The sequence below is a fragment of the Halomonas sp. KHS3 genome (genome assembly GCF_000830495.1).
Taxonomy (GTDB): Bacteria; Pseudomonadota; Gammaproteobacteria; order Pseudomonadales; family Halomonadaceae; genus Vreelandella; species Vreelandella titanicae.
In genome coordinates this window covers 1-57274 of sequence record NZ_JWHY01000002.1, presented here as the reverse complement: position 1 = coordinate 57274, position 57274 = coordinate 1, and the positions used below count along the sequence as shown (strand labels likewise).

56 protein-coding genes (1 of these 56 cut by a window edge) are annotated in these 57274 nt (G+C 56.5%); 19 read left to right on the top strand and 37 right to left on the bottom strand.

Annotated features, from left to right (window positions below; all coding sequences use genetic code 11):
- On the top strand, positions 1 to 576 hold the end of the coding sequence (locus tag RO22_RS02600; protein ID WP_041158077.1) for an FAD-dependent oxidoreductase. Its footprint begins 1587 nt before the window's first position; 576 of the gene's 2163 nt are visible here — the last part of the coding sequence; its start codon lies off the left edge, out of view; it ends in the stop codon at positions 574 to 576.
- A 39-nt stretch (positions 577 to 615) separates the two neighbouring features.
- Here RO22_RS02600 and RO22_RS02595 read toward each other — a convergent pair whose 3' ends face one another.
- On the bottom strand, positions 616 to 1011 hold the full coding sequence (locus RO22_RS02595; RefSeq protein ID WP_276316028.1) for a transcriptional regulator: 396 nt from the start codon (positions 1009 to 1011) through the stop codon (positions 616 to 618).
- Positions 1012 to 1176: 165 nt separating this feature from the next.
- Between RO22_RS02595 and RO22_RS02590 the strand changes: the two genes are divergently transcribed.
- Together RO22_RS02590 and RO22_RS02585 are read left to right on the top strand one after the other, a co-directional pair.
- Complete coding sequence (locus RO22_RS02590; protein WP_009288503.1) at positions 1177 to 2571, top strand: GGDEF domain-containing protein; 1395 nt, start codon at positions 1177 to 1179, stop codon at positions 2569 to 2571.
- 32 nt (positions 2572 to 2603) lie between these two features.
- Positions 2604 to 3743: an FAD-dependent oxidoreductase gene (locus RO22_RS02585; protein ID WP_041157526.1), complete on the top strand. Its 1140-nt coding sequence runs from the start codon at positions 2604 to 2606 to the stop codon at positions 3741 to 3743.
- 9 nt (positions 3744 to 3752) lie between these two features.
- On the opposite strand, the gene RO22_RS02580 is transcribed toward RO22_RS02585, so the two are convergent.
- Positions 3753 to 4208, bottom strand: coding sequence for an META domain-containing protein (locus RO22_RS02580; RefSeq protein ID WP_035537745.1), 456 nt, complete (start codon positions 4206 to 4208; stop codon positions 3753 to 3755).
- A 23-nt stretch (positions 4209 to 4231) separates the two neighbouring features.
- A complete protein-coding gene (gene gloA / locus RO22_RS02575) occupies positions 4232 to 4672 on the bottom strand; it encodes a lactoylglutathione lyase (RefSeq protein ID WP_041157525.1) in 441 nt (146 codons plus the stop codon).
- Positions 4673 to 4800: 128 nt separating this feature from the next.
- Between gloA and RO22_RS02570 the strand changes: the two genes are divergently transcribed.
- Entirely contained in the window at positions 4801 to 5871 is a 1071-nt protein-coding gene (locus RO22_RS02570) for a metal-dependent hydrolase (RefSeq protein WP_041157524.1), read from the top strand.
- 22 nt (positions 5872 to 5893) lie between these two features.
- On the opposite strand, the gene RO22_RS02565 is transcribed toward RO22_RS02570, so the two are convergent.
- From RO22_RS02565 to rho, 7 genes are all read right to left on the bottom strand, one after another.
- The gene (locus tag RO22_RS02565) at positions 5894 to 6625 is read right to left on the bottom strand and encodes an MliC family protein (RefSeq protein ID WP_041157523.1); all 732 of its coding nucleotides are present in this window, start codon (positions 6623 to 6625) and stop codon (positions 5894 to 5896) included.
- Between the two features lie 45 nt (positions 6626 to 6670).
- Complete coding sequence (locus tag RO22_RS02560) at positions 6671 to 7183, bottom strand: DUF3087 family protein (protein ID WP_022520177.1); 513 nt, start codon at positions 7181 to 7183, stop codon at positions 6671 to 6673.
- An 81-nt stretch (positions 7184 to 7264) separates the two neighbouring features.
- Positions 7265 to 8362, bottom strand: a complete 1098-nt coding sequence (locus RO22_RS02555) for a 3-deoxy-7-phosphoheptulonate synthase (RefSeq protein ID WP_041157522.1) — start codon at positions 8360 to 8362, stop codon at positions 7265 to 7267.
- A 560-nt stretch (positions 8363 to 8922) separates the two neighbouring features.
- Entirely contained in the window at positions 8923 to 9051 is a 129-nt protein-coding gene (locus tag RO22_RS25145; protein ID WP_261377686.1) for a hypothetical protein, read from the bottom strand.
- Between the two features lie 59 nt (positions 9052 to 9110).
- Entirely contained in the window at positions 9111 to 9851 is a 741-nt protein-coding gene (locus RO22_RS02550) for an FAD-binding oxidoreductase (RefSeq protein ID WP_027957775.1), read from the bottom strand.
- A 41-nt stretch (positions 9852 to 9892) separates the two neighbouring features.
- Positions 9893 to 11383, bottom strand: coding sequence for a 4-hydroxy-3-polyprenylbenzoate decarboxylase (ubiD, locus tag RO22_RS02545; protein WP_009288495.1), 1491 nt, complete (start codon positions 11381 to 11383; stop codon positions 9893 to 9895).
- Between the two features lie 59 nt (positions 11384 to 11442).
- Entirely contained in the window at positions 11443 to 12702 is a 1260-nt protein-coding gene (gene rho, locus RO22_RS02540) for a transcription termination factor Rho (protein WP_007111700.1), read from the bottom strand.
- Positions 12703 to 13227: 525 nt separating this feature from the next.
- Between rho and ppx the strand changes: the two genes are divergently transcribed.
- Positions 13228 to 14781: an exopolyphosphatase gene (gene ppx, locus RO22_RS02535; RefSeq protein ID WP_041157521.1), complete on the top strand. Its 1554-nt coding sequence runs from the start codon at positions 13228 to 13230 to the stop codon at positions 14779 to 14781.
- Here the strand turns inward: ppx and tilS are convergent.
- The 19 genes from tilS to RO22_RS02440 form a co-directional block, all read right to left on the bottom strand.
- Complete coding sequence (tilS, locus tag RO22_RS02530) at positions 14756 to 16054, bottom strand: tRNA lysidine(34) synthetase TilS (RefSeq protein ID WP_041157520.1); 1299 nt, start codon at positions 16052 to 16054, stop codon at positions 14756 to 14758. The genes ppx and tilS overlap by 26 nt on opposite strands.
- Positions 16035 to 16991 carry an acetyl-CoA carboxylase carboxyl transferase subunit alpha gene (gene accA, locus RO22_RS02525; RefSeq protein ID WP_022520184.1) on the bottom strand — a complete coding sequence of 319 codons (957 nt, stop codon included), beginning with the start codon at positions 16989 to 16991 and terminating at the stop codon, positions 16035 to 16037. The genes tilS and accA overlap by 20 nt, the downstream gene beginning before the upstream one ends.
- A 232-nt stretch (positions 16992 to 17223) precedes the next feature.
- Positions 17224 to 20736 (bottom strand): DNA polymerase III subunit alpha, encoded by a 3513-nt coding sequence (gene dnaE, locus RO22_RS02520; RefSeq protein ID WP_041157519.1) that lies wholly within the window; start codon positions 20734 to 20736, stop codon positions 17224 to 17226.
- Positions 20737 to 20773: 37 nt separating this feature from the next.
- The gene (gene rnhB, locus RO22_RS02515; protein WP_041157518.1) at positions 20774 to 21406 is read right to left on the bottom strand and encodes a ribonuclease HII; all 633 of its coding nucleotides are present in this window, start codon (positions 21404 to 21406) and stop codon (positions 20774 to 20776) included.
- Positions 21396 to 22568: a lipid-A-disaccharide synthase gene (lpxB, locus tag RO22_RS02510; RefSeq protein ID WP_041157517.1), complete on the bottom strand. Its 1173-nt coding sequence runs from the start codon at positions 22566 to 22568 to the stop codon at positions 21396 to 21398. The genes rnhB and lpxB overlap by 11 nt, the downstream gene beginning before the upstream one ends.
- Before the next feature lie 17 nt (positions 22569 to 22585).
- Entirely contained in the window at positions 22586 to 23353 is a 768-nt protein-coding gene (gene lpxA / locus RO22_RS02505) for an acyl-ACP--UDP-N-acetylglucosamine O-acyltransferase (RefSeq protein ID WP_022520188.1), read from the bottom strand.
- Positions 23350 to 23793, bottom strand: coding sequence for a 3-hydroxyacyl-ACP dehydratase FabZ (gene fabZ, locus RO22_RS02500; protein ID WP_022520189.1), 444 nt, complete (start codon positions 23791 to 23793; stop codon positions 23350 to 23352). Before fabZ ends, lpxA begins: the two co-directional genes overlap by 4 nt.
- Positions 23794 to 23940: 147 nt before the next feature.
- A complete protein-coding gene (lpxD, locus tag RO22_RS02495) occupies positions 23941 to 24975 on the bottom strand; it encodes a UDP-3-O-(3-hydroxymyristoyl)glucosamine N-acyltransferase (RefSeq protein ID WP_009288490.1) in 1035 nt (344 codons plus the stop codon).
- 53 nt (positions 24976 to 25028) lie between these two features.
- Entirely contained in the window at positions 25029 to 25529 is a 501-nt protein-coding gene (locus RO22_RS02490; protein WP_027957768.1) for an OmpH family outer membrane protein, read from the bottom strand.
- 74 nt (positions 25530 to 25603) lie between these two features.
- Entirely contained in the window at positions 25604 to 27955 is a 2352-nt protein-coding gene (bamA, locus tag RO22_RS02485) for an outer membrane protein assembly factor BamA (protein ID WP_411572272.1), read from the bottom strand.
- Between the two features lie 100 nt (positions 27956 to 28055).
- Positions 28056 to 29414, bottom strand: a complete 1359-nt coding sequence (gene rseP / locus RO22_RS02480; protein WP_041157516.1) for an RIP metalloprotease RseP — start codon at positions 29412 to 29414, stop codon at positions 28056 to 28058.
- A gap of 55 nt (positions 29415 to 29469) precedes the next feature.
- Entirely contained in the window at positions 29470 to 30660 is a 1191-nt protein-coding gene (ispC, locus tag RO22_RS02475; protein ID WP_022520192.1) for a 1-deoxy-D-xylulose-5-phosphate reductoisomerase, read from the bottom strand.
- Positions 30657 to 31487, bottom strand: a complete 831-nt coding sequence (locus RO22_RS02470) for a phosphatidate cytidylyltransferase (RefSeq protein ID WP_009288631.1) — start codon at positions 31485 to 31487, stop codon at positions 30657 to 30659. The genes ispC and RO22_RS02470 overlap by 4 nt, the downstream gene beginning before the upstream one ends.
- Entirely contained in the window at positions 31480 to 32268 is a 789-nt protein-coding gene (gene uppS, locus RO22_RS02465) for a polyprenyl diphosphate synthase (RefSeq protein WP_022520193.1), read from the bottom strand. The genes RO22_RS02470 and uppS overlap by 8 nt, the downstream gene beginning before the upstream one ends.
- Positions 32269 to 32361: 93 nt before the next feature.
- Entirely contained in the window at positions 32362 to 32919 is a 558-nt protein-coding gene (gene frr / locus RO22_RS02460; protein WP_009288629.1) for a ribosome recycling factor, read from the bottom strand.
- 4 nt (positions 32920 to 32923) lie between these two features.
- Entirely contained in the window at positions 32924 to 33697 is a 774-nt protein-coding gene (gene pyrH / locus RO22_RS02455) for a UMP kinase (RefSeq protein WP_007111718.1), read from the bottom strand.
- Between the two features lie 159 nt (positions 33698 to 33856).
- Complete coding sequence (gene tsf / locus RO22_RS02450) at positions 33857 to 34726, bottom strand: translation elongation factor Ts (RefSeq protein WP_009288628.1); 870 nt, start codon at positions 34724 to 34726, stop codon at positions 33857 to 33859.
- A 228-nt stretch (positions 34727 to 34954) separates the two neighbouring features.
- Positions 34955 to 35704 carry a 30S ribosomal protein S2 gene (gene rpsB, locus RO22_RS02445; protein WP_009288627.1) on the bottom strand — a complete coding sequence of 250 codons (750 nt, stop codon included), beginning with the start codon at positions 35702 to 35704 and terminating at the stop codon, positions 34955 to 34957.
- Between the two features lie 63 nt (positions 35705 to 35767).
- Complete coding sequence (locus tag RO22_RS02440; protein WP_027957764.1) at positions 35768 to 36034, bottom strand: hypothetical protein; 267 nt, start codon at positions 36032 to 36034, stop codon at positions 35768 to 35770.
- Between the two features lie 2 nt (positions 36035 to 36036).
- Between RO22_RS02440 and map the strand changes: the two genes are divergently transcribed.
- From map to RO22_RS02405, 7 genes are all read left to right on the top strand, one after another.
- Positions 36037 to 36828, top strand: a complete 792-nt coding sequence (gene map, locus RO22_RS02435; protein ID WP_027957763.1) for a type I methionyl aminopeptidase — start codon at positions 36037 to 36039, stop codon at positions 36826 to 36828.
- Positions 36828 to 39503, top strand: coding sequence for a [protein-PII] uridylyltransferase (locus RO22_RS02430; protein WP_022520195.1), 2676 nt, complete (start codon positions 36828 to 36830; stop codon positions 39501 to 39503). Before map ends, RO22_RS02430 begins: the two co-directional genes overlap by 1 nt.
- Positions 39504 to 39827: 324 nt before the next feature.
- Positions 39828 to 41024 (top strand): succinyldiaminopimelate transaminase, encoded by a 1197-nt coding sequence (dapC, locus tag RO22_RS02425; RefSeq protein WP_041157515.1) that lies wholly within the window; start codon positions 39828 to 39830, stop codon positions 41022 to 41024.
- A 41-nt stretch (positions 41025 to 41065) separates the two neighbouring features.
- Positions 41066 to 41407 carry a Spx/MgsR family RNA polymerase-binding regulatory protein gene (locus RO22_RS02420; protein WP_022520197.1) on the top strand — a complete coding sequence of 114 codons (342 nt, stop codon included), beginning with the start codon at positions 41066 to 41068 and terminating at the stop codon, positions 41405 to 41407.
- A gap of 119 nt (positions 41408 to 41526) precedes the next feature.
- Complete coding sequence (gene dapD / locus RO22_RS02415) at positions 41527 to 42552, top strand: 2,3,4,5-tetrahydropyridine-2,6-dicarboxylate N-succinyltransferase (protein ID WP_027957761.1); 1026 nt, start codon at positions 41527 to 41529, stop codon at positions 42550 to 42552.
- Positions 42539 to 43711: a succinyl-diaminopimelate desuccinylase gene (gene dapE / locus RO22_RS02410; RefSeq protein ID WP_041157514.1), complete on the top strand. Its 1173-nt coding sequence runs from the start codon at positions 42539 to 42541 to the stop codon at positions 43709 to 43711. Before dapD ends, dapE begins: the two co-directional genes overlap by 14 nt.
- A complete protein-coding gene (locus RO22_RS02405; RefSeq protein WP_009288622.1) occupies positions 43708 to 44097 on the top strand; it encodes a hypothetical protein in 390 nt (129 codons plus the stop codon). The genes dapE and RO22_RS02405 overlap by 4 nt, the downstream gene beginning before the upstream one ends.
- Before the next feature lie 78 nt (positions 44098 to 44175).
- On the opposite strand, the gene RO22_RS25235 is transcribed toward RO22_RS02405, so the two are convergent.
- Positions 44176 to 44721, bottom strand: a complete 546-nt coding sequence (locus RO22_RS25235; RefSeq protein WP_022520199.1) for a cold-shock protein — start codon at positions 44719 to 44721, stop codon at positions 44176 to 44178.
- Between the two features lie 112 nt (positions 44722 to 44833).
- On the opposite strand from RO22_RS25235, the gene RO22_RS02395 reads away from it, so the two are divergent.
- Positions 44834 to 45082 (top strand): SlyX family protein, encoded by a 249-nt coding sequence (locus RO22_RS02395; protein ID WP_022520200.1) that lies wholly within the window; start codon positions 44834 to 44836, stop codon positions 45080 to 45082.
- 60 nt (positions 45083 to 45142) lie between these two features.
- On the opposite strand, the gene ald is transcribed toward RO22_RS02395, so the two are convergent.
- The 7 genes from ald to radC all read right to left on the bottom strand — a co-directional run bounded on the left by ald (position 45143) and on the right by radC (position 50657).
- Complete coding sequence (ald, locus tag RO22_RS02390; RefSeq protein ID WP_041157513.1) at positions 45143 to 46261, bottom strand: alanine dehydrogenase; 1119 nt, start codon at positions 46259 to 46261, stop codon at positions 45143 to 45145.
- Positions 46262 to 46435: 174 nt separating this feature from the next.
- A complete protein-coding gene (locus tag RO22_RS02385; protein ID WP_009288620.1) occupies positions 46436 to 46870 on the bottom strand; it encodes an acyl-CoA thioesterase in 435 nt (144 codons plus the stop codon).
- 64 nt (positions 46871 to 46934) lie between these two features.
- A complete protein-coding gene (locus RO22_RS02380) occupies positions 46935 to 48125 on the bottom strand; it encodes a class I SAM-dependent rRNA methyltransferase (RefSeq protein WP_039860875.1) in 1191 nt (396 codons plus the stop codon).
- 138 nt (positions 48126 to 48263) lie between these two features.
- On the bottom strand, positions 48264 to 49106 hold the full coding sequence (mutM, locus tag RO22_RS02375; RefSeq protein ID WP_022520203.1) for a bifunctional DNA-formamidopyrimidine glycosylase/DNA-(apurinic or apyrimidinic site) lyase: 843 nt from the start codon (positions 49104 to 49106) through the stop codon (positions 48264 to 48266).
- Positions 49107 to 49263: 157 nt separating this feature from the next.
- Positions 49264 to 49419, bottom strand: coding sequence for a 50S ribosomal protein L33 (gene rpmG / locus RO22_RS02370; protein WP_022520204.1), 156 nt, complete (start codon positions 49417 to 49419; stop codon positions 49264 to 49266).
- Between the two features lie 68 nt (positions 49420 to 49487).
- Positions 49488 to 49724 (bottom strand): 50S ribosomal protein L28, encoded by a 237-nt coding sequence (gene rpmB, locus RO22_RS02365; protein ID WP_022520205.1) that lies wholly within the window; start codon positions 49722 to 49724, stop codon positions 49488 to 49490.
- A 258-nt stretch (positions 49725 to 49982) separates the two neighbouring features.
- On the bottom strand, positions 49983 to 50657 hold the full coding sequence (gene radC, locus RO22_RS02360; RefSeq protein WP_009288617.1) for a RadC family protein: 675 nt from the start codon (positions 50655 to 50657) through the stop codon (positions 49983 to 49985).
- Between the two features lie 175 nt (positions 50658 to 50832).
- On the opposite strand from radC, the gene coaBC reads away from it, so the two are divergent.
- The 6 genes from coaBC (at position 50833) to RO22_RS24370 (ending at position 57241) form a co-directional block, all read left to right on the top strand.
- Positions 50833 to 52128 carry a bifunctional phosphopantothenoylcysteine decarboxylase/phosphopantothenate--cysteine ligase CoaBC gene (coaBC, locus tag RO22_RS02355; RefSeq protein WP_041157512.1) on the top strand — a complete coding sequence of 432 codons (1296 nt, stop codon included), beginning with the start codon at positions 50833 to 50835 and terminating at the stop codon, positions 52126 to 52128.
- Positions 52125 to 52583 carry a dUTP diphosphatase gene (gene dut / locus RO22_RS02350; protein WP_022520207.1) on the top strand — a complete coding sequence of 153 codons (459 nt, stop codon included), beginning with the start codon at positions 52125 to 52127 and terminating at the stop codon, positions 52581 to 52583. The genes coaBC and dut overlap by 4 nt, the downstream gene beginning before the upstream one ends.
- Positions 52584 to 52644: 61 nt before the next feature.
- Positions 52645 to 54042 (top strand): phosphomannomutase/phosphoglucomutase, encoded by a 1398-nt coding sequence (locus RO22_RS02345; RefSeq protein ID WP_041157511.1) that lies wholly within the window; start codon positions 52645 to 52647, stop codon positions 54040 to 54042.
- A 121-nt stretch (positions 54043 to 54163) separates the two neighbouring features.
- Complete coding sequence (gene argB / locus RO22_RS02340; RefSeq protein WP_007111740.1) at positions 54164 to 55063, top strand: acetylglutamate kinase; 900 nt, start codon at positions 54164 to 54166, stop codon at positions 55061 to 55063.
- A gap of 19 nt (positions 55064 to 55082) precedes the next feature.
- Positions 55083 to 55691: a nucleoid occlusion factor SlmA gene (gene slmA, locus RO22_RS02335; protein ID WP_022520209.1), complete on the top strand. Its 609-nt coding sequence runs from the start codon at positions 55083 to 55085 to the stop codon at positions 55689 to 55691.
- Positions 55692 to 55883: 192 nt separating this feature from the next.
- A protein-coding gene (locus RO22_RS24370) for an IS3 family transposase (protein WP_223827930.1) occupies positions 55884 to 57241 on the top strand; the annotation gives its coding sequence in 2 pieces (ribosomal slippage) (positions 55884 to 56363 and positions 56366 to 57241; 1356 coding nt in all).
- Positions 57242 to 57274 lie beyond the last annotated feature (33 nt).

Here is a 57274-nt window from a genome sequence, read left to right as displayed (position 1 = left end):
ACCCGCCTACCCAATATCTGGGCCTGCGGTGATTTGGCAGGGCCTTATCAGCTTACCCACGCTGCTGCTCACCAGGCGTGGCATGCGGCCGTCAATGCGCTGTTCGGCGAGCTGAAAAGCTTTGCGGTGGATTACCGCTATATGCCCGCCGTCACCTATGTACAGCCGGAAGTGGCAAGGGTGGGATTAAACGAAAAAGAGGCTAACGCACAGAGCATTGCCTTTGAAGTTACCCGCTACGCCATGGGCGAAAGCGACCGCGCCATCGCCGAAGGTGCCACTCAAGGCTTTATCAAAGTGCTTACCGTGCCAGGCAGAGACAAGATTCTCGGTGCAACCATCGTGGCGGAAAACGCCGGTGAATGGCTGGGTGAATTTACCCTCGCCATGAAGCACGGTCTGGGCCTCAACAAACTACTGGGTACCATCCACCCCTACCCCACGCTGGGCGAGGCGGCAAAGACCACTGCCGGGGTGTGGAAAAACGCCCACAAGCCCGAACGAGTGCTGGCACTATTGAAGCACTACTTCAATTGGCGACGCGGTGACAGTTCAGCTAAGAAAATTGACACCTAGCACATCGAATTGAAAGATAATTAGAAAAAATAAGTCGACCTAATCGTTACGCCCGTTAGCAGGCGGGTGCACTTTAGCGAATGTTTCAATAATTTCGCGCACTACTTTACGCTGGGCAGCGGGAAGCTCCCGGTAGAGTGCCAGCAATTGGCGCTCTTCACTGGTGGATGAAACGTCCCAACTTGCGGAAGGTTCACTGACCGTATAAGCGGTGCTGGCGCCGTAGCGCAAGTGGTGCGGGTCGACTAACAGCCAGCGAGCCAAAACCTGGAGCTTATCCTGACTGGGGATCGAATCACCACGCAGCCAGCGCCTAACGGCCTGAAACGTGATCGGCTTTCCCCAATAGCGCAGATTAAATTCCCGCTCAAGCACTGACGGCCGCGCTTCGTAACCCGCTGCTTCCAGTGCCGCTTTTAGACGCTCGGCGAACATGATTTTTTCATTCATGCCGCCAATGTGAAGCGATTGTTCAATAACAGTTGAATAACGGTTCACCTTTTGATTGAATCATTAATTCAATTTCGAGTTTTCGCTTAGCAGTATTAGGCGAGTTGCTATGCTAAGCGCTGAAATGCAGCGCTTGAGGAGTCATTCAGAATGAGTGGCACACTATCTCCATCGGTGCAAAATCTCGACGACCTGTGTCATAAGCTGGCGCTACTATGCCGCTCGGCAACCCCTCTCGAGCTTTTTGAACTGCTGACCAAAACGCTGCATGCGCTTACCCAGGGTCAACCAGTGGCACTTTATCGCCGCTTAAGCACAGGAAACCTTCGTTTGGCGTACTACTATCCGTTGGAAAGTACCCTCGCCTCTCACCACGCGCTGCTCGCTATTCATTGTTACGACGATCTAGCCGCCTCAGAGCTGCAACTGTATGAACTAAAGGGCGAGCATGAAGTGTGGGGGTATATTGGGCATCCACCTGCGGTTCACGCTGGGCCTGGCAAGTGGATCCAGCTACTCGTCGATCTTGCATCCCAACGCTTACGCTTGTTAAAAGCAGAGCGTATGGTCACTCGCCAATCAGGTTTAAAGTCTCGCCGCAGATTGCTGTCCAGAGATATTAAAAAACTGACTTCCATTGATGATATTTTGCAGCATCATGGCGCTAGCTGGTGCGATATTTTTCAGGCCGAAGGCATTGCGCTGGCTTATCAGGGCGATCTTCACTGCTTTGGCGAGTGTCCCTCGAAGCACCAGTTATTTCATCATTTACAGCAGTTGAATCAACACAATCCCCATGACGAAATCGCCGAGCTGAATGGCAGCTGCCAAGGAGGTTTAGCGGCCCCGCTAAGCGTCGCCAATGCTTCCTTGGGTTGGTTACTACTATTTCGCCAACAGCCGCTACTCCCCGCTCTGGTTGCTGATACGATGCTTCAAGACGTCTTGAGTTATTGGATGCCGCAGGAAGCCTCAATGATGATTGAGCTGGCCGACGATTTAGCCGTGGCCATAACGGCCCAGGAGGTCGTTCATCTCAACCGCCAGTTAACCAAAACCAATCAACGCCTTGAGGGCTTGGCCCACACCGACCCCTTAACAAAATGCTGGAACCGCTACTATACAGAGCTGGTGATTGAGGATTTGATCAATTCGTCAGTCAGTTTTGCCATGTTGATGTTTGATATTGATGATTTTAAAAATATTAACGATACCTATGGGCATGCAACCGGCGATGATATCTTGCGTAATATGGCTCAGTTAGTGCAGGAAACGTTGAGACATGAGGATCACTTTGGGCGTTGGGGAGGTGAAGAGTTCGTCATTATATCCAAGGGGCTTGACCAAGACGCCAGTCTAAAGCTGGCTAACCGGCTCTGCCGCAACGTGGAGCAACACATCTTCGACATCGCTGGCCAATTAACAATCAGTATCGGCCTGACCCTCGCCCAGCCCGGCGACCGGCCTCGCCAGCTATTTGAGCGGGCGGATCAAGGCATGTATCTGGCTAAATTGGCGGGTAAAAACCAAGTCTTTGTCTGTTAATCCCCAACAGCACCTTGCTTCTTCTATAGGCGATGTCCATGCAGCAATTATTACTCATGGGTGCGGGCCATGCCCACGCCTTTGTACTCGAAGCCTTTGCCAAACAGCCTGAACCAAGCATCGCGATTACCGTGGTGAGTGATAGTCCTTTAGCAGCTTACTCCGGCAGCGTACCCGCATGGCTAGCGGGGGAGTGTACGCTGCGCAAGACACAGATCGACATGGAAGCATTGTGCCAAAGAGCCAATGCTCGGCTAATTCTTTCCCCAGCAAACACGATCAACACCCAGAAGCATTACGTAGCGCTGGCAAATGGCAAGCGCGTTAACTTTGACGTGGCCTCCGTCAACATTGGTTCGACTCTAACGTCTCCTCACCAGCTTGGGGAGAACCTCCCCAAGCTACTCGCCATGCGCCCATTGAGTAGTCTGCACCAGCGCTGGCAGGCACTGCAAAATGATATTAGCCATTTACCCAGCGGCGGCGCCCAACGGGTGGTGGGCGTTGGCGGTGGCGCTGCGGGCTGTGAAACATTGATGAGCGTACTGGCTCAGTTGCGCAAACAGCGCCCGGATATTGATTGGCAGGGGCATTTGCTCAGCGCCTCTAACGCTCTATTGCCCGATGCCGGGCACGTGCCACGCTGGCTAATGCGACGCGCGCTGTCACAGGCAGGGATTACCGTTCACGTTGAACAACGCGGCGAAACGCTGATTGAAGGCGGAGTAACCACCCAGAACGGTAAACGCATCGATGCGGACATCGTCCTGTGGGCAACGGGGGCTGTCGGCCACCCATGGCTGGCAGGGACTGGGCTGCCGTTGGATCAACACGGTTTTATCCGCGTTGACCATTCACTGAAGGTTAGCGACCAGCCGAATATGTTTGCCGCTGGCGACTGTGCAGCGTTTACCCCAGCGCTGCCTAACGCAGGGGTTTATGCGGTGCGCATGGGGCCACACTTAGCGGATAACCTTCGCCGTGCCTGCTACGGCGAACCGTTGCTCCCCTGGCAGCCACCCAAACGGGTGTTGGCACTCATTGGCACTGGCGACGGCCGCGCGATTGCCAGCCGCGGTGGCTTTGGAGTTTCCGGCAAGTGGGTATGGCAATGGAAAAAGCGGATTGATGCGCGCTTTATCGCCCGCTTCAATCCGCCTTTTGAAGGCTAACTGGCTGAATCAGTTACCTTCGCGCCAGCCGCCTAGCACCCGGCTATCCGGGCCAAAGAAGACCAACCGATCATGGTCAATCAAATACCGATAGGCGGTCTCCAGCATATCCGTGACCCGCTTGGCATCGCCCATTTGCGGGCACGCCATGCGGGTGGTGGCTAACGGGCTAAACTCAATGCGCTGGTTTTCACCGAGTGTTACTTCGCCAGTAAAGCGGTTACAGCCGTCGTGGCCGCTAACTTTGCCCTCTTTTGAAATCTGGAAAAAAGGCGTTTCCGGCATGGAGAGCCGCTCATCGGTGCCCACCAACAGTAGGTTCCAACGCTGTTCAACAATGGCGCCCTCAAGCGAGGCATCGTTGGCGCCCCGTTGTGGTGTAGAACTTGGCCCCGGCGAACTGCTACAAGCACTTAACAGTAGCGCAGCGGAAGCCAACAGTGGTAATAAGCGCCAACCTTTCATGGTGATCGTTCCTTTTGTCATTGTTACCAGCTACCGGTGTTTTCCATAGAAGCCCATGGCTCTTGTGGTGCCAGGGCATCGCCTTTTTGCAGCAGCTCCACAGAGATTCCATCCGGTGATTTAACAAACGCCATATGGCCATCACGAGGTGGGCGGTTAATCGTCACGCCGTTGTCCTGAAGGTGTTGGCAGAGCGCATAAATGTCATCCACCCGATAGGCTAGGTGGCCGAAATTACGCCCACCGGTGTACTCTTCGGGATCCCAGTTATACGTCAGCTCAAGCTCCGGAGCCGTCAGCCGCTCTGAGCGTGGCTCATCTTCTGGTGCGGCCAGAAACACCAGCGTGAAGCGTCCTTTCTCGTTCTCTTTTCGGCGAACTTCTTTAAGACCCAGCAGATCGCAGTAAAAATGCAGCGAAGCATCCAGGTCACTGACACGCACCATGGTATGTAGATATTGCATATCGACTCCTGTTAAAAACGGCCTTGGTCATACTTTACAAAAACGTGACAACAGAAATAAATCGCTGCAACGCTGTATAATTAAATTATAACGTTTATCTTAGCTGGGTTTACCCGTCGGAGAAACCTGTGGATTCAGTCACTCAAGCCGCGCTTGGCGCAGCCATTGGCGGGGCCGTACTGGGCCGCCGCCTTGGCCGTAAGGCCATCCTTATCGGTGCCGTACTCGGCACCCTGCCCGATTTTGATGTAGCGCTGGATTATGGCGACGCCGTCGCCAATGTCACCGAGCATCGCGGTTTTAGCCATTCGCTTTTTGTACTAACAGGGTTAGCCACCCTGTTGGCGCTGCTATGCACACGATTTGCTCCTGCAAAAGATATTAGCCTACCCCGCTGGTGGTGCTTTTTTGCTCTTATTCTGATTACCCATCCTTTGCTTGATGCGCTAACCACTTACGGCACCCAGTTGCTTTGGCCTCTTGATCTTGCTCCCACCGCGTGGCCGATTATTTTTATTATCGATCCGCTCTATACACTGCCGCTGCTATTTACCTTGGGCGTTGCCTTGGTCTCTCAGCGGGTACGCAAAGCCTGCACATGGGGACTGGCCATCACGAGTGTTTACCTAATGATGGCAGCGGGTGCGAAATTAGTGGTAGAGCAACGTCTTGCCCCTGCCCTGGCAGAACAGGGTCTTGAAGAGGCTCCGCTACTGATACAGCCAACGCCGTTTAACATTGTGCTATGGCGCGCCACGGTGATCGACGGGGATCGCTACCATGAAAGCCTGATTAGTGTGTTTGACGGCGACCGTCAACCGCGTTTCGAACCATTAATTCGTAACGCTGGGCTAGAGACGTTCGCCCTGGCCAGCCAACAGGGAGAGCGTTTAATGTGGTTTGCGGGTTCTTTTTTACGCTATGAAACGCGGCTGCTAGAAGGAAAAGAGACGCTGATCGCCACCGATATTCGGCTCGGCTTCCCAGGCTTCCATCCGTTTAGCTTTACCCTGGCAACGTTAGAGGAAGAACACTGGGTACCGCTTGCGGTAAGCGAACAGTTGGAGAGTACCCGCGGTATTCAGATGCAAACGCTATCGCGCCTCGCCGCTCGTGCCGCAGGTAACACCTCGGCCCTGTGCGCCAGCGATTTCGAGGCGCATGAGTGGCGGGCCGAGCGTGTGGTTTATCGCTGCTGAGTTAGCGCTTCATCAAGGACGTCTAGGGAGCAATACCTTGGCCACAGCCGCTATATTGCTCCCCGCCATAAGTCAGCGTAACGCGAGCGGGAAAAGGCTTGCCGCTCATGTTATCGAAACAGGCCCCAGCATCGATACGCACGCGGAAAAAGGGCTCCACGTCAGCGTTTTCAATCACGACTCGACCAGCTTCATTGTCCATCACACTAACCATATAAGGTAGCTGGAGACGCTCTTCCCCGTAGTTCGTTTCCAACGTCAGTGTCGGCGTGTCATTTGCTAACGCAACCGTCCAGCCCGGTTCGTTACCCTGACCAAAGAACATCACGCCGGGCTTTTCAGCTCGGGTTAAGGCGTCACGTTGCTCGGCCAACGAGCACTGCAGCTGCCCTCGTGGCGTTTCCACTAGCGCCTCGTCACCCCGGTTCCAGAAGCTGATCTCACCATCTTGGTAGCGGGCGCCGCTGGCCACGACGGCTTGGGGCAACCGCCATGCGCCGTGCAGCGACCATAGGCGCAAATCGTTGGCGTTGGTGGCAGCCACTAAGTGCTGCTGAGCGGGTTCGCAGTGCCACGCATCAAAACGCTGGGCAGAGCCGGGAAAAAGCGCCGAGGGCAGAAAGGGTGCCCGGTTATCCAGCGTTGCTTGGTTAGCGGCTTTAGTTTCTGTGGAGGGCGTGGCTGCACACCCCCCGAGTACCACCATCATACCGACTGCGGCGATGGCCCCACCCCATGCTTTTAACGTATTCATATGTCATGCTCCCTATATAACTAATTCTATTGCTTGCTGAACTTCTTACCCACGTTTGAACGCCTGCAGATCATGCGTATCGATACTTTCCACCTGCGGGGGCAACCCCAGCTCTTCGCGTTTGATTTTAACCTGCATTTTTTCCGCTAGCCGTTCGGCGTCGTCGTCGGTGGTGCGCCCATTGAGCTCCGCCAACTGCGCCATACCCTGGTGATAGAAAGTGAGCAGATCCAGCGCCGTGCGGTTGCTCTCTTCCACCGCTTTGCGCAGTTGCGAAAGATAGCCACTGACTTGCGACAAATGATGTTTGAGTTGCCAGACATAGCGCACCTCCGTCATCCAAGGGCGCTCACGCAACACGGCAAATAGCGCGCTGGTGGCCAATAGCCCAAGTAGCACGCCTAGGGCATTGAGCCATAGGCTGCTGCCAAAGGTGGAGGTAAGGAGCATTGAGAACAGGAGGCCAAAAATAATCAGTTGCCCCGCCATGGCAAAGCTGATCATGCGGGCTTTGCGGCGGTAGGTCTCGGGGTCGTGATGTTCTAGGGTAAATACCATGGCCAGCCTCATTATCGCTGCAAATGTCCTATGATACGGGGCTGGCCAGGGCAAACAAGTAATAGCGTTTTACAAATGCAATTACGCCAAACGCTCTGCAGCCGTTTTAAGTAAGTGTTCGGTCGTTTCCCAGCCCACGCAGGCGTCGGTGACCGATACGCCGTAGCGCATGGCGCCAGGCTTGAGCGGCTGCTTGCCTTCGAACAGGTGACTTTCCAGCATCAGCGCGACCAGGTTGGCTTCGCCTGCCTGACGCTGCGCCAATACATCCAGCATCACTTCACTCTGGCGGCGATGGTCTTTACGCGCATTGGCATGGCTGCAATCCACCATTAGCCGTGGGTTGTGCCCGGCATTACGCAGCGCGGTGGTTGCCGCACGTACGTGTTGTGCCTGATAGTTAGGCTCGCCGTGCCCGCCACGCAACACTACGTGGGTGTGCGGGTTGCCTGCAGTTTGCTGGACGATCGGGTAGCCTTGCGGGTCTACCGCGAAACGCTGGTGCGGGTGGGCCGCCGCACTCATGGCATCGATAGCCACTTGTACATCGCCACTGGTGGCATTTTTGAACCCCACCGCCGCTGACAAATCACTGGCCAGCTCACGGTGCAACTGCGACTCGGTGGTGCGTGCGCCAATCGCTACCCAGCTTAGTAAATCGTCTACGTAGTGTGCCAGCATCGGTTGTAAAAGCTCGGTAGCCACCGGCAAGCCGCGAGCGGCTACGGCATGCATCAGTTCACGAGAAAGCGCCAAACCGCGCGGCATATCACCGCTGCCATCCAAGCCTGGGTCGTAGGCCAGCCCTTTCCAGCCCACAGTGGTGCGCGGCTTTTCAACGTAGACGCGCATGACCGGCAAAATACGTTCGCTGATCTCTTCGCTTAATGCAGCCAGGCGGTCGGCGTATTCCAGCGCTGCATCTGGGTCGTGAACGGAGCAAGGGCCAACGACAACGAGCAGGCGGTCATCGTGACCACTCAAAATTTGCTGTACGGCGTGTCGCTGGCGAGCAATTTGCTCACTTAGCGGGGCGCTTAACGAGATACGTTGTCTGAGTTCGGCGGGGGTAGGCAGCCGCTTTGCACTGGGCTCAGGCGCTGAAGGCGTTAGCCGGGAAGTAGCATGGGCAGTGGATACAACGGTTTTATTAATAACAGGGCTGACAGGCGCATTCATGATTAATTCTCCGCAATCGTGTGACATCGTATGGTTGTGTGACCACCCAAGTGAACACGGTCGGAGGTGGCAGCTAGCACCGACCGCGCGTCGCTAAATCGCCAGCTATAGCCATAACCCACAAAGCTGGTAGCGAAAGCGTTAGTCAGTGCGCGATAAATCATGATGCTGCTCCTTGATGAAATAATGGTGAATAACTATTGCCGAAAATCGCTCAGTCTATAAATCGCTGGGGCCCCAAAACGCCAGAAGCCCCGGCGGGGTTACCGACCGGGGCTTCTGTGCTTGCGGCAGGCAACCGAGTGGTGTGCCTGGTGGCGCGACGTTAGGCGTCGGCCAGGGGCACACCGTAGCTAAACCAATACCCATAAAACACAAAACCACCAACCAATTCTGGTTGTGGGTTCACGGTATGTGGTGTGGTTAGTCGTTGCATGCCCATATTCCGCTAGATTCTGTTAGTTACGCTGGCAATAACTAGCCCCTGTAAATCGTTTGACAGGGCTGCCGCCATGGCGTTGTAGTTTTATCCTGCCTGCAAGCGCTGCAAATGGCAACACTCAACCGCTAAAAGCTTGTACCCAACCAATGGTAGCGGGCAGCGCGCTCATGCTAACCAGCACCACCAAGCCTAGAAAGATGGACAGGAAACCAGAATCGTCTTTAAAGTTTTCGTCGTGTTGGGCCATGTTAGCCTCCTTTTTTGACAACGCTATATCAGGGGGAGCGTTACAACGCTGCGGTCATATTAAGTAGAACGGGGTGCGTAGGCAAACACATCCGAAAACACCCGCTCAAGCTTTATGCCTTTTGTGTCGAGCACATCCAGGCAGGCGTAGACCATGTTGGGCGAACCCGAGATATAAACATCATGGGTTTCTGGCGTGATATCTGCGGTTTTCAACACCTGATCAATACGACCCAGGTGATGGGCAATCCGCTCGCCCGCTGCTAACGGCTCTTCCAAGGGCGATTCGGTTACCGCATGAAAGCAGACATTGGCGTGGGTTTGCGCCCACTGGCTGGCCAGTTGCTCTAAATAGAGGTCGCGGTGTTCGCGGGCGGCCCACCACAGCGAAATTTCTCGTTCGGGCTGTTCATGCAGTACCGCTTCGACAATGGCTTTCATCTGGGAGAAACCGGTTCCTGCTGCAATCAGCAGCAGCGGTCTTTCGCTCTCACGATCAAGCACGCACTCACCGCCGGGCAAACGCAGCGTGAGCTGATTGGCTACCTGCAGCAGTTCCCGCAGCCGCGCTGAGTTATCCCGCTCCGGCCAGTGTTGAATATGCAGCTCGATAACACCATCGCTGCGATCGGCACTGGCGATCGAAAACGGCACCCAAGTGGTGTCATCCAGCTTAAGCTCTAAATATTGCCCCGGCGCATGCTGCATGGCTTCGGCGCGCCCAGTTAGCGTCACGCCAAACACATCGGGGCTTAAGTTCTCAACCTCGGTGACTTGGCAAGTCAACGTCCTTGCACTCATGAAAGCCTCTTTTTACAAATTTGGTCAGCGATACATCGCATTCAACGGCGAGAGGGCGGCAATTCAAGACCAATCCCCAGCGCTTCCCAGCGTTCATCCACGCGCGCTTTAACGGCATCGTCCATCACAATCGGGGTGCCCCATTCACGGTCAGTTTCTCCTGGCCACTTATTGGTGGCATCAAGCCCCATTTTCGAGCCAAGACCTGAGACCGGCGAAGCGAAATCGAGATAATCAATGGGGGTATTTTCGACCATTACAGTATCCCGCGCGGGATCCATCCGGGTGGTGATCGCCCAGATAACATCTTCCCAATTGCGTGCGTCCACGTCGTCATCCAGCACAATCACAAACTTGGTGTACATAAACTGACGCAGAAAGCTCCATACCCCCATCATCACGCGCTTGGCGTGGCCGGGGTACTGCTTCTTCATGGTGACCACTGCCATACGGTAAGAGCAGCCTTCCGGTGGCAGGTAGAAGTCGACGATTTCGGGAAACTGCTTACACAGAATGGGCACAAAGACTTCATTCAGCGCCACACCGAGAATCGCCGGCTCATCCGGCGGACGTCCCGTATAGGTCGAGTGATAGATCGCATCACGGCGCATGGTCATCCGCGTGATGGTAAACACCGGGAAGTGGTCGACCTCATTGTAGTAACCGGTGTGGTCACCAAAGGGGCCTTCCGCCGCCATATCATCGGGATAGATAAAGCCTTCGAGGATAATCTCGCTGGACGCGGGCACATCAAGATCCGCATGACCGCACTTCACCAGCTCGGTACGCGAACCGCGCAGTAGGCCCGCAAAGGCGTATTCTGAAAGCGAATCCGGCACGGGGGTGACGGCGCCCAAAATCGTCGCCGGGTCAGCGCCAAGCGCCACCGCAACCGGGAAAGGCTCGCCTGGGTGGGCTTTCTGGAACTCCAGAAAATCCAGCGCGCCGCCACGATGGGAGAGCCAGCGCATGATCAGGCGGTTCTTGCCAATCTTCTGCTGACGGTAAATCCCTAGGTTCTGGCGCTTCTTGTGCGGCCCTTTAGTAATCACCAGTGGCCAGGTGACCAGTGGCCCCGCATCGCCAGGCCAGCAGTGCTGAATCGGCAGCAGGCCGAGATCGACCTCGTCGTCTTCATAGACCACTTCCTGTACCGGCGCATGCTTGACGTTTTTCGGCCCCATGCTGAGTACTTGCTTGAAGATCGGCAGCTTGTCCCAGGCGTCTTTCAAGCCTTTCGGCGGATCAGGCTCTTTGAGAAACGCCAACAGCTTACCCACTTCTCTGAGCGCTTCTACCGATTCTTGGCCCATGCCTAGCGCAACCCGTTTAGGGGTGCCAAACAGGTTGCCCAACAGCGGCATGTCGTGGCCTTTGACGTTTTCAAACAACAACGCCGGGCCACCGGCACGCAGCGTGCGGTCGCAAATTTCGGTGATTTCCAGGTAAGGATCGACTTCGACATGAATACGCTTGAGTTCACCCTGGGCTTCAAGCGCCGCGATGAACTCACGCAAGTCTTTGTACTTCAAGGCACGCTCCCTGGCTGGCGAATGCGCCGCGTTAGCGGCGCTCTTTTTTACACCACAAGCTAGCGGCGCTTCATCGCTTCAAAGAACTCAAGATTGGTCTTGGTATCTTTCAGACGGTCAATCAGGAATTCAGTGGCGGCGGTGTCTTCCATCGGATTGAGCAGCTTGCGCAAAATCCACATGCGCTGCATTTCATCCTCAGAAGCCAGCAGGTCTTCACGACGGGTGCCGCTGCGACGGATATTGATCGCCGGGAATACACGACGCTCAGCCAGCTTGCGATCCAGGTGGGCTTCCATGTTACCGGTACCCTTGAACTCTTCGAAGATGACTTCGTCCATTTTGGAGCCAGTATCGACCAGCGCCGTGGCGATAATCGTCAGGCTGCCGCCCTCTTCGATATTACGCGCCGCACCAAAGAAGCGTTTTGGCTTCTCAAGGGCGTGGGCATCGACACCACCGGTGAGCACTTTGCCAGAGCTGGGCACCACGGTGTTGTAAGCACGCGCTAAACGGGTAATCGAGTCGAGCAGAATGACCACGTCTTTCTTGTGCTCAACTAAGCGCTTGGCTTTCTCGATAACCATTTCAGCGACTTGCACGTGACGCGCAGGCGGCTCATCGAAGGTTGACGCCACGACTTCGCCACGCACGGTGCGCGACATTTCGGTGACTTCCTCAGGGCGCTCATCGATCAGCAGTACGATCAGATGACACTCTGGGTTGTTGCGCGTGATGGAGGTCGCGATGTTTTGCAACATCAGCGTTTTACCCGCCTTGGGCGGCGATACCAGCAAACCACGTTGGCCTTTACCGATCGGCGCGGTTAGATCGATGATCCGCGCGGTAAGGTCTTCCGTGGAGCCGTTACCGATCTCCATACGCATGCGATCGTCTGGGAACAGCGGCGTTAAGTTCTCAAACAGGATCTTGTGCTTGGCATTTTCCGGACGGTCAAAGTTGATTTGACTGACCTTCAGCAGGGCGAAGTAGCGTTCACCCTCCTTCGGCGGACGGATTTTGCCGGAAATGGAGTCACCCTTGCGCAGATTGAAACGGCGGATCTGCGAAGGCGATATGTAGATATCGTCGGGACCGGCGAGATAGGAGCTGTCAGCGCTACGCAGGAAGCCGAAGCCATCCTGAAGAATTTCCAGCACACCGTCGCCATAGATATCCTCGCCACTTTTGGCGTGTTTCTTGAGGATGGCGAAAATGATGTCCTGCTTGCGCGAACGGGCCAAGTTATCAATACCCATTTCACGGGCGATATCGAGGAGCTCGGGAACGGTTTTTTGCTTGAGTTCAGTGAGATTCATCGGTGTGTTAGAAAGTTGCTCATGGAAGCTGGGCGCCAGGCGCCGGGAATAAGACAGGAGGCGTGAAAGTGACGCCGTGTGATGCGTTCAGACCCCGGTAAAGGCACGCGCTCGAAGATGAAAGGAACGGCGTTGGACTTAACTAACAACGCTGCTGCTTGTTGTTATTAAGACTCAACTCGAGGGTGCTAACACTTGTTTAATCTGGCTACCCCAGGAAAGTGGTTGAACCAGTGGGCTATCTGACGACTTGGAATTCTGGCTGACGCTAACGGGATAAACAGTGAGTAACGTCTGGGGCGACCAAGGTGCCGTACTTGCACGACGCATGCAAGATGATTTATCTAAACAGCGACTCATCTCAGCTGCGAAGTACTTGTGGACACGCTAACTAACCAGGTCAGATCAGGCCAGTAGCTCGATGGTAGTCAAGCGCCGCGACAAACGCAAGCCTTTAGGTGTCTAGCAATTGACAATAGATAAAGGTCGCCGCAACCTTGGCACAGCCAACACGAAGGAAAGCTCATGCCCAAGGACATTTCGCTCCCCATTGCCACCGCTCCCGCTGAGGTAGACAGCGGTGCGCCGCAGCGCTTCGCCGCTATAGACCTGGGTTCCAACAGCTTTCATCTACTGGTGGCCAATTACCAGCATGAACGCCTCCAGGTGGTGGCCCGATTGGGCGAAAAGGTGCAGCTCGCCGCGGGTTTAGACGATGATGGCCTGCTCAGCGAAGAGGCAATGCAGCGCGCACTAGACTGCCTGGGCCGCTTCGCGCCGTTTTTAAGCGATATCACCAACGCCAATTTGCGCATTGTCGGCACTAACGCGCTACGCGATGCCGATAATAGCCAAGCGTTTATCGAGCGCGCCGAAGCACAGTTAGGCCACGCCATCGAAATTATCGCCGGCCGCGAAGAGGCTCGGCTGATTTATTTAGGCGCCGCCCACGCGCTGGCCGAAAATGGCCGCCGATTAATCGTCGATATTGGCGGTGGCTCGACCGAATTCATTATTGGTGAAGCTTTTGAGCCCAAAGCGCTGGAGAGCCTGCGCATGGGCTGCGTGACATTTTCCCGACGCTTCTTCTCCGACGGCGAGTTGAACGAAAAACGTATGCGCCGCGCCGAGCTCGCCGCTCTTTCAGAGCTCGCCAACATTCAGCGCCCCTATCAACGCCTGGGCTGGGACGACCCAGTCGGCTCCAGCGGCACGATCAAGGCCGCCGCCAGCGTGTTGCATGCCTATGGCGATACGCCCCACGAGGGTGTTATCACTCGCGCCGGTTTAAAGAAGCTGCGCGAACGGCTGCTGAAGTGCAAGCAACTGGATAAAGTCGCGCTGGAGGGCCTCAAGGCTGACCGTGCCAAAGTTTTCCCGGCGGGGATTGCCATTCTTGGGGCGATTTTTGAAGCCTTTGATTTAACCCAAATGCGTTTTGCCGATGGGGCGCTGCGTGAAGGCGTGCTCTACGATATGGCCGGGCGCAATACCGCCGAAGACTCGCGCTCGAAAAGCCTGGAGTCGCTACAGCGCACTTACGATGTTGATACCCGCCAAGGGCTTAACGTCGCCGACACTGCCGAGCGGCTGTTTCAGCAGGTACGCCATGCGTGGTCGCTAAACCTTGACCAAGGGCGCTATTTGCAGTGGGCTAGCCACGTGCATGAAATCGGCCTGGCGATCTCTCACAGCCAGTTTCATCGCCACGGCGCCTACCTGCTGGAGCATTCGGATCTCGCGGGTTTTTCACGCCCTGAACAGCGCCAACTGGCGTTTTTAGTGCGCGCGCACCGGCGTAAATTTCCGCTCAAGGAGTGGCAGGCCCTGCCGGAAGCGCAACAGGAGACGACCCAGAAGCTCGCCCGACTGCTGCGTTTAGCCGTTTTGCTCAACCATTCCCGCCCGGAAACCGCGCCCTCGCTACCGGAAATAAGCGCTGACAGCGATAGCTTGACGATCACGCTGCCTGCCAGCGATGAACCCACCCTGCTGAGTACCGACCTGGAACAGGAGCAGGCGTTTATGGAAGCCGCCGGTTTTAAGCTGATCGTTAAGCAGGCGAAGTCAGACGTGTAAAGCAAACGCCCTCTGCCTGCCATAACAGCTGAGCAGGGGGACAAACCACCCCGATACACGCCTCACCCTGCATGATAACCACCAGCCGCTGGCGCTCCCAGGGCGGCATATCCGCCTCTTGTAGCAACCGCTTTAGGTCGCGCCGCCCTCGTTTAGGCAGTTGAATAACCTCCCCACCTTGTCGCCAGGTCGCTCTCAGCGGTTGAGACGGCTCTTGTAATGAGGCCACCTGCCACCCTAGCGGCCCGATAGGCGTTTCCAGTGGCGTTTGACCATCCCAGCTAACCTCCCACGACGATAACGCTTCAAAAGGCACCATCAGATAGAGCCGCTGGCGCCATAGGCGCGCCTGAGCACCCGGCCACTCAACGCACACCGCGGCACCCGCCTTGGCATTCAATTGATCCAGCAGGCTCTCTAAACGCTTCTGGGGCGGTGTTGGCAAGCCTTGCTGTTGGCAAAGAGTACGCACCAGCAGCCGCTGGCGGGGACGGGAGCGCTGACTAAGTGCGCTCGCATCTATCTGCCCTTCTCCGGTGACGAGCTCGTTTAGCTCGGCTGCTAAATACTCGCTAAGCACCGCATCTGCGTCACCGGCGTTGGTTGCGCTATTGGCTAAAGCAGCGACGGCTGTGGGCCAGCGCTCGCGCAATGCTGGCAATATTCGATGGCGCAGGCGGTTGCGATCAAAGCGAATATCTTGATTGGTGGGATCTTCGCACCAGCGCAACTCAAGCAGCCCAGCCGCAGCTTCAAGTTCAGCTCGGCGCACGGAGAGCCAGGGACGCACCAAGGTGGTACTTTGGGCCTCCCGGCGATAGGGCATACCGGCCAGGCCGCGTAGCCCGCTGCCGCGCAGAGCGGCGAGCAGAAAGGTTTCCGCCTGATCATCCTGGTGCTGGGCCAGCCAGAGCGTATCGCCAGTGGGAATGGTGGCCAAAAAAGCCTCATAGCGGGCGTTGCGAGCGGCGCCTTCGATGCCTTCACCTTGTGCATCTACCGTCACATTGACCACGGTCAGCGGCACGTTCAAACGCACACACATATCCCGGCAGTGCGCCTCGAACGTCTGCGCTGCTGCCTGTAGGCCGTGGTTAATGTGGATAGCCCGCAAATGGCGGTCTGCTTGTTCGCAGGCCCGTGCGGCTAACGCGAGCAGCAGGCAGGAGTCCAAACCACCTGAGAGTGCCACCCAAATAGAGCGCCCCGGCGGGGTTTCCGCCAGGGCGTCGTTGAGCAAGCGTTGCAGCGTATTAAGCGGCTGGGGCGCCATAGCTCATTAAACGCTTGTAGCGACGCTCCAGCAGCGCGTCAGTGTCCATTGACTGCAGACGCCCCAAGCTCGCGGTAAGCGCCTCTTTGACCCGCTCAGCAGTGGTTAGCGGGTGACGGTGGGAACCACCGAGCGGCTCTTTGATCAGCGAATCGACGAAACCCAGCTCTTTCAGTCGCTCGGCGGTAATGCCCATAGCCTGAGCGGCGTCAGAGGCTTTTTCAGCGCTTTTCCATAAGATCGATGCGCAGCCTTCCGGTGAGATCACCGAGTAGGTCGAATACTGCAGCATTTGCAGTTCGTCGCAGACGCCAATTGCCAGCGCGCCGCCGGAGCCGCCCTCGCCCACCACGGTGGAGATAATCGGTGTTTTCAGTCGTGACATAACGGCCAGATTATAGGCGATAGCCTCTGACTGACCGCGCTCTTCGGCGTCGATACCGGGATAGGCACCGGGGGTATCGATAAAGGTCAGGATCGGCATTTTAAAGCGCTCGGCCATCTCCATCAGACGGCACGCTTTGCGGTAGCCTTCTGGGCGCGGCATACCGAAGTTGCGGCGCACTTTCTCTTTTACATCGCGGCCTTTTTGATGGCCAATCACCATCACTGGTGCATCATTCAACCGCGCAATGCCACCTACCAGCGCGGCATCATCGGCGAAGTTGCGATCACCGTGCAGCTCGTCAAAGTCGGTGAAGATGTGTTCGAGGTAGTCCAACGTGTAGGGACGCTGAGGGTGCCGTGATAGCTGAGAAACCTGCCAGGGAGTCAAATCCTTGAAGATCGATTCCGTCAGCTTGCGGCTCTTCTCTTCCAGCCGAGCGATCTCGTCGGAAAGGTTGACTTGGCTATCGGAGCTGACTAGACGCAGCTCCTCAATTTTTGCCTGAAGTTCGGCAATCGGCTGTTCAAAATCGAGATAATTAGGATTCATCGGCTCTGCCTGTAAGCTGCCTGTCAAAAACAAGCCTGATCAAAATAAGTATTATCGCACCCTGACCCTGCCACGCAAGGTGGGCTCACTTATGCACAGAGTGCAATCTCACGAGGGCAGGTCTCCGCGAGGGCGCTGTGAACCCATCCTTGGGCGCTACTTTCGCCATCCCTGGCCGAAAGACCCTCGCTTCAACCTGCCCTCTTCCGATAGTTTAGTGACGTATCGTCAGCTATCGATAGCGTAGCTGTACGCCTGTCTGACCCTGGACATCCTGCAGCGCCAGCAGTAAGTCGTCGCTCGGTGCGACTTTCCACTCATCGGCAAGTTCCAGCCAAGCCACTGCCGCTGGGTGGCGGTACTGCAGGCGCACCGGCAACCCCTCTTGATCGCGATACGGTGTCAGGCTGTCGCGCAGTGTTTCAATTAAGCGGCCATTGATCTGCCCCGCGTCCAATGCCAGTTCCACGGCTTGGCCGTAGCGAATGCGCGCCGTCACCATTGGTGTAACGTCTTTACCGCGTAGGCGCAGGCCACCAGAGTATTCGTCGCTGGAGACTTCGCCCTCAACGATGAGTACCTGATCAGCCTCAATCTGACCGCGTAGTTGCTCGAATAGCTCCCCAAACAGCGAAGCTTCAATACGCCCGGTGCGGTCATCCAGGGTGATAAACGCCATGGTATCACCACGCTTGGACTTCATAGTGCGCACGCCGACCACTAGCCCAGCAACGCGCTGGGGGTCACGAGAAGGTTTTAAATCGCTGATCCGCGTGGAGACAAAACGTTTTAGCTCCCGCTCGTACTCGTCGATCGGGTGCCCCGTCAGGTAAAGCCCCAGGGTATCTTTCTCCCCTGAGAGCCGTTCGCGATCGGTCCACTCACGGGCGTTGATGTATTCGGCGTAAACGTTGCTGTCATCGTCACTTTCATCGGCCGCGGCGAACGCATCACCAAACATATCCAGCATGCCCAGATTCTGATTGGCGTGGTTTTGGGCAGCGGCTTTTAGCGCGTCCTCCATCGCTGCGAACAGCACCGCACGATTGGGGCCTAGGGTATCCAGCGCGCCGGAGCGAATCAGCGCCTCCAGGGTGCGCTTATTCATCCGCTTGGGATCAATGCGGCGGCAGAAATCGAAGATATCTTTGAAAGGGCCATCTGCCTCGCGGGCTTCGACAATGGCGCCAATGGGCCCTTCGCCCACGCCGCGAATTGCGCCTAGCCCATAGACCACACGCGCATCGGTATCGACGGTGAACTTGTAACCACCGACGTTGACGTTCGGCGGCGTTACGGTGAGTTTGAGATTCCGACACTCCTCAATCAGCGGCACCACTTTATCCAGGTTGTCCATTTCCGTGGACATAACGGCGGCCATAAAGGGCCCCGGATAGTGGGCTTTCAGCCACGCGGTTTGGTAAGAGACCAGCGCGTAGGCAGCCGAGTGAGACTTGTTAAAGCCGTAACCGGCGAATTTCTCTACCAGGTCAAAGATGTTACCGGCCAGGTCTTTATCGATACCGTTGGCGGCACACCCCTCCATAAAGCCGTCACGCTGCTTGGCCATCTCTTCGGGCTTTTTCTTACCCATGGCACGGCGCAGCATATCGGCCTGGCCGAGGCTGTAGCCTGCCATTACCTGAGCGATCTGCATGACCTGCTCTTGGTAGAGGATGATGCCGTAGGTGGGCGCCAAGACAGGTTTCAACAGCTCGTGCTGGTAATCCGGGTGTGGATAAGAGACTTCGGCCCGGCCGTGCTTACGGTTGATAAAGTCGTCGACCATGCCCGACTGCAGTGGGCCGGGGCGGAACAGTGCCACCAGGGCGATCATATCGTCCAGGGAGTCAGGCAGCAGGCGCTTGATCAGCTCCTTCATGCCGCGGGATTCGAGCTGGAAGACCGCCGTGGTTTCAGCGCGCTTGAGCATCTCGAAGGTTGGCACGTCGTCCAGCGGGATGCTGTCGATGTTGAGCGGATCCTGGCCGTTAACGCTGCGCACCTTGTCGACCATCTCTAGTGCCCAGTCGATAATCGTCAGCGTCCGCAGGCCCAGGAAGTCGAACTTGACCAGCCCCGCCTCTTCAATATCGTTTTTATCGAACTGTACCACCAAGCCGGAGCCATCTTCATCGCAGAGCAGCGGTGAGAAATCGGTCAGTTTGGTGGGGGCGATGACCACGCCACCGGCGTGCTTGCCGGTGCCCCGGGTGGTGCCCTCAAGCTTGAGCGCCATTTCCCAGATCTCTTCGGCCTCTTCATCGTTGCCGATAAACTCTTTGAGCGCGGGTTCCTGCTCAATCGCCTTGGCCAGGGTCATGCCTACTTCAAAGGGAATCAGCTTGGAGAGCTTATCCCCCAGCGAGTACGGACGGCCTTGGGCACGGGCGACGTCGCGCACCACGGCCTTCGCCGCCATGGTGCCAAAAGTAACAATCTGGGAGACCGCATTGCGCCCGTAGCGCTCGGCTACGTACTCGATCACCTTGTCGCGTTTTTCCATGCAGAAGTCGACGTCAAAGTCGGGCATGGAGACACGTTCGGGGTTAAGAAAGCGCTCGAACAGCAGGTCGTAGCCAATCGGGTCTAAGTCAGTGATCTTTTGCGCGTAGGCCACTAGCGAACCAGCACCGGAACCACGCCCCGGGCCTACCGGTACGCGGTTGTCCTTGGCCCACTGGATGAAGTCCATCACGATCAGGAAGTAGCCAGGGAACCCCATCTGGATAATAACGTTGAGCTCGAACTCCAGCCGGTCGCGGTAGCGCTGGTCGATCGCCTGGTACTCTTCGCTGTCGCGGGGGTAGCGTTCAGCGGGAAACAAAAAATCCAACCGCTCGGTTAAACCGTCATGGGATACTTTGCGGAAGAACTCATCCTGGGTCATCCCTTCGGGAATGCCGAACTCGGGCAGGAAAATCTCGCCCAGGCGCACATCCACGCTGCAGCGCTCGGCGATCATCACGCTGTTTTCCAGCGCTTCGGGGATATCGGCAAACAGCGCCGCCATCTCGTCGGGGCTTTTTAAGTACTGCTCTTCAGTGTAGCGGCGTTCGCGGCGTGGGTCGTCCAGCGCTTTACCTTCACCGATGGCGACGCGGGTCTCGTGGGCCCAATAATCTTCGCGCTCAAGAAAGCGCACGTCATTGGTCGCCACCACTGGCGTGCCTGTTTCAATGGCCAGCTTGACGCTGGCGTGAACGCAGGCCTCTTCCAGCGGGCGCCCGGTGCGAATCAACTCTAGATAAAAGCGCTCGGGAAAGGCCGCCTGCCACTCTTCGAGCAGCACCCGCGCATCCTGTTCGTGATCAGATAGCAGGTGGCGGCCAATCTCACCCTCCCGCGCGCCGGAAAGCGCAATCAAGCCTTCGCTCTGCTCCAGCACCCACTGTTTATCGAGAATGGCGCGCCCCTGCCGTTGACCATGCGTCCAACCTTTCGAGATCAACTCGGTCAGGTTGCGATAGCCAATATCGTTCATCGCCAGCAGCGTTAGCCGGTAAGGGTGGGACTCGTCATGGGGATTATGGAGCCATAAGTCGCTGCCAATAATCGGCTTCAACCCCGCCCCCTGGGCGGCTTTGTAGAACTTCACCAGGCCGAACAGGTTGGTTTCATCGGTCAAGGCCAGCGCTGGCATCGCCCGTTCAGCCGTGGTGCTAACCAGCGACTTTAGCTTCACTAAGCCATCGACCAGGGAATATTCACTGTGCAAACGTAAATGAACGAACGGAACCGTCATGAGACTCTCAGCAAAACGCTAGGTGAAGAAAAATACGTTAAAGCAGCGCCAACTGACGCTGCACAGGCGCGAAGCTACGACGATGTTCGGCCAGTGGCCCGTGAGCTGCAAGCGCCGTCAGGTGCTCTTTGGTCGGGTAGCCTTTATGGCGCGCAAAACCATACTCAGGATAGCACTCATCCAAGGCGACCATCTGCGCATCGCGAGCGACCTTGGCCAAAATCGACGCCGCGGCAATCGCACAGTGGCGTGAATCGCCCTTTACCACGGCCTGGCCAGGCAACAGATGGCCAGGTAATTTGTTGCCATCCACGAGTAGATATTCCGCCGCCGGTGCCAGCGCATCAATGGCTCGACGCATGGCCAAGTGGGTGGCGTGGTAAATATTCAGCGCATCCACTTCTGCTGCGCTGGCTTCTGCCACGGCAAAGGCCAGCGCCCGCTCGCGAATTTGTGTATCCAGTGCTTCACGCCTGCGCGCCGTCAACTTTTTAGAGTCGGTAAGACCGTCAATCGGCTGAGCGGGGTCGAGAATCACCGCCGCGGCCACCACGCTGCCGATCAGCGGCCCTCGGCCTACTTCATCGACCCCCGCCAGCCGCTTGCCGTTGTAGGCAATTTCCAGCGTTGGAAAATCCTTGTGCTCGATCAACCAGTGCTCAATGGCCATCAACACTCTCCAGCGGCTGACCCGCGGCCAACAGGTTAATCGCCTCGGCGGCGCGACGGCTGGCATTGCGCTGGAGCGTGGCGTGCATCTCGGCAAAGCGTGTTTCCAAGGCATGTCGACTTGCCTCGTCGGCCAACATAGCGCTGAGCTGCTCGGCAATCGCCTCTGGAGAGGCGGCGTCTTGAATCAGCTCGGGTACCAGCGTCTCCTGGGCAATCAAATTGGGTAGCGATACCCACTGGGTTTTCACCATTCGTTTAGCCAGCCAGTGGGTGGCTGGGGCCATTTTGTAGGCCACTAGCATGGTGCGGTGGCACAGCATGGCTTCCAGCGCGGCGGTACCCGAGGCCAGCAGTACCACATCGCTCGCCACCATGGCTTCGCGGGCCTGACCATCCAAAAGCGCAGTACGCTCCACCAACAGCGGGTAACTAGCCAGCAGTGCGCTGATTTCCCGGCGGCGATCAGCGGTGGCTGCAGGAATCACCACTTGCAGCGTGGGGTGGCGCTGGCAGAGCTGTTCGGCAGCGTTAAGAAAGGTGTCACCCAAAAAGCGAATTTCATTGGCCCGGGAGCCGGGCAGCAGCGCTAACACCTGACTATCCGGCGCCAGCTTCAGCGCCTGACGGGTGGCAATACGGTCATTTTCCAGCGGCATTTCGTCGGCCAGAGGGTGACCCACAAAGGCAACGGGAACACGGTGTTTGCGATAGAAGGCGGCTTCAAAAGGGAGCAGTGTCAGCATGCCGTCCACCGATTTAGAGATGCCTTTTACCCGCCCCTGACGCCACGCCCATACGGAAGGGCTTACGTAATGGGCAGTGGTAATACCCGTTTCGCGGAGCTGGCGCTCCAGGCCTAAATTGAAATCAGGCGCATCGATGCCGAGCATAATATCCGGCTGCCAGGCCAGCGCTTCGGCTTTTAGGGTGCGCCGCACACGGATCAGTTCGGGGAGATGCTTAAGCACTTCAACCAGCCCCATTACCGCGAGGGTCTCTAAAGGGAAGCGGCTCTCCATGCCTTCCGCCTGCATGCGCGGCCCGCCGATGCCACGAAACTCGACGCCAGGGTAGCGTGCTTTAAGCTCGCGCATCAGCCCAGCGCCGAGGATATCGCCGGAGAGTTCCCCAGCCACGAGATAGACACGTTGCAGGGTCATAAAATGATTAGCATGGGTTAACGGGTGATGCCGCGGGTAGAACGCTCAATGGAGGCGGCGAAATGCTCGATCTCGGGCAAATCAAAGCGGCTACGCATTTCGACAAGCGCCTGCTCTGTAGTCAGCCCCTGGCGATAAACCATTTTATAGGCGGTGGTTAAGGCGCTAACTGCTTCGCGGCTAAAGCCGCGGCGCTTTAAGCCCACTAGGTTGAGTCCACGCGCTTCGGCAGGGTTGCCATTAATCATGATATAGGCGGGTGTGTCCTTGGTGATAATCGAGCCACCACCGGCCATGGCGTGATCGCCAAAGTGACAGAACTGATGCACTGCCGCCAACCCACCCAGAATGGCATGATCACCGACGGTGACATGGCCCGCCAAGGTAACCTGATTGGCTAAAATGCAGTCGTTACCAATCACGCAGTCATGGCCGACATGCACGTAGGCCATAAACAGGTTGCGCGAACCAATGGTGGTTTCGCTGCGATCCTGAACGGTGCCTCGATGAATCGTGGCGCCTTCACGGACCACATTATCGTCGCCCATCACTAACCGCGTGGGTTCGCCTGCGTATTTTTTGTCCTGACAGTCTTCACCTACCGAGGCAAACTGAAAGATACGCGTACGTTCGCCTAGCGAGGTGGGGCCTTTAACCACCACATGAGGGCCTATCACGGAGCCCGCGCCGATCGTGACGTCGGGGCCAATGATGCTAAAGGGGCCAACCTCAACGTCGTCGGCAAGGCGCGCCGCCGGGTCGACCAGTGCAGTCGGATGTATCAAGCCACCTTCCTCTCGGCACAAATAATTTCTGCTTCGCAGGCCAGCTCACCGTCAACCGTGGCACGGCATGCAAATTTCCAGATACCCCGTTTACCTCTAATCACGTCGGCCTCTAAGGTGAGCTTGTCGCCCGGCATTACCGGGCGTTTAAAGCGCACTTTATCGCTGCCCACGAGATAGTACACATAACCATCGGCAGGCAGTTTATTGACCGTTTTAAAACCGAGAATGCCGCATACCTGGGCCAGGGCTTCAATCACCAGTACGCCGGGCATAATCGGGTGATGCGGAAAGTGGCCGTTAAAAAATGGCTCATTAATGCTGACATTTTTGTACGCAACGATGGATTCGCCGGTGGTTAATTGCGTTACTCGATCCACCAGCAAAAAGGGGTAACGGTGGGGCAAGTACTCGCGAATTTCATTGATATCCATAACCATCGTAGCGACCTCTAAAATAACAAAAACCTGCAGCTCCTGAAGAGTGTCAGGCAAATACCAGCACGTGCACTGGTTAAAAGGCTGTGGATTATACCCCGCTGTTATCTAGTCTCAAACCAGCAGCGGGTAAAAGTCATGCAGCCGTTACTATTCACGTTGCTTTTTTTCCAATCGAGCCAGGCGCTTAGCGATGTCATCAAGCTGTTTAAAACGCACCGCGTTTTTACGCCACTGGGCATTAGCCATGGCGCCAGTACCGGATGAGTAGACCCCCGGTTCATGGATTGAGTTCGTGACAAGGCTCATACCTGTCACCTGAACGCCGTCGCAAATGGTTAGGTGACCGGATAAACCGACCCCACCACCCAGCATGCAGTGCTTACCGACCTTGGTCGAACCAGCAATGCCCACACAGCCTGCTAAGGCGCTGTGGTCACCGATAATGACGTTATGGGCGATTTGTACCTGACTATCAATTTTGACGTCATCACCAATCACCGTATCTCCCAAAGCGCCACGATCGATGCTGGAGCAACTGCCTACTTCAACGTCGTCGCCAAGCACTACGCCCCCCAATTGGGCGATTTTATGCCAGCCAGCGCCATCGTGGGCAAACCCGAAGCCGTCGCCGCCAATCACACAGCCGCTTTGCAAGATGCCCCGTTTACCGATAACCACGCCATGGCAGAGGGTGACATTGGCGTGCAGACGCGTTGCTTCGCCGATAATTGTATCGGCTCCCACCACGCTGCCCGCCCCAATGACCACACGGTCGCCCAGCACCACGCCTGATTCAATCACTGCATGAGCTTGAATGCAGACATCGGCGCCTAGCTGAGCATCTTCCGCCACGACGGCGGTGGGGTGAATACCGACGATATCGCGGGCAGGCAGTGGGTCAAACAACTGCGATAGCTTGGCATAGCCCAAGTAAGGGTTATCGATTTCCAGACGCGCTACCGGGCAGTGCTTGCCATGCTCAGGGTGCAGCAATACCGCGGCCGCCTTGGTCGTCGCCAAATCTTTCAGGTAGGCACGATTGGCCAGAAAAGCCACTTGATCCGGCTGCGCTTCTTTTAGCGTCGCCAAGCCGCGTATCGGCTGCTGGGCATTACCGCTGACGGCAATGCCCAATTGGCGCGCAATGTCTGCGAGGGTAAAGTGATGAGAAGCGTGCGTCATGGGAGCCCAGGGAAGCGTTGGTGTGGCCTGACCACACCAATTAGCGTTTAAATTTAGTTCAAGGTATCAAAAATCTGGGTGACTTCATCGGTCACATTGGGCAGATCCACACCTGAGTGCAGTACGCCCTGGGGTTCAACCAGCACATCAATACCATGGCGTTCCAGCACTTCTGCTACCGCTTGTTCCAGCTTAGGCTCGGCGCCTTCTAAAAACTGCTGCTCGGAACGCTGCTGTGCCTGCATTACTTCCTGGCGAAGCTGTTCAAAACGGCTGCCTTTCTGCTGAAGCTCGCTAATCAGCGACTCCCGCTGGGACTGAGCCATCGTTTCGCCTTCGTTCTGCAAACGCTGCTGAAGCTGCTGCAACTCATTACCCAGGTTTTGCGCTTCACGCTGCTGATTGCCAATTTGCCCTTCCAGAGTACTCATTGACGCCTGTGCGGACTGGGTATTCATCAATGCTGCTCGCCAATCCAACACTGCTACTTCTGCAGCGTGAGCGGGCAAAATCATCGCGCCCAACAGGCATACCACCGCTGTCAGTTTACGCATCATGTTATCTCCTTAGGTCACGCTAGCGCGCGCCACCATGGCACGCGGTCTAGCAAAATTAGAACGTTTGCCCTTTAGAACGTTTGTCCTAATGAGAACTGGAAGAACTGAGTGTCGTCACCGCTCTTATCGTTCAATGGCTCAGCAATGCTAAAGGTCAGCGGGCCTACCGGTGTCAGCCAAGAGAGGCCAATACCGGCGCTGTAGCGCAAATCGCCTAGATCAACGCCGGAGTTACACTGCTGACGCCCTGCGTCTTCTGCAAGCACATCGTAGCAAGAGGTCAGGAAGGTATTACCGCCATCCAAGAATAGCGATGTTTGCAGCGCGCGCTGATCTTCAACAAAGGGCAGCGGGAAAATGATCTCGGCGCTACCTTCTACTGAAACGTTACCGCCCAGCGTGCGGTCACGGCCGCCTTCGGTTGCTGGCGTGGTGCGCTGCCCAAGCGTATTCGACGTGAAGCCACGCACCGAGCCAAGACCACCCGCGTAGAAGTTTTCATAGAAGGGGAAGGGATCGTTGCCGCCCAGCGTATCGGCATAGCCGACATTGCCGGTAAATTTGAACGCCCAGGACTCGTCATCGTTAATCGGGAAGAGCTGTTGAGCACGGGCGCGCAGCTTGTAGTACTCCGAATCACTGCCCGGCACGCCGGTTTCCAGCGACAGTCGCTGATAGTTGCCATCGGTCGGCATAATACCGCGGTTGAGATTGTTGCGTGTCCAACTAGCGGTCAGCTTCAGGCTTTGCGCATCTTCGCCCTGATCTTCCACATAGCGACGAATTTCTGAGGCCGTGTCGAAGTAGGTTTTCACCGTTAGGTCTTCAACGCTGGCACCGAAGTTAAGACGCGACAGTTCGCTTACGGGGTAACCAAAGTTGATACCGGCACCATAGGCATCCGTCGAGAACGTCGAAATATCCGAATCGGCGTAATCTGTTTCGCGGTAAAAAACATTGTAGCCGCGAGAAATGCCATCCAACGTCCAGTAGGGATCAGTGAAGCCAAAGTTCACACTGGTAAAGGTGTCGCTGCGCTGAGCCCCTACATTGACCCGGTTACCCGTACCCAAGAAGTTATTTTGTGACAAGCCGACACCGTAAATAACCCCGGCACTCTGGGAGAAACCAACGCTGGCAGAGACCGACCCCGAGGGCTGCTCTTCGACATTATAAGTAACGTCGAGTAAATCCGGCTCACCAGGTACAGGCTGGGTATCCACTTCTACTTGGCTAAAAAAGCCCAGGCGTTCAAGGCGCTGACGCGATTGTGTAATGGCTTCGGTGGAAGCGGGTGCGCCCTCCAACTGAATCATTTCACGCCGCAGTACTTCATCCTGAGTAGTCGTATTACCGTAGAACTCGATACGACGCACGTAGGCGCGTTCACCGGGATTGACAGCAATCACCAGATCGACCGTTTCACCGTCCCCTGCCATTTCAGGCACGCCTTGAATATCAGCAAAGGCGAAGCCTTCGGCACCCAAACGCTGGCGCAGGGCTTCGGTGGAGGCATTCACATCGCCGCGGGAGAAAATCTCTCCTTCTTTAACGGTGAGTAACTGGCGAGCTTCGTTTTCGCTGATCTGTAGATCACCCGCGAAACGAATATTGCCCACCCGGTACTGGGCGCCTTCATCGACGTTCAGAGTAATAAAGATTTCGGACTTTTCAGGGCCAATCGATACCTGAGTGGACGTGACATCGAAGTTGACGTAGCCGCGATCCAAGTAGAATGAACGCAGCCGCTCAATATCACCGGAAAGCGCTTCACGGGAGTACTCGTCGCTAGAGAACCAGCCGAAAAAGCGTCCTGGCCGATCATTTAACTCAAACACGCCACGCAGCGTCTCATCATCAAAGGCTTCGTTACCAACGATATTGATTTGGCGAATCTTGGCCACTTCGCCTTCGTTGATATTGATATTGACCTGAACCCGGCCCTCATCGACCTCTTCCACTTCGGTATCGATGCTGGCGCTGTAGCGACCTTGAGACTGGTAGACGCCTTCCAGCTCGCGCTGTATCTCTTCCAGCGTAGAGAGCTCCAGTACCTGGCCTTCCGAGAGCCCTGATTCACGCAAACCATTGCGCAAGTCCTCTTCGGAGATTTGATCGTTGCCGCTGATCTGTAGCCGCGCAATAGTCGGACGCTCGACGACCTGAATAACCAGTACATCGCCTTCGCGCGCCAGGGAGACATCGTCAAATAGCCCTGTGGCAAATAAGTCACGGGCAGCAGCAGCTAATTGCTCTTCGCTGACGCGCTCATTGGCACTCACCGGAAATGCATTGAAGACCGAGGCGGCGGATACCCGCTGCAGTCCTTCCACTCGAATGTCTGAAACATCAAAGGATTGTGCTTGGGCGCCGCTGGCGCCTGCCAGCAAGAGTGCCGCCATTCCAAGGGTCTTGATTTTCATGCAGTCAATTCGCTCGCGTTGGTCTGCCTATCATTCCAGAAAGGCACCATATACATTTGTGCAGGCAGATGACAAGGCATCCTGCGCGCTACACGCGTCATTACCACAGGCGCATCAGATCAAAATAGAGGGCCATCAACATCAGGGTGCCGACCATGGCAAGCCCAATGCGCAGTCCTACGGCTTGGGTTCTTTCGGATACTGGCCGTCCACGCACGACCTCCATAAAATAATAGAGCAAGTGGCCACCATCGAGCACCGGGATAGGTAGTAAGTTTAGTACCCCAAGGCTGATAGAAAGATACGCTAGAAAGCCAATAAACGCTTCCATCCCTGCACGGGCCGAATCACCAGAGATCTGTGCAATGGTGATTGGCCCGGACAAATTGGAAGGCGAGATAAGCCCGACAAACATTTTGCGTATGGCATCTAAGGTTAAGAGCGTCATCTCTCCAGTGCGCGAAACAGCCTGGCCTAACGCTTCGATAGGGCCGTAACGGATTTCACGCTGAAACGCTGCTGGCCACTCGACCTGCTCGGCGCCTGCACCGATATAACCAATTTCAACCCCAGTGTCCAAGCGGTTACGCCCGGGGGTTAAATCAACACTCGACTGCTCGCCATTACGTTCATAGGTGAGCTGCAGGGTTTCACCAGGACTACTTCGCACCATATTAACGAAGTGCATCCAATCATCCACTGGTTCGCCATTAATCGCCACCATCCTATCGCCCGCCTCAAGGCCTGCTTGCTCGGCGGCCTCTCCGCTCACTACTTGGCCTAAAACGGCCGGAAATTCCGGCTGCCAAGGAGTAATACCCAGCGATTGCAGCGGCTGTGGCGGATCTTGGCGAACCAAATAATCAGTCACCGATAAGCCAAAACGTTGAGGGTCGCTCGCGCCTTCGGGGCGGGCGTCTATATCCAGCTCACCGCTGAAACCAATAATCGATACCAGTTTGAGGTTAACATCTTCCCAAGAGCGCATCTCATCGCCCTGAATGGCGACAATTTCATCGCCATTGGCAAGTCCGGCTTCGGCGGCGGGCGAGTCAGGCGCAACGCTACCTACCATTGGCGACACCACCGTGGTACCCGCCACGAACAGTGCCCAGTAAGCCACAATCGCTAACAAGAAGTTGGCGATTGGCCCTGCCGCCACAATCGCAATGCGCTGCCACACGGTTTTGCGGTTAAATGCCTGATCAAGCTGCTCTTCCGGAACCGGCGCCTCACGCTCATCGAGCATTTTGACATAGCCACCCAGCGGAATGGCGGCTATCGCGAACTCGGTGCCGTGGCGGTCAACCCGCGACCATAGCGGCTTACCAAAGCCTACAGAAAACCGTAGCACTTTGACCCCACAGCGCCTCGCCACCCAAAAATGGCCAAACTCGTGGAAGGTCACTAACAGGCCCAACACCACAATGACCGCTAAAATATTCTGTATAAGGCCCACACTGAACTCCTTAATGCCCCGCTCTAACGACCAGCCCAGCGAATGCTTAAGCGTATCATTTTGTTACCAGTTCCAGCGCCTGCTGTCGCGCCCACTGATCCGTTGCTAATACGCTATCAAGGCTATCAACACGGCCTTGATAGGGGCGCGACAAGACGTCGGCGACCAGTTGCCCAATGGCTGTAAAGCCGATTCGACGCTGTAGGAATGCTTCAACTGCAACCTCATTGGCAGCGTTGAGCACAACGGGTGCCATGCCACCTTGCCGCATCGCTTCACGGGCAAGCCCTAAACAGGGGAAGCGAGTTTCATCGGGGGCTTCAAAATCAAGCCGCGCCACCTGAAAAAGATCCAGTGTCTCAACCCCGGCATCAATGCGCTCCGGCCACGCTAGCCCGTAGGCGATGGGGATGCGCATATCAGGATTACCCAACTGTGCAATCACCGAACCATCTTGATACGCCGCCATGGAGTGAATCACGCTTTGCGGGTGCACCACCACCTGGATTTGTTCGGGCGTGGCATCAAACAGCCAGCAGGCTTCAATAAGCTCTAGCCCTTTATTCATCAGTGTGGCGCTATCCACCGATATTTTACGTCCCATTGACCAGTTCGGGTGAGCGCAGGCCTGTTCGGGAGTGACATTATTGATTTCCGCCTGGCTCCAGGTACGAAACGGCCCGCCAGAGGCCGTTAGCAGCAGTTGACGAACGCCGTGCTTGGCAAGTCCGCCGCGGTGCTCCGCAGGTAGACACTGGTAAATGGCATTATGTTCGGAATCAATCGGTAGTAATGTTGCGCCAGAGCGGGAAACGGCCTCCATAAACAGCGCGCCGCTCATCACCAGCGCCTCCTTATTGGCCAGTAACACGCGCTTGCCTGCTTCCGCAGCGGCTAGGGCAGGCAGTAAGCCCGCCGAGCCGACAATGGCCGCCATTACGCAGTCGACGCTGGCGTCCCGGGCAACATCGCACAGCGCCTCTGGGCCTGCGCTCACGTCAGTTGACTGCCCAGCCCGCTTAAGCTCTTGGCGCAGCCAAGCGGCATCGGCCTCATTATCCAACACGGCGACCGCAGGGCGATGCGCCAAGCACTGCGCTAGCAGAGCCTCTTTTGAGGTGTGCGCGGTCAGGGCATGCACGCAATAGCGGTCTGGGTGGCGACTAATCACATCCAGCGTGCTAGTGCCCACAGAGCCTGTCGAGCCAAGCACGGTCACACGTTGCCTATTAGCGAGTTGGCTCATAGCGGCGGCACCCGAGCAAACACCTCAACCAGTACTTCCACATAGAACAGTGCAAACAGCGGTATCGCCGCGGTGAGGCTATCAATGCGATCCAGCACACCGCCATGGCCGGGCAACAACTGGCTCGAATCTTTGATATTACGATGGCGCTTGAGCATGCTTTCCAGTAGATCCCCTAGCACAGAGGCCAAAGTGACCACGGCGGTGATGAGTATCAGGGTAATTCCACCCACCAGGCCCAGCGGCAACCACAGCGCAAAGAGAATAGCCAGAATAGTGGTCGCCGCTAAGCCGCCGTATACGCCCTCCCATGATTTGCCAGGGCTCACGTGGGGAGCCAATTTGCGCTTGCCCCAGTGTCGCCCCACAAAGTAGGCGCCGATATCCGCGCACCAAACCAGCAGCAGCACAAACAGCAGCCAAGCCATACCGATGTCACGCAGAACGTTAAAGCCCACCCAGCAGGGCAATAGCACCCACAGGCCCATCGCCAGGCGCCGCACGGTGGACTGCCACTGCTCCCCCGCCGCAGGGTAGCGGGTTACCCAGTAGAGATTCACCAGCCAACCGGCAGCAGAGAACCAAAGCGGCCATATTGATGTGGCAGCTCCGGCCAGCCACATGACCAGCATCAACACCGCCATCACGGCCACTAGCTGAGCACGCTGTGCGGTACGGGTAACGCCCGCCAGATTGGCCCACTCCCAAGTGGCGAGTAGCACCATCAACGCCGTAAATAGCGCAAAAGCGCCGCCGTCTAAACCAAACAGGCCAGCCAGCACCAGGGGTGCTAGCCAGGCTGCGGTGATAATCCGCTGTTTAAGCACCCTGCGCCTCTATTTGTTCGTCCGTCATGCCAAAGCGACGACGGCGCTGGCAGAAGTCGTTTAATGCCGCATCAAACGCATCCGCACCGAAATCGGGCCATAGCAGCGGGGAAAAGTGCAGCTCAGCATAGGCCAACTGCCAAAGCATAAAGTTGGATAGCCGCTGCTCACCACTGGTACGTATACACAGATCCACCGGCGGCACGTCATCAGTCCCCATTGCAGTGTCGAAGCACGCTTCATCGATTTGCTCAGGCGATAACTCCCCAGCCGCCACCTGCTCGGCTAAGGTGCGCGCCGCCCGTGCGATATCCCACTGCCCCCCATAGTTGGCGGCAATCACCAGATGCATCCCTGTATTGTCCGCGGTTAACGCTTCAGCACGCTGAATATGCTTTTGGATGGCGTGGGAAAAACCCCGCTGTTCGCCAATGATCGAGAGGCGCACATTACGCTCATTGAGCTTTTTGACTTCACGCTTAAGCGCCATCAAAAACAGCTCCATCAAGGCGTTGACCTCTGCGGCCGGACGCTTCCAGTTTTCGCTGGAGAAAGCAAACAGGCTGAGGGTTTGCACCTCGCGCTCGGCGGCTCGCTGAATCACCGCACGAACGGTTTCCACCCCAGCCCGGTGCCCACGCACCCCCGAAAGCCCGCGCGCGCGCGCCCAGCGGTTATTGCCATCCATAATGATGGCAACGTGAGACGGCGGGGCCTCCCCGGCCAGAGAAGACGCGCTGGCGTCGTCCGGCTGTTTTTCAGGAAGCTGCGGTGACGTCATGGATTCTCGCACCAAAGGTCAGTCATAAAAAAACCAGCCAGAGTGTGGCAAAACGGGCAGCCAAAGCTGCCCGCGGCTGAATAAAGCACAGGTTTATACCTGCATGAGATCCTGCTCTTTTGCAGTCAGCGCTTTATCGATCTCAGCAATATACTTGTCGGTCAGCTTTTGAATCGCATCTTCGCCTTCACGCTGATCGTCTTCGGTAATCTCTTTATCTTTTAACAACGACTTGAAATCACCGTTAGCATCACGACGTACGTTACGCACGGCAACGCGAGCGTTTTCAGCTTCGCTACGCGCCTGCTTGATATAACCTTTGCGGGTCTCTTCGGTGAGCATCGGCATTGGCACACGGATCACGTTGCCTGCACTGGCCGGGTTCAAGCCAAGATCAGAGGTCATGATGGCCTTTTCGATCTTCTGCACCATACCCTGCTCCCACGGCGCAATCGTCAGCGTGCGAGCGTCCTCAACGTTGACCGATGCCACTTGGCTAAGCGGTACCTGGCTGCCGTAATAGTCCACGGTAACGGCGTCTAAAATGCTCGGGTGAGCACGACCGGTACGAATTTTATTGAAGTTGCTATGCAGCGCCTCAACGCTTTTTTGCATGCGCGAATCGGCATCTTTCTTAATATCGTTGATCACGTCATTACCCTCTGTATATCAGCGTGCCTTCCTTGCCCCCTACGACCATATTCAGTAGGGCGCCAGGCTTATTCATATCAAATACCCGCACCGGCATATTATGGTCACGTACCAGGCAGATAGCGGTCAAATCCATAACGCCCAATTTTTGATCCAGGGCGTCGTCGTAAGAGAGCTGGTCGTACTTCACCGCATCCGGATGTTTTACCGGGTCTTTATTGTAGACGCCATCGACTTTGGTCGCCTTGATCACTACGTCGGCGTCCACCTCAATGCCGCGCAAACAAGCTGCAGAATCGGTGGTGAAGAAGGGGTTGCCTGTGCCTGCAGAGAACAGCACTACGTCCCCGGAGGTTAAGTAGCGAATGGCCGTGCGACGGTCGTAGTGCTCTACAACGCCGCTCATTGGGATAGCCGACATCACGCGCGAGCGGATATTGGAGCGCTCTAGCGCATCACGCATTGCCAGCGCATTCATTACGGTCGCCAGCATGCCCATATGGTCACCGGTGACGCGATCCATGCCAGCCTCATTGAGCGCCGCACCGCGAAACAAGTTACCACCGCCAATCACGATGCCTACCTGTACCCCAATACCGACGAGCTGGCCGATCTCCAACGCCATCCGGTCAAGCACTTTAGGGTCAATACCAAAATCGTGTTCACCCATCAGCGCTTCGCCAGAAAGCTTGAGCAAAATACGTTTGTATTTTGACTTCGAACCCTCAGCCTTGCTGGGTGCTACATGGGGGGTAGGTTCTTGAACATCACGCGACATGGCATCTCTCCTGAGGCAGACCTGTAAACAGGCAGGCGGGGCAGCCCCGCTGTATAAACCCGTTATCAGGGTCGGCTAACTAACACCGGTTATACAGGGGCCGGATACGCGAAGGCGTGCGCTCACGCGCACGCCATCTTTTTTCTGAAACCTCTGACCTCAGCGACGGCCAGCCTGTTCCATAACTTCTTTAGCGAAGTCGACTTCTTCTTTCTCGATACCTTCACCAACTTCAAAGCGTGTGAAGCTTACCACTTCGCCGCCTGCGGCTTTCACGTACTCAGCCACAGTCTGGTTCGGGTCTTTAACAAACGGCTGCTCGGTCAGGCTGTTTTCTGCCAAGTACTTTTTCAAGCGGCCCTGAACCATTTTCTCTGCGATCTGCTCCGGCTTACCGGCCATATCCGGCTGCGCCAGAATAATCGCTTTTTCCTGATCCAACTGCTCTTGGGGCATATCGGCAGGATGCGCAACCGCAGGGTTGATCGCCGCCACGTGCATTGCAACGTCTTTCGCGACTTGCGAATTGCCGCCTGTTAGCACGGTCAGAACGCCAATGCGGCCACCGTGGACGTACTCGCCTACCAGACCACCGTCAACAGCGTTCACTACGATGGCACGACGCACACCGATATTCTCACCGATTTTCTGAACCAACTGCTCGCGGGCAGTTTCCAGTTCGCCAGCCATAACGGCGGCAACATCTTCGCTTTTCGCGGTGAAGAAAGCACCGGCGATTTTGTCAGCAAACGCGATGAAGTTGTCATCACGAGCAACAAAGTCGGTCTCGGAGTTGATTTCAACCATTACGCCGTAGCTGCCGTCTTCCGCTACACGCGTAACCACTACACCTTCTGCGGCGATACGATCGGCTTTCTTCGCTGCTTTTAGGCCGGAGCTTTTGCGCAGGTTTTCAATCGCAACTTCGATATCACCGTCGGCTTCGGTGAGTGCTTTTTTACACTCCATCATGCCGAGACCGGTACGTTCGCGAAGTTCCTTGACCTGAGAGGCGCTGATAGCTGCCATGAGAATTCACCTCTGAAATGGTTCTATGAGAGTTAGACGCAACACAGAGTATAGGCATGATAAATGACCATCATGTATCACGCTGCCCTATGTCTCTCTGTATTACGGGGCCGGTATTGAGTGCCGGCAAATTCGTCCGCTCAGACAGTTCATCTGTAGCGGGAAAAAGGGGGCAAAGCCCCCTTTATCTTGATGCGGCACACCTGCTCACCGCACCCACTGCTGCGATTACTCAGCGGCAGTGTTGTCTTCAGCTGCAGCGGCCTCTTCGGTCACTTCAACAAACTCTTGAGCGTTGGCTTCTTTGGCACGGCCACACGCATCCGCAATCGCTTTTACGTAGATCTGGATAGCGCGGATAGAGTCATCGTTGCCGGGAATTACGTAGTCAACGCCATCGGGGTTGGAGTTAGTATCCACCACGCCGATAACCGGGATGCCCAGCTTGTTGGCTTCGTTGATCGCGATGCGCTCGTGGTCAACGTCGATCACGAACAGTGCGTCCGGTAGGCCGCCCATGTTCTTGATACCGCCGATAGAACGCTCAAGTTTGTCCTGCTCGCGAGTCGCCATCAAGACTTCTTTCTTGGTCAGCTTCTCGAACGTGCCGTCTTCGCGCATGGTTTCAAGATCACGCAGACGCTTAATGGACTGACGGATGGTCTTGAAGTTAGTCAACATGCCGCCCAACCAGCGATGGTTGACGAAAGGCTGACCAGCACGGTTAGCTTCTTCTTTAATTACCTTGCTAGCGCTGCGCTTGGTGCCAACAAACAAAATTTTGTTGTTGGATGCCGCCATCTTCTCGACCACATCGATCGCTTCGTTCAGCGCCGGAAGGGTGTGCTCAAGGTTGATGATGTGAATCTTGTTGCGCGCGCCGAAGATAAATTTGCTCATCTTCGGGTTCCAGTACTTGGTCTGGTGGCCGAAGTGAGCACCTGCTTTAAGCAGGTCACGCATATTAACGTGAGACATGGTAGAACTCCTAAAACTCGGGTTAGGCCTCCACGCACCCCATGGATCCGACCGTTGACCACGTTAGACGCTGCCAGCGGCACCCGGGACCATGTGCCGGTGCATGTGTGTTTTTAAGGCTTGATAGTAAGCATCGCGCCCGTAAGTCGAGCACGCTGCGGATTCATCGCCCTGCCCTACTGCGTACTTCCCAGCCAAGAAGCTCGGAATCACGATTGCAGGAAAGCGCGCGGCTTTATACCATAGATCATTGCCAAGATGAAGTCGCACCCCGTTTGACGGTCTTAAATTGCGCCATTCAATTTTCCATTCTGCATTCATATCGAGCATTCATGAACGTTCCTATCAAGACGCCTTCTGAAATCGAACACATGCGCGAAGCCGGGCGCCAAGCGGCTAGCGTGATTGAAATGATCACCCCCCACATCCAGGCAGGCATTAGCACGGGGGAAATTGACCGTCTCTGTCATGAGTATATTGTTAACGAGCTGGGCTCGACCCCTGCACCGCTGAACTACCATGGTTTTCCCAAGGCGACCTGCACGTCGATCAACCATGTGGTGTGCCACGGCATCCCCGACGACGCCAAGAAGCTTAAAAATGGCGATATCATGAACCTGGATATCACCGTTAAGACCACCGACGGCTATCACGGCGACTCCAGCGTGATGTTCGTAGTGGGTGAGACGATTCAGGGCGAACGGCTGTGTCGCATTACTCAGGAATGCCTGTATAAAAGCATCGAGCGAGTGAAGCCTGGCGTGCGCCTCTCGGAGCTTGCCCGCGTGATTCAAAAACATGCCGAAAGCAACGGCTACTCCGTCGTGCGCGACTTCTGCGGCCACGGCATCGGCGCCGAGTTCCACGAAGAGCCGCAGTTTTTACACTACGACGGCTACGCACCGGATGCCGACATTAAGCTCGCCGCAGGCATGTGCTTTACCATCGAGCCGATGATTAACGTCGGCGGGTATAAAACCAAGGTGCTACGCGATGGCTGGACCGCCGTTACCAAAGATCGCAGCCTTTCAGCGCAGTGGGAACATACGCTGCTGGTGACCGAGGGCGGTGTAGAAGTACTGACCGCGCGTGGCGATGAAGACTTCAGTTTTCTACCCAACTGATGCTACTACACCACCACCGGTTTGAGCCGGACACCACGCTTTACGACCTGGATCTTTTCCGCACTGAGCTTGCCGGATCTCGCTCGCCGGTGGCGCCCTTCAAGGCCGCGCTGCGCGAGCTACAAGCGCGCCTGGACGACCAGTTTCGCGCCGGTGCAGACATTCGCGACCTTGTGCGCGGCCGCGCCTGGTACCTGGATCAGCTGCTGGCGATTGCCTGGGCGCAGCATGAGTGGCCCGATGATGGAATTGCGCTGGTGGCGGTAGGCGGCTATGGCCGTGGTGAGCTACACCCCCACTCGGATATCGATCTGCTGCTGCTATTGGAGCAGGACGACGACACCGCCTATCGCGAACCGCTGACCGCTTTTATCACCTTCTTGTGGGATATTGGCCTGGAAATTGGTCATAGCGTTCGCTCGCTTAGCGACTGCGAGCGGGAAGCCGAAGCGGATGTCACGGTGATTACCAACCTGCTCGAATCTCGCCTGATTGCGGGACCAGAAAGCCTGCGCGAAGCGATGCGCGAACGCCTCAGCGCCGAACATATTTGGCCCGCCGACCGCTTTTTTGAAGCCAAGTGGCAGGAGCAGATTTCCCGTCACTACCGCTACAACAACTCCGAGTACCACTTAGAGCCGAACCTCAAAAGCTCCCCCGGCGGGCTGCGCGACATCCAGATGATTGGCTGGGTAGCCAAGCGCCACTTCGGTACCGAGCAGTACACCGATATCGTCGCCAACGGCTTTATGAACGATGCCGAACTGCGCATTTTAAGCCAGGGGCAGGCGTTCTTGTGGCAGGTGCGCTATGCCCTGCATATGCTTACCGACCGCGCCGAAGATCGCCTGCTGTTTGACCACCAGCGCACCATCGCCGAAATGTTCGGCTTTCGCGATACGCCCGAACGTCTGGCGGTTGAGCAGTTTATGAAGCGCTACTACCGGCACGTCACCGCGCTGGCAGGTCTCAACGATATGCTGCTGCAGCACTTTGACGAGGTCATCCTGCGCGGCAAAGAAGCGCTGGAAACCGTCAAGCTCAACGAGCGCTTCGAGACCAAAGGCGGCTATATCCAGGTGCGCTCGCGGACACTTTTCCGTGAACGCCCTGCGGCGATGCTGGAGCTATTCCTGCTGATGGCCAAGCACCCCGAAATCGAAGGAGTGCGTGCCGATACCATCCGACTAATTCGCGATCATCGCCACCAGATTGACGACCACTACCGGGAAGACCCGCGCCACCAGCGGCTCTTTATGGCTATTCTGCGCGCCCCCGGCAATGTACCCCGCCAGTTGCGGCGCATGAACCGCTACGGGATTCTGGGCAAATACCTGCCCGAATTTGGCCGCGCTATAGGGCTGATGCAGCACGACCTTTTCCACATTTACACAGTTGATGCCCACACCCTGCTGCTGCTCAAATTTCTGCACAATTTCCGCAAACCGGAAGCGAAGGGTGACTTTCCTGTGGCGGTGGCATTGATGCAGCAGTTGCCCAAGCTCGACCTGCTGTGGATCGCCGGGCTGTTTCACGACATTGGCAAGGGCCGCGGCGGCGACCACTCGGAAATCGGCGCCCGGGACGTTGAGCATTTTTGCCAGCGCCACCACGTCTCGCCCCACGACACTAACCTGGTCAGCTGGCTGGTTGAACACCATCTATTGATGTCGATGACCGCGCAAAAGCGCGATATCAGCGACCCCGATGTGATTCGTGATTTTGCCTTGATCGTGCGTAACGAAACGCGCCTGGACTACCTTTACGTGCTCACCGTGGCCGACATCAATGCCACTAACCCCACGCTGTGGAACGGTTGGCGGGCGTCGCTGCTGCGCCAGCTGTACGCCGAAACCAAGCGTGCCCTGCGCCGCGGCCTGAATAATCCGCCCGACCGCGACGACTGGGTGCGGGAAACGCGCACCGAAGCACGCTCTTTGCTGCAAACCATCGGCGTTAATCGTGAGCAAATCGATCATCTTTGGGAATCGCTAGGGGAAGACTACTTCCTGCAGTACGCCCCCAGCGAAATCGTTTGGCAGACCCAGGGCATTCTCAATCACAACCAGTCGCCGCTGCCGTTGGTGTTGATCAGCGCACCTACTGCGGACATGTCCGAAGGCGGCACCAAAGTGTTTATCCACACCCGTTCGGTGGACGACCTTTTCGCTGCTACCGCCGCTGCCATGGAGCAGTTGGGGCTCTCGATTCACGATGCGCGCATTGCGACCTCCCACAACGATTGGACGCTAAACACCTTTATTGTGCTCGACAGCCATGGTCAGCCCATACGTGACCCAGGCCACATCGAAGAGATGCGCCGGCACCTGGTGGAAGAGCTCGATGACCCTGACGACTACCCGGATATCGTCACCCGCCACACGCCGCGCCAGCTCAAGCATTTCAAGGTACCCACGGAGGTGCTGATTGAGCAGGATCCGGCCAATGAGCGCACGCTGCTGGAGCTAACGGCTCCCGACCGCCCCGGCCTGCTGGCCCGGGTGGGACGTATCTTTATGGAGCAGGACATCTCGCTGTCCGCGGCAAAAATCGCCACCCTCGGCGAGCGGGTAGAAGACGTCTTTTTTATTACCACCAAAGCAGGCGAACCGCTGACTGACCCCGAGCGCCAGCAGCAGCTGCGCGAACGTCTGATTGAAGTGTTGGGCGTTTAAAAGATAATTCACCGAACCCCGAGGCTGATGCAGAGATTGTAGTGCCAAGCCTGGGGGCGAGGGTAGGTTTCCGCGAGGGCGCTGTGAACCCCTCCAGGGGCGCTACTTTCGCCATCTGACCGCCAGGGATGGCGGAAATGCCGGAATTGTCAGGAATTTTTTCCGGCCATGGCGAAAGACCCTCGCTCCAACCTACCCTCGCTCCCGTCTATCGAGTGTCTGTAAAAGTATTCATTGCAAAATCACACCCTCGTTAGGTTTGAGCCTGCACCGGGCCTTGCCTATAATCGACGGTTTACGCCGCCAGCCATCAACGGACACATCATGAACGCCGACCTCGACGCCCTGCATCCTTACCCGTTTGAAAAGCTGGCCGCGCTGAAGGCCGCATTAACGCCCCCAGCTGACTTGGCGCATATTCCGCTGACCATTGGCGAACCCCAGCACGCGCCCTTTCCTGCGGCGCTTGAAGCGCTGGTGGCGCACCAGCTGGAAATGGCCCGTTATCCCGCGACCAATGGCCTGCCAGCGCTCCGCCAAACCATCGCCAACTGGGCAAGCCAACGCTTTCAACTGCGCGAACTCGACAGCGAACGGCACGTGGTGCCCGTTAACGGCACTCGGGAAGCCATTTTTGCCTTTGTGCAGGCGGCGCTGGATCGCACCCGCCCGGCGAAAGTCGCGGTGCCCAATCCGTTTTATCAAATCTACGAAGGTGCGACGCTGCTGGCAGGCGGTGAGCCGCTCTATTTAGACTGTACCGCTGAGAACAATTTTCGACCTGACGTTAACGCCGTGCCCGCCGCGACGTGGCGCGACGTGCAAATCGTTTTTACCTGCTCGCCGGGCAACCCCACCGGTGCAGTCACGTCCCTTGATGAATTTAAGCAGCTGATTGCCCTCGCCGACGAACACGACTTTATTATCGCCTCGGACGAGTGTTACTCGGAGCTCTACCTTGACGAAACAGCCCCACCACCGGGGTTGCTGCAAGCCTGCGCCGAGCTGGGTCGTGATGATTACCGGCGCTGCGTGGTGTTTCACTCGCTCTCCAAGCGCTCCAACTTGCCGGGCCTGCGCTCGGGCTTTGTGGCGGGGGATGCGGCACTGCTCACACCGTTTCAGCGCTACCGCACTTACCATGGCTGTGCCATGTCGCTGCCGTTGCAGCACGCCTCTATCGCCGCCTGGCAGGACGAGCAGCACGTACGCGCCAACCGCGACGCCTACCGCGAAAAATTTAGCGCGGTCACCCAGGTGCTTGCCCCAGTCATGGATTTTCCCGCGCCACAAGCTAGCTTTTACCTATGGCCTGCGGTGCCCGGTGGCGACGATATCGCCTTCACGCAGAGGCTGTTTGCCGAACAGCACGTTAGCGTACTGCCCGGCAGCCTAATGGGACGCAGGGGTGAAAGTGGCGTTAACCCCGGCTCAGGGCGTTTGCGCCTAGCGCTGGTGGCTGAGCTAGCGCCCACCCTTGAAGCCGCCCAACGAATTCGCCATCTCATCGAGCGCGGTTAACTTATTCCACATTCTCTGGTTCAACATTCTCAGGAGGTCGTATGCTGACGCTGTATATCATCGATAACTGCGATACCTGCCGCAAAGCGCGTAAAGCGTTGGATGAGAAAGCGCTGCTGTATAAAACCCACGATCTGCGCAAAGATGGTCTATCTGCTGCGCTACTAGAACACATTTTACATCGCGTGCCGCTTGTGGAAGTCATTAACAAACGTAGCAAAACCTGGCGCGAACTTTCCGATGAGGAAAAAGATTACGACGCCAACTCGGCCCGCCAGCTACTGATGAAATACCCCACACTGCTGAAGCGGCCGCTGCTCGAAGTAGACGACTCCACTATCTTAGTCGGCTACCGCGAGGGCGATTACGACAAGCTCGGCTAAGTACTCAAGTGGCTAAGTGCTTCAGCAACTAGATACTTGAGAAACTAAGCACTTAAGCAACTAGGCACCTTGGCTTTGCCTGCTTTTCTTCACTATTTATCACTACAGGACACCTTCTTATGCTGAGCTTTGCGCTTGGAATCGGCACCCAAAACACCCAGGGCGACTGGCTGGAAATCTACTACCCGGCGCCGCTGCTCAACCCACCCGCCAGCCTGGTGGAAGCCGCCAAACAAGCTCTGGACGCCCCCCAAGGCAACGCCGCCATCAGCTTTTTGCCCGAAGACTGCACACGCCTGGCTAAAGCGTTAGAAGCCGCGGGGCACTCCGCCCAGGCAGAGCTTGCCGAAGCGCTCTCTGTCAGCCAGCGCCCCCTGGTCGCGATGTTCCTGGAGAGCGACGAAGCGCCACAAACCGCGCCAGAGGTGTATTTAAAGCTGCATCTGCTGTCCCACCGCTTGGTCAAACCTCACGGTCTCGATCTCACCGGCATGTTTGGCCTTCTGCGCAATATTGCCTGGACCAACGAAGGCGCCATCGACATTGAAGAGCTGCCTACGCGCCGCTTGAAGGCACGTATGGCGGGCCGCGCGCTGTCCGTCGACTGTGTCGATAAATTCCCCAAAATGACTGACTACGTGGTGCCTACCGGTATCCGCATTGCCGACACCGCCCGCGTACGTCTGGGTGCTTACCTGGGCGAAGGCACTACCGTCATGCACGAAGGCTTTGTCAACTTCAATGCGGGCGCCGAAGGCCCCGGCATGATCGAAGGCCGCATCTCAGCCGGCGTGATGGTCGGCAAAGGCTCCGACTTGGGCGGCGGCTGCTCCACCATGGGCACTCTCTCTGGCGGTGGCAATATCGTCATTAAGGTCGGGGAAGGCTGCTTGATCGGCGCCAACGCAGGCATCGGCATTCCCCTGGGTGACCGCTGCACGGTAGAAGCAGGGCTGTATATCACCGCTGGCTCCAAAGTGACCTTACTGGATGATCAGGGCCAGGAAGTGAACACCGTTGCCGCCCGCGAGCTGGCCGGGCAAGACGATCAGCTATGGCGCCGCAACTCCCAGAATGGCCGCATTGAGTGCTTGACCAATAAAAGTGCTATCGCCCTGAACGAGGCGCTGCATGCCCACAACTGAACCTGAAGGACTGTCGCCGACGCTCACGCTCGCCTTTGAGCTGCTCAGCCGGGCCTCGGTAACGCCGGACGACGAGGGCTGCCAGGAACTCATGATCGAGCGCTTAGCAGCGCTCGGTTTTCATATTGAGCGGCTACCGTTTGGCGACGTAAAGAATTTCTGGGCGGTTCGCGGCCATCACGGCCCGGTGGTGGCCTTTGCCGGCCACACCGACGTGGTGCCCAGCGGCCCCTATACCAACTGGCAGTACCCACCGTTTGAGCCCTGCATTGATGATGAGGGCATGCTGTGCGGACGTGGCGCGGCGGATATGAAAGGCAGCTTAGCCTCAATGCTGACCGCCGTTGAGCGCTTTGTGGCCAACCACCCGAATCACGATGGCCGTATTGCTTTTCTGATCACCTCCGATGAAGAAGGCCCGGCAGTCGACGGCACCCGCGCGGTGGTCGAGCACCTGCGCGAGCGTAATGAACGGCTCGACTACTGCATTGTCGGCGAACCATCCTCGACCACGCGCCTGGGCGATGTGATCAAAAACGGTCGTCGCGGCTCACTGGGCGCCACGCTGCACATTAAAGGCGTGCAGGGTCACGTGGCCTATCCGCATTTAGCGCGCAATCCCATCCACCAGGCCATGCCAGCGCTGGATGCGCTGGTCAACGAGCACTGGGACGCGGGCAACGACTTTTTTCCCGCCACCAGCTTTCAGATTTCCAATCTGCGCGCAGGCACCGGGGCGACCAACGTGATCCCTGGCGACGTGGAAGTGGTGTTTAACTTTCGCTTCTCCACCGAGGTGACCTCTGATGAGCTCAAAGCGCGCACGGAAACCATTCTCGACCAGCATGGATTGGAATATCAGATAGACTGGACGCTCAACGGCGAGCCGTTTTTAACCGCGGAAGGCGCGCTGGTTGACGCCGCCATTAAAGGCGTTGAAGCGGTGACCGGCGAGCGCCCGGCGCTCTCTACCAGCGGCGGCACCTCGGATGGCCGCTTTATCGCCACCCTTGGCGCTCAAGTGGTCGAGCTAGGCCCGCTCAACGACACCATCCACAAGGTCAATGAGCGCGTTCGCGCCAGCGATCTGGACGACTTAAGCCGGATTTACGAAGCGACGCTGCAAGCGCTACTCTCCTCCGGTGAGGTAAACCTATGATGGAGCGTTACCCCGATATAGAGATTTACCTAGCCAGCGTGTCGCTTGATGCGCTCAATGAGTGGTTGAAAAGCGCACTAATCGCGCCACCGCTGAGCCCCGCAGGCAAAGGTAAATGGCAAACCCGCGGCCAATACCAGGGTGACTGCGTGCCGGTATTGCTGGTAGACAAAGCCGCTGATGGCTTTGCCAGCCTATGGTTTGATAGCAACCACACGCCGTGGATGACCGACCAAGAGTGTGCCCAACAGGCCGCGGAAGCGTTGCAAACCGAAATACGTTGCTCACTGGGTGGCTGGCACCCCGGTGATGACCCTGACCGCTTCTGGCAAGTGTTGCCCGGTGGCAAAGAAGGGGCAATAGAGTGGCCCGATTCAGGGCGTTAATCGAGCGCTTTAAACGTAAACGACCCCGCCGAAGCGGGGTCGTTACTATCCAACGATCAATTTAACTAGCCGTTGGGCTCACTCAATAATACTGACATCGTCGGCCTGCAAACCACGCTCATTTTTAATCACGTGATAACGCACGATTTGGCCTTCTGCCAACATACGCGGGCCACGACCACGAATGGCACGGAAGTGTACAAACACATCTTCGCCATTATCGCGGGTAATAAAACCGTAGCCTTTGTTGGTATTGAACCACTTTACTTCACCCTCTTCGCGGCCATCGTTAGGATCGATGATGTCTTCCTCCTCATCATCGTCCAACGGTGCAGCCGCTTGGGGTTGGCGCGTTGCTGGCTTGGGACGAACCACAGCATCGGACGCCACCACGATCGAGGGCGCAAAAGCGGCAGACGCTAATGTGCCAATACACAGAACAATAAAACTACCTATCGCAACGGCAATATAGACACCGCTAACTCCACTGATTGCCAACTCGGCCATCCACAGCTCGGCGAGGGCACTATCGGTTAAATGAACAATCCCCGCCAGCAAAAGTGGCGTGGGGGCGGCAAGTAATACACTGATTAAGAAACAGCGAAACACAACTTTTGGGTTCATAGAAAAAAAAAGCTCTCTTGTTGTATGGGTAACAGACGAAGGACAATACCCGCACTATCAGGCCCATTCCCAATAGCACCGGCATACTACTACATAAGGCTGCAATGTTATCATGACACATGAATTATCGCCTGTTGACCTGGCTCAACGTCTTGAATCTTTAGAGAGTCGCATAGCCCATCAAGAGCACTGGCTGGATACCCTGGATCAAGCGGTGGTACAACAGGAGCGCCGCCTGGAGAAACTGGAGCAACTCAGCGGCCTAATGCGCGAACGCCTGCGTGAGCAGCACCAGGCACTCCAGGCAAGCGAACCCCAGGGCGGCCAGCGCCCCGAGGATGAACTTCCGCCCCACTACTGAACTAACGCCAGCCCCGGATGCGACTAATTAATTAGCCGCCGACAGCTAGCTTTCAACAGTTTAGCTGCCAACAACGCTCGCAGGGTCGATACTTTCCAGCCCAAAGGCATCCGCTACGGCCTGGTAGGTGACTTGCCCCGCGTGCACGTTAAGGCCCGGGAGAAAGTGTGGGTCGTCATGCAGCGCCTGCTGCCAGCCCTTATCTGCCAGGGCGAGTACAAAGGGCAGCGTGGCGTTGGTCAGCCCCTGGGTGGACGTACGTGCTACCGCGCCGGGCATATTGGCCACACAGTAGTGCACCACCCCATCGACGATATAGGTCGGTTCGGCATGGGTGGTGGGCTTGCTGGTTTCAAAACAGCCGCCCTGATCGATGGCAACATCGACCAGTACACTGCCAGGCTTCATATCAGCCAGCATACTGCGAGTGATTAGTTTTGGCGCAGCGGCGCCGGGCACCAGCACCGCGCCAATGATCATGTCAGACTCACGGGTGGCCGTTTCCAGCGCGTCTGCGGTGGAGTAAACGGTTTTAATGCGCCCCTGGTAACGGTCATCCAGCACTTCAAGCCGCGCTAACGACTTATCCAGAATGGTAACTTCCGCGCCTAACCCTAACGCCATGCGCGCAGCGTTTTCGCCTACCACGCCACCCCCAATCACGGTTACCTTACCTGGCGCCACACCCGGCACACCGGGCAGCAGCACGCCCGCACCGCCCTGGGCCTTCTCCAGGCTATGGGCCCCAGCCTGCACCGCCATTCGTCCCGCTACGGTGCTCATAGGCGCCAGCAGCGGTAGGCCACCGCGGGCATCGGTAATGGTTTCGTAGGCGATACAGGTGGCACCGCTCTCCATCAGTCCACGGGTAAGGGGCTCTTCGGCGGCCAGGTGCAGATAGGTGAACAGTGTATGCTGTGGGGCGAGTCGCGCTACCTCGTCCGGCTGCGGCTCTTTCACCTTGAGGATTAACTCAGCGTTGCGCCACAAAGTGTCCACATCTCCTTCTATGTGCGCACCGGCGGCTTGGAAATCAGCATCGCTAAAGCCTGCACCTTCACCGGCTCCGGCCTGAATGCTCACCTGATGGCCGCGCCCGGCTAATTCCCGTGCGCCGGTAGGGGTTAAGGCCACGCGATACTCGTGATTTTTGATCTCTTTGGGGACAGCAATTTTCATTGGATTTTTCCTGTGCTTTTAAAGGTCAGTCATGTTGTTAAGCAAATTACAGCACAGCTAACGTTGACCACCACCCCAGAAACAAAAAACAAAAAAAACGCCGGTTAAGGCGTTTTTTAGGAGAAAAATCTAGCGATTGCCGGTTCTACACGAAAAAATCCACTTCGTTCTACGTCACTCCACAATAACTGCGCCGCCGTAGATACGCCGATACTCCTCGGGCAGGCGCTTGGGCCGCCCTGTTGAAAGCGCCACGCAGGCAAAGCGTGTACGGGCGTAAAGCAACGTTTTAGCGTCTTTGACTCGCACCAGCTGAAAACGGCGGGTCAAACTAAAGCGCTCGTCACAATCGACAATCCAGGTAGCCAGCTGTAGCTCATCACCTGCAAAGGCAGGCGCCAGGTAATCCAGCTCGTGGCGGTGAACCACCATGGCCCGATCAAGCTCTCGGTAACGCTCAAGAGAGAGGCCGAGCGCGACCGAGTGAGCCCAGCTAATCTGCTCAACCCAGCGCAGGTATTCACTGTTGTTGACGTGCTGATAAGCATCGATCGCCTCATCGGCCACGCGGATATCGATCACAAAAGGATCGGGCAGCGCCCACTCCATCGGCTAACTCCTGTGTACCTTTACTCCCCTACACGCGAACTTCTCTGAACTCTAGCTACCTGAACTAGTCGCGGAACACACGCACACCCAGCGCCTTCAGGTAAGACGTTTCAGGGATAGCCGGATGCACCGGGTGATCAGGCCCTTGGTGGCCTTGGAAAATCACCTGCCCGTGACGATCCTGGTGGCGAACCGCACCACGCACTACGTCCATTAGCCGCTCGGGCGCCAGGTGCATGGAGCAGGACGCAGACAACAGCAGACCATCGCGACCCAGCAGGCGCATGGCCTCGCGGTTCAAGCGGGCGTAGGCACGCTCACCGTTGGGAATGTCCTTGCGCTTTTTGATAAACGCTGGCGGGTCAAGAATGACCACGTCAAACTCCTCGCCCTCTGCCTTCAACGCTGCTAACGCTTCAAATGCATCTCCCTCACTAACCGCTACCTTCTCCTGCACGCCATTCAGCTCGGCGTTGCGCGCCACTTGAGCCAGCGCCGGGCCTGAAGAGTCCAGGCACATCACCTCTTTCGCGCCATGAACAGCCGCCTGCACGCCCCAACCGCCTACGTAGCTGAATACGTCCAGCACGCGCTTACCTTCCACATTGCGATTGATCCACTCGCGATTAACCCGGTGATCAAAGAACCAGCCGGTCTTCTGACCGTTCAGCACCGGCACCACAAAGCGAGCGCCGTTCTCTTCGAGCACCACTTCGTCAGGCAGCGTGCCTTTGATGACGTCAACGTGGGCCTCAAGACCTTCCTGACGACGGCCGCCAGTATCGTTACGGAAGACGATCACCTCCGGTTTGATGACTTTTTCCAGCGCGTCGACAATCTCATCCGCCAGCGCCTGCATACCCGCGGTATTGAGCTGCACGACGAGGACATCACCAAAACGATCGATCACCAAACCTGGCAACAGGTCGCCTTCGCCGTGGATCAAGCGGTAGAACGGCTGCGCATAAAGGCGCTGACGCAGTGCCAACGCTTGATTAAAGCGGTGTACAAACAGCGAACGATCCAAGCGCATCTCGGGGTCACGAGACATTATCCGGGCAGCAATTAACGAATGAGGGTTTACATACGCGACGGCCATTACTTTGCCATTGGAGGCTTCTACCAGTGCGGTTTCGCCTGCCGCAAAGTTTTTCAGCGGCGTCTCTTTGATATCCACCTCATTGGAGTAGATCCAAAGATGGCCCGCTTTAAGACGGCGGTCGGCATTTTTATTCAGGCGCAGGCGTTGGGTCACAGCAATCTCCAAAAATTTTGTCTTTAAAACCTTGCCTTAAAAACCTGTGTCTTAAAACCTGGGCTTAAAAACGGAGGCAAGGCAAAAGATGAGGCAAAGCAATACTTAAATAAAACAGTAGCACTTACTAGATAGGCATTAGCGCTGGCAGCCGGGGCAGAACACACTAGCACGCTGGCCAAGCGTAATGCGCCGAAGCTCAGCGCCACAGCGCAAACAGGGCTGGCCGTGGCGGCCATAAACATTAAGGCGTTGGGCAAAGTAGCCGGGCTCACCCTGGCCACTGACAAAGTCCCGCAGCGTGGTGCCACCTTGGGTAATTGCCGCCGCCAGCACGTCTTTCACGGCCAGTGCCAAGGCGTCATAGCGAGCACGGGAAACTCTTCCCGCCGCACGGCGGGGATCAATGCCGGCCATAAAGAGCGCCTCTGCCGCGTAGATATTCCCGGCACCAACAACCACCTGGTTATCCATCAGAAACGGTTTTACTGCCACGCGCTTGTTACGCGAGAGCGTGTAGAGCCATTTGCCGTTAAACGCATCAGACAGCGGCTCAGGGCCCAAGTGAGCAAGCCGTTTATCCTGCGCTGCGTCTGCGGCCTGCCAATCCACAAAGCCAAACCGACGGGGATCGTGATAGCGCAGCACATAGCCGCTGGCAGTCACCACGTCCACGTGGTCATGCTTTTTAGGCAAATCCCCCACCCGGGCAATCCGCAGACTGCCCGACATACCCAAGTGCCAGAGCAGCGTCGCGCTAGCGTCACCTTCAAGCGCGCCGCCAGCCTGGATAGGAATCTGCAGGTATTTTGCCCGCCGCATCAACCCCCCAATGCGCGCACCTACCAACCGCTCGGCCAGATCATCGGGCACAGGCACACGCAGCCGCGGCTGACGCACCAGCACTTCGGTGACTTCCTGGCCTTCAATATAGGGAGCAATCCCGCGTCGGGTGGTTTCAACTTCAGGAAGTTCGGGCATATTTAGACATCGTACCTGCCTGTAGTGACAGCCTAATGAAGGTGGTTTAGCGAAGCATGCGACACACGAAAGACATGCATGCAAAAACCCGGCCTCAAGCCGGGTTTTTGAACAGGCGCTCGCCTGCAGTGGAAGCCGATCAACATCGCAAAAGCGATTACTTGATCTTCGCTTCCTTGTAGATCACGTGCTTACGGATGACCGGGTCGAATTTCTTGAATTCGAATTTATCCGGAGTGTTCCGCTTGTTCTTATCAGTGGTGTAGAAGTGGCCTGTACCGGCACTGGACACCAACTTGATTTTATCGCGCATGGTTTAACTCTCCCAAAATGCTTGGCCCAAAATACCTGGCCCAAAGGGCTTTGTATAATAAAGCTGGCTTAGATAGCGTCGCCACGCTTACGAATAGCAACCAAAACTGTGTCGATACCTTTCTTGTCGATGATGCGCATTCCTTTAGTGGAAACGCGCAGCTTGACGAAGCGGTTCTCAGACTCAACCCAAAAACGATGGGTGTGCAGGTTCGGCAAGAAACGACGACGTGTCTTACGCTGGGAGTGTGAAACGTTATTTCCAGTTACCGGACGCTTGCCGGTAACCTGACATACTTTGGACATTAGAGCCTCCAACTGCTTGGCCAGGATATAATAACCTGAGTGTTCAAAACTGTCGGGCAAACCGGAGCAGGGAAGGTGTCGACGCCGTTAACCGCCAAGCTTTATCCAAATCCGTTATTCAACCCAAGTTTAAAGGTGGCACTTTATACCAGAGCACCCGACTTACAGCAAGCAAAACCCACAAAAAAGGCTGGAAAAGCACTTTTTTGCTCATTTTACTTAATCAAAACGGCATAGAGCAGTGCATTCTTATGCTGCTTATAGCCAGCCGCGCTCGGCAAAAGAGATCACTTCTCCATCCCCCACCACGAAATGATCCAGCACGCGCACGTCAAAAAGTACCAGCGCCTCTTTGAGGCGTTCCGTGATACGTCGATCAGCATCGCTTGGCTCTGCCACACCAGAAGGGTGGTTATGCGCCAGGATAACGGCGCCAGCGCTCAGCTCTAACGCGCGCTTGGCAACTTCGCGGGGGTAAACGGATGCGCTGTCTAGGGTACCGCGAAACAGCGATTCATAGCGAATAATTCGGTGCTGAGTATCCAAAAAAAGCACCGCAAACTCCTCATGCCCTAAATGGCGTAGCTGCGAACTCAGGTAGTGGCGCACCAAGGCAGGTGATGTCAGCGCATTGCCTCGCGCCAACTGGCTGGCTAAATGGCGCCGCGACAGCTCAAGCGTCGCCTGGAGCTGAGCGTACTTGGCGCTACCTAACCCACGGGCAGCACAAAAACTTTCCTGATCGGCCTCTAGCAGTTGGCGCAAACCACCGAAGCTGCTGAGCAAATCCCGCGCTAAATCGACCGCCGAACGACCTTGTACGCCAACGCGCAAAAAAATTGCCAGCAACTCAGCATCTGAGAGCGCCTGGGCGCCAGTATTTAATAGCTTTTCCCGGGGCCGCTCACCTTCCGGCCAGTGATTGATTCCCATCGCACCTCATCCGCGCTGCTCATCTTTGTCGATCGAAGCCAGCCTCAACACGCATAGCTTTACAGCCATAAGCCTCATTAAACCTAGCTTAACCTTGTTTGTGCTCAATATGCCAAATTGTTGATGCCAATGGTATGGTAAGCCTCCTTACGAACGCGGATATGGATCACTGACCATGGCCTCTGCTGTTAACTCGACAAGCGCGTCGACGCTCGCCGGCAAACGCGTACTGCTCGGCGTCAGTGCGGGTATCGCTGCCTACAAAAGCGCGTTGATTGTGCGCCTGCTCAAGCAGGCGGGCTGCGAGGTGCGCGTGGTGATGACCGACGGGGCACAAGCCTTTATTACCCCGCTCACGCTGCAGGCGCTCTCCGGTGAGCCCGTGCGCACCTCTTTACTCGACCCCGAAGCCGAGGCGGGCATGGGGCATATTGAGCTGGCCCGCTGGGCGGATATAGTGCTGATCGCTCCGGCGACTGCCGACCTTATCGCTCGCTTGGTGCACGGCATGGCCGACGACCTGCTCACCACGCTCTGCCTGGCCTCAGAAGCGCCCAAACTGATTGCCCCGGCGATGAACCAGGCGATGTGGCGCCACCCCGCCACCCAGCGCAACGTAGCGCAGCTTGAGCATGACGGTTGGCAGCCGATAGGCCCCGCCGCCGGTGACCAGGCCTGTGGCGATGTGGGACCAGGCCGCATGAGCGAGCCTGAAGAGATTTTTAGCGCGGTTACGGCGCTGTTTGCTGCCCCTATCACCACAGCGCCTCACTCACATGCACCCCATATTGTGATCACCGCTGGCCCTACCCGTGAGCCACTGGATCCCGTGCGCTACATCTCCAATCACAGCTCGGGGAAAATGGGCTTTTCCCTGGCCGCAGCCGCGGTAGCTGAAGGGGCCAAGGTGACGCTGATCAGTGGGCCGGTTGACCTACCCACTCCCCAGGGCGTGACGCGAATTGACGTTGAGTCAGCCGAGCAGATGCACGCTGAAGCTCAGCGGCTAGCGCCTCAAGCGGCGCTGTTTATCGGCTGCGCGGCTGTCGCCGACTATCGCGCGGCAGCCCCTGCCGAGCATAAGCTCAAAAAGCAGGATGATAGCGACACACTCACCCTGACCCTGGTTAAAAATCCCGATATCATCGCCGGCGTCGCGGCACTGCCCGCCAAACAGCGCCCGCTGGTGATCGGCTTTGCCGCCGAAACCCAGGAGATTGAGCGTTACGCACGGGATAAATTACAGCGCAAAGGGCTGGATATGATCGTCGCCAACGACGTCTCCCAGGCTGGCCTGGGCTTTGGCAGCGACCAGAACGCCGCCTGGATACTCTGGCGCACCCCTCAAGGCGTCGAGAGCCGCTCAGAAGCTGCACAGCCGAAGACACAGCTGGCCACCACCATCATCCGTCAAGCGCTCGCCCTACTACCCACAACAGCCGCTACGAAAACATCTGGAGAATCCCCATGAGTGCCCGCCCCCGCCTGCAGTGCAAAGTATTAGATGAGCGTTTGCACGACTACCTCCCTGCCTACGCGACAGCTGGCTCGGCGGGAATGGATCTGCGCGCCCTGCTGGATGAGCCGTTAATATTAGCGCCCGGCGATTGCCAGCTCGTACGCACCGGCATTGCCATCTATATTGAAGATCCGGGTTTGGCAGGCATGATCCTACCGCGCTCCGGTTTGGGGCATAAACATGGCATCGTGCTAGGCAATTTAGTGGGTTTAATCGACTCAGATTACCAGGGCGAACTAATGATTTCGGTCTGGAACCGTGGTCAGAGCTCGTTTACGCTAACCCCCTTCGATCGGCTGGCACAGTACGTGCTTGTGCCTGTGGTACAGGCCGAACTCTCCTTGGTGGACGCGTTTGAAGACTCCTCAAGGGGCGGCGCCGGGTTTGGCAGTACGGGCAGTCAGTAACGAGTGGTCGCGCCTGTTTAGGAACCCTTTTAAGGAAACGTCTATTTAGCTGGGAAGCCCTATGAACGCACAGTCTGTACCCGCTTCGATTTTTCGCGCCTACGATATTCGCGGTATCGTTGACGACACGCTCACTGAAGAGACGGTAGAAATGATCGGGCGTGCTGTCGGCTCTGAGGCCGCCGCGCGGGGCGAATCCAGCGTGGTAGTCGCCCGCGACGGTCGCCTTTCAGGCGCTCGGCTGCAAGCAGCGCTGATGCGTGGCCTGAACGCCGCAGGGCGCGATGTGATCGATATCGGCATGGTGCCCACCCCGGTGCTCTACTTCGCCACTCACATACTGGAAGGCACCCAATCAGGCGTAATGGTCACCGGTAGCCACAATCCGCCTGACTATAACGGCTTTAAAATTGTGCTGAGCGGCGAAACGCTCTCTGGTGATGCGATTACAGCCCTGTTTGAACGTATCCAGTCCGGCAACCTAGACAGTAGCTTAGACAATGCTCAAGGCAGTATCACCCAGCAGGATGTTCGTGAACGCTATTTAACGCGCATTCTAGGCGACGTTAAGATCAACCGACCGATAAAAGCCGTGGTCGACTGCGGCAACGGCGTTGCCGGGGAACTCGGTCCGCAGCTGCTGGCACGGTTAGGTATTGAGACCATCCCGCTGTTTGCGGAAATTGACGGCCATTTCCCCAATCACCACCCTGATCCGGGCAAGCCGGAAAATGTCCAGGATCTGATCCGCAAAGTGCACGAAACCGGGGCCGACATTGGCCTTGCTTTCGATGGTGATGGCGACCGTCTGGGCGTTGTCACACCCACTGGCAAGCTGATTTATCCCGACCACCTGCTGATGGTGTTTGCCACCGATATGCTCGCGCGCCAACCTGGGGCCAAGGTTATTTTCGATATTAAGTGCACCGGCAACTTGGTCAAAGTGATCAGCGAGGCCGGCGGCGAACCGGAAATGTGGCGTACCGGGCACTCGATGATCAAGGCGCGTATGCAGGAAACCGGCGCTCAGCTTGGTGGCGAGATGAGTGGGCATATTTTTTTCCAAGAGCGCTGGTATGGTTTTGACGATGGCCTCTACGCCGCCGCTCGGCTGGTAGAGATTCTCGCCAATCAAGCCGACGACGCCGATACTTTTTTTGCCAACTTCCCTCAAGACGTTGCCACACCGGAAATTAATATAGCGGTTACCGACGATAACAAATTTTCTCTGGTGGATAAGCTTGCTCGCGAGGGCGACTTCGGCGAAGGTATAAAAACAACTTTGGACGGCATTCGCGTTGACTACCAGGATGGCTGGGGGCTGTGCCGCCCCTCGAACACCACGCCTGCACTGGTCATGCGCTTTGAAGGGAAAGACGAGGCCGCGCTAGCACGCATCAAAGCAATTTTTAACGACGCGCTTCGGCGCGTCGCGCCAGACATTGAGCTCCCCCAGTAGACAGATAGCTCTTTAAATAGCTCGGGGCTGGAGGGATCGCGACCACCTAGAAAGCGCGACCCTCATCACTTAATCAGCATAAACGTTAGCAGCATAATAAACGTTCGCAAGGGACAACCTCATGAGTTCAGCCAGTCGCGATCCCCAGGTCGTTGTGGAGGTGCTTTCCGAAGCCCTCCCGTATATTCAGCAGTTCTCCGGCAAAACCGTGGTGGTCAAATATGGCGGTAACGCCATGACCGAAAGCACCCTGATCGACTCCTTTGCCCGCGATATCGTGTTAATGAAGGAAGTCGGCATCAACCCGGTGGTGGTGCATGGCGGCGGGCCGCAGATCGGAGACCTGCTCAAAAAGCTCAACATTGAATCTCGCTTCGTCAACGGCATGCGCGTTACCGACTCGCAAACCATGGACGTGGTCGAGATGGTACTGGGCGGCTTGGTCAACAAAAGCATCGTCAACCTGATCAATCAAAGCGGCGGTAAAGCGATTGGCTTGACCGGTAAAGATGGCTCACAAATTCGTGCCCGCCAGCTCAAAGTTGAGCACCAAAGTCCCGAAATGACGGCGCCCGAGATCATCGATATTGGCCATGTGGGCGAAGTGGAGTCGATCTCAACCGAGCTTATCGAGATGCTGGCAGCGCGTGATTTTATTCCGGTGATTGCACCGATTGGCGTCGACGCCGCAGGCCACAGCTACAATATCAACGCTGACCTGGTAGCGGGCAAAATCGCCGAAGCGCTCAATGCAGAAAAGCTGATGCTACTCACCAATGTCGCCGGGTTAATGAACACCGAAGGTGAAGTGCTCACCGGTTTAAGCACCGCTCAGGTGGATGACCTGATCGCCGATGGCACGATTTATGGCGGCATGCTGCCCAAAATCCGCTGCGCGCTGGATGCAGTGAAGGGCGGCGTGAACAGCTCGCACATTATTGATGGCCGTGTCCCCCACGCGGTGTTACTGGAAATTTTCACCAATGCTGGGGTAGGTACTCAAATCAAGGACGCGAGCTAACCGCGACGGAGGTCACATTATGAGCGAAGATCAAAAACCTCGCCGCCGCGAGCAAATTCTCCAAGCCCTGGCATTGATGCTTGAGGAAGATAGCGGCAAGCGCATTACCACAGCCGCCCTCGCCCGCCAGGTAGGTGTTTCAGAAGCGGCGCTCTACCGCCACTTTCCCAGCAAAGCGCGTATGTTTGAGGGGCTGATTGACTTTATCGAAGAGAGTATTTTTGCCCGCATCACGCGTATTTTAGAAGACGTTCCCGACGCTACCTCCCGCTGCGGTACCATACTCGCGCTGCTGCTGGGCTTTGCTGAGAAAAATCCTGGCCTCGCACGGGTGATGGGCGGCGACGTACTCACCGGTGAAACCGCACGGCTACGCCAGCGGGTCAACCAGCTGTTTGAACGCCTGGAAATGCAGCTTAAGCAGATTCTGCGCGAAGCCGAACTGCGTGAAGGCCTACGCCCCACGATTCCGGCCTCTGCCGCTGCCAATTTGTTAGCGGCCCAGGCGGAGGGGCGAATTTCACAGTATGTGCGCAGCGACTTTAAGCGCTTGCCCACCGAACATTGGGAAGATCAGTGGTCGCTGCTGTCGGCCCACTTACTGCGCGCCACGGCACAGCCTGCTTAGGCTCGCGTGCTGGCTGCACAAAAAAAGCCGGCTCCTTTAACGTGAACTGCACCCCAAAAGTTGGACGCTCATCCAACGATTGGGGTGTTTTTCATGACGAAACATAATGAAGCGTTCAAGTTACTAGTAGTGCAACGCTWCTGAACTGCACCCCAAAAGTTGGACGCTCATCCAACGATTGGGGTGTTTTTCATGACGAAACATAATGAAGCGTTCAAGTTACTAGTAGTGCAACGCTACGCAGAAGGACAGCAGGGTTACAAGAGTCTGGCCAGACAGTACGGTCTTGGCCCTACAACCGTCAGGCGTTGGGTTAAACACTTTGAACAGCATGGTCTAAGTGGCTTGCAGAAAAAGTTCACCCACTACAGCGCTGAGTTCAAATTAGCGGTGTTGCAACAGATGAGGCAAGAGGAGCTATCAGCCTTACAAGCGACGACTCTGTTCGATATTCGAGGTGGTACGAGCGTCGTACGRCAGTGGGAAAGCCAGTATCATGAAGGAGGCTTCCAAGCGTTGGAGCCTAAAGCCCGAGGACGTCCGACGAAGATGCCTACAACAGAGCCCCCAAAGCCCCCACTTCCACTGACGGATAAGAGCTCGCTGGAGCAGCTGCTCCAAGAGAATGAGTACTTGCGTGCTGAGGTGGCCTACCTAAAAAAGTTGAGGGCCTTGCGTCAGGCAAAAGAACAAGCCGCGCAGAAAAAGCGCAGATAGTCCTTGAGCTGAAGCAAGGCCACCCTTTGGCGGTGCTGCTAAAAGTAGCAGAATTGTCGCGTAGTACGTTCTATTATCAGGCAAGGGCTCAGCAGTTGGAAGATCGGCATGCTGGTCTGAAGCGACGCATTCACGTCCTCTACGAGCATCACAAAGGCCGCTACGGTTATCGCCGAATCACAGCAGCGTTGCGTCAGTCGGGCGAGCAGGTCAACCATAAGACAGTCCAGCGCCTAATGCAGCATCTAGGCTTGAAGTCGCTGGTACGCCCGAAGAAATACCGCTCCTATCGTGGACAACAGGCCAGTGTTCCCAATCTTCTTGCCCGCCAGTTTCATGCTGAACGACCCAACCAAAAGTGGGTAACCGACGTCACGGAGTTTAATATCCGAGGCGAAAAGCTGTACTTGTCGCCTGTGATGGATCTCTACAACGGGGAAATCGTGTCCTACTCAATGCAGAAACAGCCGCAGTACTCGCTGGTAGGGGGGATGCTCAAGAAAGCCTTGGCTAAGTTGGCCGACCAAGACGCGCCTTTACTGCATTCTGATCAAGGCTGGCAATATCAGATGTCAGCTTACCGGCGTAAGCTCAGCGAGCATGGCGTGATTCAGAGCATGTCACGTAAAGGCAATTGCCTGGATAATGCCGCAATGGAGAGCTTCTTTGGTACGCTGAAGTCAGAATATTTTTACCTGAACCGCTTTGACACCATTGAGCAATTACAGGCGGGCATTCGGCACTATATCCATTACTACAATCACGAGCGGATTAAGACCAAATTAAAAGGCCTGAGTCCGGTGCAGTACCGAAATCAGGCCTTGGCTGCTTAGTTTTTCACTGTCCAAGTTTATGGGGTCAGTTCA

What these genes read in the sequence shown, in the direction of transcription:
- RO22_RS02595 (WP_276316028.1), bottom strand. Translation starts at nt 1,011, where the DNA reads ATGTTCGCCGAGCGTCTAAAAGCGGCACTGGAAGCAGCGGGTTACGAA.
- RO22_RS02590 (WP_009288503.1), top strand. Translation starts at nt 1,177, where the DNA reads ATGAGTGGCACACTATCTCCATCGGTGCAAAATCTCGACGACCTGTGT.
- RO22_RS02585 (WP_041157526.1), top strand. Translation starts at nt 2,604, where the DNA reads ATGTCCATGCAGCAATTATTACTCATGGGTGCGGGCCATGCCCACGCC.
- RO22_RS02580 (WP_035537745.1), bottom strand. Translation starts at nt 4,208, where the DNA reads ATGAAAGGTTGGCGCTTATTACCACTGTTGGCTTCCGCTGCGCTACTG.
- gloA (WP_041157525.1), bottom strand. Translation starts at nt 4,672, where the DNA reads ATGCAATATCTACATACCATGGTGCGTGTCAGTGACCTGGATGCTTCG.
- RO22_RS02565 (WP_041157523.1), bottom strand. Translation starts at nt 6,625, where the DNA reads ATGAATACGTTAAAAGCATGGGGTGGGGCCATCGCCGCAGTCGGTATG.
- RO22_RS02560 (WP_022520177.1), bottom strand. Translation starts at nt 7,183, where the DNA reads ATGGTATTTACCCTAGAACATCACGACCCCGAGACCTACCGCCGCAAA.
- RO22_RS02555 (WP_041157522.1), bottom strand. Translation starts at nt 8,362, where the DNA reads ATGAATGCGCCTGTCAGCCCTGTTATTAATAAAACCGTTGTATCCACT.
- RO22_RS25145 (WP_261377686.1), bottom strand. Translation starts at nt 9,051, where the DNA reads ATGGCCCAACACGACGAAAACTTTAAAGACGATTCTGGTTTCCTGTCC.
- RO22_RS02550 (WP_027957775.1), bottom strand. Translation starts at nt 9,851, where the DNA reads ATGAGTGCAAGGACGTTGACTTGCCAAGTCACCGAGGTTGAGAACTTA.
- rho (WP_007111700.1), bottom strand. Translation starts at nt 12,702, where the DNA reads ATGAATCTCACTGAACTCAAGCAAAAAACCGTTCCCGAGCTCCTCGAT.
- ppx (WP_041157521.1), top strand. Translation starts at nt 13,228, where the DNA reads ATGCCCAAGGACATTTCGCTCCCCATTGCCACCGCTCCCGCTGAGGTA.
- tilS (WP_041157520.1), bottom strand. Translation starts at nt 16,054, where the DNA reads ATGGCGCCCCAGCCGCTTAATACGCTGCAACGCTTGCTCAACGACGCC.
- accA (WP_022520184.1), bottom strand. Translation starts at nt 16,991, where the DNA reads ATGAATCCTAATTATCTCGATTTTGAACAGCCGATTGCCGAACTTCAG.
- dnaE (WP_041157519.1), bottom strand. Translation starts at nt 20,736, where the DNA reads ATGACGGTTCCGTTCGTTCATTTACGTTTGCACAGTGAATATTCCCTG.
- rnhB (WP_041157518.1), bottom strand. Translation starts at nt 21,406, where the DNA reads ATGGCCATTGAGCACTGGTTGATCGAGCACAAGGATTTTCCAACGCTG.
- lpxB (WP_041157517.1), bottom strand. Translation starts at nt 22,568, where the DNA reads ATGACCCTGCAACGTGTCTATCTCGTGGCTGGGGAACTCTCCGGCGAT.
- fabZ (WP_022520189.1), bottom strand. Translation starts at nt 23,793, where the DNA reads ATGGTTATGGATATCAATGAAATTCGCGAGTACTTGCCCCACCGTTAC.
- lpxD (WP_009288490.1), bottom strand. Translation starts at nt 24,975, where the DNA reads ATGACGCACGCTTCTCATCACTTTACCCTCGCAGACATTGCGCGCCAA.
- RO22_RS02490 (WP_027957768.1), bottom strand. Translation starts at nt 25,529, where the DNA reads ATGCGTAAACTGACAGCGGTGGTATGCCTGTTGGGCGCGATGATTTTG.
- bamA (WP_411572272.1), bottom strand. Translation starts at nt 27,955, where the DNA reads ATGAAAATCAAGACCCTTGGAATGGCGGCACTCTTGCTGGCAGGCGCC.
- ispC (WP_022520192.1), bottom strand. Translation starts at nt 30,660, where the DNA reads ATGAGCCAACTCGCTAATAGGCAACGTGTGACCGTGCTTGGCTCGACA.
- uppS (WP_022520193.1), bottom strand. Translation starts at nt 32,268, where the DNA reads ATGACGTCACCGCAGCTTCCTGAAAAACAGCCGGACGACGCCAGCGCG.
- pyrH (WP_007111718.1), bottom strand. Translation starts at nt 33,697, where the DNA reads ATGTCGCGTGATGTTCAAGAACCTACCCCCCATGTAGCACCCAGCAAG.
- tsf (WP_009288628.1), bottom strand. Translation starts at nt 34,726, where the DNA reads ATGGCAGCTATCAGCGCCTCTCAGGTCAAGGAACTTCGCGAACGTACC.
- rpsB (WP_009288627.1), bottom strand. Translation starts at nt 35,704, where the DNA reads ATGTCTCACGTTAATATGCGTGACCTGCTTAAAGCAGGTGCTCACTTC.
- RO22_RS02440 (WP_027957764.1), bottom strand. Translation starts at nt 36,034, where the DNA reads ATGCTCGATATGAATGCAGAATGGAAAATTGAATGGCGCAATTTAAGA.
- map (WP_027957763.1), top strand. Translation starts at nt 36,037, where the DNA reads ATGAACGTTCCTATCAAGACGCCTTCTGAAATCGAACACATGCGCGAA.
- RO22_RS02430 (WP_022520195.1), top strand. Translation starts at nt 36,828, where the DNA reads ATGCTACTACACCACCACCGGTTTGAGCCGGACACCACGCTTTACGAC.
- dapC (WP_041157515.1), top strand. Translation starts at nt 39,828, where the DNA reads ATGAACGCCGACCTCGACGCCCTGCATCCTTACCCGTTTGAAAAGCTG.
- RO22_RS02420 (WP_022520197.1), top strand. Translation starts at nt 41,066, where the DNA reads ATGCTGACGCTGTATATCATCGATAACTGCGATACCTGCCGCAAAGCG.
- dapD (WP_027957761.1), top strand. Translation starts at nt 41,527, where the DNA reads ATGCTGAGCTTTGCGCTTGGAATCGGCACCCAAAACACCCAGGGCGAC.
- dapE (WP_041157514.1), top strand. Translation starts at nt 42,539, where the DNA reads ATGCCCACAACTGAACCTGAAGGACTGTCGCCGACGCTCACGCTCGCC.
- RO22_RS02405 (WP_009288622.1), top strand. Translation starts at nt 43,708, where the DNA reads ATGATGGAGCGTTACCCCGATATAGAGATTTACCTAGCCAGCGTGTCG.
- RO22_RS25235 (WP_022520199.1), bottom strand. Translation starts at nt 44,721, where the DNA reads ATGAACCCAAAAGTTGTGTTTCGCTGTTTCTTAATCAGTGTATTACTT.
- RO22_RS02395 (WP_022520200.1), top strand. Translation starts at nt 44,834, where the DNA reads ATGACACATGAATTATCGCCTGTTGACCTGGCTCAACGTCTTGAATCT.
- ald (WP_041157513.1), bottom strand. Translation starts at nt 46,261, where the DNA reads ATGAAAATTGCTGTCCCCAAAGAGATCAAAAATCACGAGTATCGCGTG.
- RO22_RS02385 (WP_009288620.1), bottom strand. Translation starts at nt 46,870, where the DNA reads ATGGAGTGGGCGCTGCCCGATCCTTTTGTGATCGATATCCGCGTGGCC.
- mutM (WP_022520203.1), bottom strand. Translation starts at nt 49,106, where the DNA reads ATGCCCGAACTTCCTGAAGTTGAAACCACCCGACGCGGGATTGCTCCC.
- rpmG (WP_022520204.1), bottom strand. Translation starts at nt 49,419, where the DNA reads ATGCGCGATAAAATCAAGTTGGTGTCCAGTGCCGGTACAGGCCACTTC.
- rpmB (WP_022520205.1), bottom strand. Translation starts at nt 49,724, where the DNA reads ATGTCCAAAGTATGTCAGGTTACCGGCAAGCGTCCGGTAACTGGAAAT.
- radC (WP_009288617.1), bottom strand. Translation starts at nt 50,657, where the DNA reads ATGGGAATCAATCACTGGCCGGAAGGTGAGCGGCCCCGGGAAAAGCTA.
- coaBC (WP_041157512.1), top strand. Translation starts at nt 50,833, where the DNA reads ATGGCCTCTGCTGTTAACTCGACAAGCGCGTCGACGCTCGCCGGCAAA.
- dut (WP_022520207.1), top strand. Translation starts at nt 52,125, where the DNA reads ATGAGTGCCCGCCCCCGCCTGCAGTGCAAAGTATTAGATGAGCGTTTG.
- RO22_RS02345 (WP_041157511.1), top strand. Translation starts at nt 52,645, where the DNA reads ATGAACGCACAGTCTGTACCCGCTTCGATTTTTCGCGCCTACGATATT.
- argB (WP_007111740.1), top strand. Translation starts at nt 54,164, where the DNA reads ATGAGTTCAGCCAGTCGCGATCCCCAGGTCGTTGTGGAGGTGCTTTCC.
- slmA (WP_022520209.1), top strand. Translation starts at nt 55,083, where the DNA reads ATGAGCGAAGATCAAAAACCTCGCCGCCGCGAGCAAATTCTCCAAGCC.